Origin of the sequence: Bradyrhizobium sp. CSA207, from assembly GCF_029051685.1 — a bacterium.
Classification (GTDB): Bacteria; Pseudomonadota; Alphaproteobacteria; order Rhizobiales; family Xanthobacteraceae; genus Bradyrhizobium.
The window spans coordinates 1-57,671 of the sequence record NZ_JAACFT010000032.1 but is presented as its reverse complement, the minus strand read 5'-3'; the positions used below and the strand labels follow the sequence as shown (position 1 = coordinate 57,671).

The following is a 57,671-nucleotide window of genomic DNA, read 5'->3' as shown; positions in this document are numbered from 1 at the left end:
ACGCCGCGCACGCGCTTCCGGCCCATTTTGCTCGATGAAGCTCCAATACAGCGAACGCAGGGCGCGCAAACGCGCACTACTGCCGACGCCGTTGCGTCTGAACAAAAACATTTGGTGTACCGAGAGGGTGGCTAGCCGCCGACGAGGCGCGGGTAGAACAGCGTCTCGTCCGCAATCGGATCAAATGTCCGTACGGCCTTGAGATCGCCGGCCGGCGTCCGAGTAGCAGCGGTAAATCCTTGGTCTGTCAACTTCTTAAAGCGCCGCTCAGCCTTGGCCAGCCCCTCGGGGTCGGTTTGGTCAAAAAAATGTCTGCTGTCGCCTGTGTGGTCGATCACGATCTGGGTAGCCATGGAAGAGAACTCCGTAAGTCCTAGCCCTAGCGTGGAAGAACCCCGCGGCGCCGGCTAGTGTTCCTAGTTCCGGAGAAATTTGCTGCGTTTCCCGTTGCGCGGCCATGACCGAAATCGGCGAGGCTCACCGACCACGCGCTCGCTGGTGAAGCTCGGATTTCCAACAGCAGTAGTCGATCGGTGGTGTCCAAGGTTCTACCAACCCGCAAATTGAAATCTCGGGCACCGGAAAAACCAAGACCCGTCGTCTCGACTTTCGCGATATTGCGTCGGCGCAGTGACAATCAGGCTTTTCGTAACCAGGGCTGCAGAGATGGGGACAGTGCGTTCGAGAAATCGGAGTCAAGCGACCGAGCGCGAGGCAAGAGGATAACATGGGGCTGCGGCCTCATGTCCGCGCCGCGAAGCTTGACTGCTTTGACGAGCACACTGCGGTGCGGCGCGCAGAACTCATTCAAGCTCCAGCGCGGCGAGCGTGTCAGAAATCTTCTTCTGGGCGTCTTCCGGCAGCTGCAGGATGGGACGCGGCGGTTCGGCCGCGCAGAGCCCTTTAAGCTTCGCTATTGCGTAAACTACGCGCAGACTCGAGAATGCCTTGAAAAGATGCCAAATCGGTTGAAGGAGTTCATTCAATCGTCGAGCTTCCGCAGAATCGCCGCCTTGCGCCGCACGAACGAGTGCCAGGCAGGTTTTTGGGAAGATCCCTCCCAAAACGCTGTACCAAGTCTCGCCCCCGGCCAACAGCGCGTCGAGGCAATTCCAGTCACCGCTGTAACCGAGCGAGAAACCACTCCGGACGGCCGCGCGCAACTGCTTCAAGTGATCGGCGACGGCGGAAGCGTCCGGCGCTGGACTCTTTACCGCAACAATTCCTTCCACACGACTCAATCGGCCGACCAAAGCGGGCGTGAAGCGGAAGTGCGTCGTGCCGGGATTATCGTTGGCCGACTGCTCTTCGAACCACGTCCGATTTGCATAACCGCCACCCAGCATGCCGAAGGCCCCGGCCGCGGAAACCGCCGAGGCTAGCTCGCCGCCGGAGGCGGGTCCATCGGTGCCAGCACGATCGGGTGCTCGAGCCCGAAAAAGTCGGTCAATCTCGTCTTGATAGCCATGTTGCCGTCCTTTGCTCGGGCGCAATCCGCCTTTTCGATGCAAAGGCTAGATCAGTCATTGACAACGGGAAAGTGATTACTTTTGATGATGGTCATCATTATGGGAGATGACCGCTATGGATAGCACCGACCTCAATTTCTTTACGGCGGTGGCGATGGCGGGCGGGATCGGCCGCGCGGCAAACGACCTCCACCTGCAGTCCAACGTGACGCAGCGGATTCGGGCTTTAGAGGTCCAACTTGGTGTCCAGCTTTTCCACCGGTCCAAAAAAGGGTTACGCTCACCTCGATGGGAGCAGGTTGCTTCCTTACGCCAATCGGATCAGCGAGCTTTTGGCAGAGGCCCATCGTGCCGCGCCGGCGCCGAATTCATAATGCCGACGATGAGCTGATCGCTCTTTCGAAGCAGAAGGCCGCGGACGCTTCCCGCGGCCTTCCAAAATGCTGATCTCCAATTCACTGATACAGCGCGCGGGCGGCAGGTTTCTCTGAACTTTGCTCGGTCAATGGATTTGCCGGCCCGCCGGAAAGGATCGCCGACACATCCAGACCTGGTTCGCGTAGCCGACGGCTTCAACGTCATGCCACCTTGGCTGCCCGGCGGATTCGACATTTTCGCCGAGCAGGTCGTGCCGATCCTGCGCAAGCGCGGTTTGTTCCCTCACGGCTACACGGGCACGACGCTGCGTGACCACTATGACCTGAGGCGGCTAGCAAGCGTCTTCTCCGATTTGGTTCAGGCGATTGCATAAGTCGCCGAGTTCTCCAAACTGTCGGTTCTTCACGAAACCAACAGACGGACACGAGTAGGCGGCAGAGATGGCTTGATCCAACCGATCGTGCAGTCTCAAGGATACAAAAAGGAACCCCATATTGTCCTTTCGACCATCTTCGTCAGCGTCGAGACCGGGTGCGATCCAAACGGAGCCTTTGCTCTTCGAAACCGACGTCACGGTAGCCGACCTAGCCTCCGTCGACGCTCGACGGCTGCGTTACTCAACATAGGTCAAAGCCGCCCTTTGAACTTCGGTCAGGCCCGAAACCGTGACGCGGCCCGGGCGTACGCAAATATTCGTTCAAGCCCGAGGCGACGATGTCGCATCGCAAGAAGGCATGGACCCCGATGATCTCTGAATTCGTCGCGGAACTTGCGCGCGCTGTGAGCGGCAAAACAGAGGGGACTCGAACCCCCGCCCCCTGGATTATGATCCCTGCTCAAACGCAATCCTTCGCTGAGACCGACTCAGCTCCGCGGGTCGGACGAAGAGCTGTTGATACTTCTTTTCAGCCGAAGTCTTAGCCAAGGATTCCAGAAACCTTGTATTTCTCAACGCAAACGAGACCAGTCTCGTGAAAGTTCGCTGCCAACTTAGTTTGGGTACGAGATCTCGTACTTCCGCCGGTACGCAGCTAGGAAGTCTTGGTCCGCGCAGATGCAGCGTCCTGACGTGTCTTTCGCCTTTGGATCGTGAAGATGCGCGGCGAGTGGACGAAGCAGGTTAATCCGTGTGCTTGTGGTCGGCACGTTCAAAACCCCCGAAGCGTGCTTCACGAGATCTGCCGCCAGCATTATGCCAGCAAGAGCCGACTGAAATGACATCGGTACAACGGCTTTCACGGGCTGCGCTCCATCCGTCAGGCGCATGACGACCCCGCCGCAGATTGCCCGTTGGTGAAACGATCGGATGGATTGCCCAACAAACTCTTGAAGGGATTCCGAAGAGATGTCGAAGGCCCTTGCGACACGCTCGACAAAACCGGCATCCAACGGCCTGTTCGTCTGAAGAAGAACCCGGATCTCCTGTTTGGCTTCTGGCATCCCCAGCTCCTCGGCCATCTTCTCGTCCTCGTCCTTTATCTTCCCGTGTGGCAAGTAGAGGCAGGCGAGACATGCACGGCCGTCATCGAAGCCATGGCGCGACACCCCGAGATCGATCTCCTGCGTCCAGGCGTTTACGACCCATTTCGGCAATGCCCCTTGCACGGCAATTCGGTCCGGCGCGTTGTCCAATGCAACAGCGACCCTTTCGAACCCCCAATTGTCGCGGTCGTTCACATAGGCGTCCCATTTGGCACGATGTGTCGACACTTCCAGAGCCGTGTCCGCCAACGCGGCGCGCGCCAGGTCCACTTTTGGTGAACCAACATGACATTGGCTGGCCAGCACGTACCGCTGCAGATTCGAAAGGTCGATCTCCTCATGGTCCACCAGACAGAGCGATCCTTTAAGTCCCGCTGCGCGAGCCAAGGCCCAAACGGCGCCGTTCCCAATCGCGCCGAGGCCAACGAGGTGCGTGTCGCCTATATCCACTCCATCAAGGGCAGGACCGGCTTCAGGGATGGCTTGGGCATACGTCAGCATTGATAAGTCGATAATGTCGTCCGGACCGCCCTGCTCCAGTTGTTCGCCAAACACCATCCGAAAAACATTGGCTGCGGCAAAGCATGACGCAGCTCCTGCACCGAACGGATTCATCGACGCGCCGGAGCCAACAGGACCGCGGCTCGAGAGCTTGGCTCTCCATCCGTCCGAGCCGATGAAGAAGGTCGGACACTTAGTACGCGGCAGACTACTTCCAACGACAAGGGCAACCGTGACTTGCTTCCTGATCTTGGCGAGCTCGATTTCGGGATTGATGGACTTCGCCAAGAGCTCGAGCGCGGGAACGTGATCCCTCGCCTTTGCATCGAGCGGCCGCAGCGCAATCGTCGGATAGAGACGCGATAACAGCCTGATGATGATATCCAGGCTGGCGCTGCCTTCCGGCGACTTCACGGCTGCGCCGTCGAACGCCACTCCGATGACCTGCGCCGCAAGCCTTTCCTCGAACACCGACATCTTAAAATTGGTCAATACCCGCGAGGCCGCCGACGCCGCGCGATCTATGAAGCTGGCCATGGCCATCGTTCACTCCTTGATCGAAATCATCCGCGAAGCCTGCTCGACTGTCAGAGATCGCCATACGCCGGCTCCGTCGAGCCGGTATGATGCGATATTCCCGAGATCGAAGGGCGCTCGTGCGAAATCTGGTACGACCAATGACAGGCATCCCACCGTCGCGGCGATCGCGTACGCGTCGTCCGTGCTGGAATGATAGGCCCGGCCGGGATGACTATGTATCTGGGCGACGAGCATCAGCTTCTCCCGGTACAGCAACACATTTATGCGATGCAGCTCCTCCGGTCCTATCACGACGCACACGCCGTCGCCGGTACGTATGTGGCGTTGAGCGGGAATGAGGGTCCTATGCACCTGGAAATGGTGCCCGGTCTGACGGCCCACCCAAAGGCCGAGACCTTCATGGCCTTCACGTCCCACCTTCCGCAAATGGGCATGGAGTTCGTCCACGCAGCTACGCGGGACAAATAGCGCCGTTACGTCCGAGACGCTTTTCATTCTGGTATCGCCGTCAGCGAGAGAGCCATGTTGATCGCCGGAGCCTGCGCCAGAACCTGATAGTGTGCGAGCGGGTTCACCCCATAGGCCCATATCTTTTCCAGTATGAAGGCCAAGGATCCTTCTCCACAATTCCGATGCAGAAGCCATGAATCACCCGTATGTGCCGGATTGTCGTGGTATTCGCGAACGCCTGGTAGGCAGATAAACGGCTGATCCTCGAGGCTGTCCGACTGAATCATCTGCGAAGGTTGAGCCACACCCTGCTGCGCCATGGTTGCGAAGGCCTCCGGGCTCAATCCCCCCGGCCGACGCAGCATCTGAACCAAAAGCGACTTGGCTTGTATCGGTTCTCGCGTAAAGGGATCCACGAACGTGACGGAGGGCGGCTGAAGATCGTAATTCGTGAAATCCAGCACGACCGCAGCGACAATCGGAGAAGGTCTCAGTTTAGTCGCCGCGAAAACTACGAAGAACTCTGGAAATTCGGCATCAAGCAGGAACCAACCCTTCTTGCGAAAGGCCGATTCCATGCTCCGATAGTTGGCAAGCTCCCGCGCAAACTTGACGCGTGAGACCTCGGGATCGACAGTCTGGAGATCAGACACCGGCCACGCCAGCCTTAAGGCTCAGGAACAGCGTCACTTCCTTGCCGAAGCCGAATTCCCCCACCTTCTTGTCCGGGTCCAGCAGCTCGCCCGCTTCGTTCTTGATCTCCCAGTTCTCGGGGGGCTGAGCCAGATTCTTCGTCTCCTCCAGCGCCTTTTGGCGGGCTACATGCAGCGGCTGCTGTTCGACAGCCTTGATTACGACAGGCTGACCGTTCACGACCATCGTGATTTCGACGAAAGCCGCGCCGTGATCGCCTCCCGGCTTCTTCTCGTTTTCCCTCATTTCGGTCCTCTCGTCGGTGGGCAGTACATCGAACGCCGGGAATCGATGCTGCCATTATGGGATGGATCCCCCAGCATCTGGATACATAACTTCAGTATCCGAATTTCCAAGGATTCCGCATCGATAATGTCTGCCGATTCGGCAGCATTACACAGCGAAAAAAAAGGTGGACGCATCTATCAGGATTTTCTCGATGGTCGCGTTGCGCGATACATCGATCTCGATCTGCCGCGTCCCGCGATAGGCTTCTGACCTGCCCATCCGCCCGCGGCACGCATCGTGCTAAATCGCGACGGGACGACCAGGCATCGGCTTTCAATGAACGCGAAGGCAAGGAGGCTCGAGCAGAGCGAGGCCGGCTCCGGTCAGTGACAGCAGGCCACCGGAGACGAGGTCATGGTTGCGCATGAAAGGCTCTCGAGTGCTGCGTGAGAGCGCCAGTCGCTGCCTGCGCCGTTCGACCGGTCAAGACTAAAAACAATAGCTCGAATTCGGCGCACTATTCCTGCTGTTGCTACGAAAGAACGCTTTTTTTCAGCATGATTGTCGGGCGGTTCGCCGCCTTACGGCGAAGACAAAGACTAACCGCGTTTGATAATTCCAGCCCCGAAAGAGCCTAGCTCTTCGGCGTTTGTGTTAAACGCCTCGACATTTGCCCCAATCTGTCGGAGCGCACTCGGACGCAGCCGGCGTGAGCCGTTTCATAATTGCGATACAGGTTTCAAATTAGCTTTTTGGAATGCGTGGATTTCTAATCATCTTTGTGGCCCTTTCGATAATGTTGGCGGCACGCGGCTGGCACCAAGATGGCTTCGTGCCGCGCCCGACTGCGTCCATGCCACCGGTCAATGCGCCCTAGCCGAAGGATTTGGCCCGAGCAGCACGGGAATTGCGCTAAAACGTGCTTTGTCTCTCATCAGCATGGAGAGCGGCATGGCGCAGAACATTTACGGCGATCCCGCCTTTTTTCGTTGGCTACAGCCAGTTATTCCGACAGGTGCGTGGGCTGGACGGCGCTCCTGAATGACCCGAGATCAGAGCTCTGCTGCCCGATCTTGTCGCCAAGCGTGTCGTCGATCTGGGATGCGGCTTGGCTGGGCCTCACGGTGGATGCACGAGCAAGGTGCCGGCTCTGTCCTTGGTCTCGACCTGTCGCAGAACACGATGGAGCGCGCCAAGGCGGTCACAGCGGACACGACGATCGAATATTGCATCGCCGGGCTCGATACGCTGGGGTTGCCCGAGAGGACTTTCGACCTCACTTACAGCGTACTCGCCTTTTACTAGATTCGAGATTTTGCCCGCCTCGTGCGGCTGATCCGCACGGCGCTGTTTCCTGGCGGGCATTTGATCTTCACGATTGAGATCCGATGTTCATGGCAGCGGCACATCCGCGATGGATCAGCGATGAGGAGGGTAGCAAAACGTGGCCCATCAATGGCTACTCCCTTGTGGGGGAATGTCGGACGGATTGGTATTGGTTCGCCAAGGGCGTTCTGAAGTACCACAGAACGCTTGGCACGAGGCTGAACACGCTGATTGATGCGGGCTTTCAAATTCGGCGGGTCAAGGAGTAACAATCATGAAAGCGCTCTTCGACCTCAGCCACCAGCGAAGGCGCTGACATCTACGTCACTGAGCGGTACATCGGCCTCGAACATCCGTTCGCCATAACGCATCTCGGCGGAGCGCTCTCTGGCGAAGCATGACGAAGGGTGGCTTCGCCGAGATCAAGTGCGACGTCTGCAACGGCACGGGATATGAGCCGTCGCGCGAAACGGCGCCTGGTCGCAGGATCTCTCCGGGGCGTTGGAACCTCGCGGTGTGATCACATCGCTACTTGCTGCGATAAATGCTTCACTGCCGCTCAGTATCGGTCGCGATAGGCGCCGCGCCGCTGGCGCGCGAACGCATACTGGGATTGATCCCGCAATAGGCGTCAGTACCGCTCGCGGTGGCCATGCATTGGGCGTAGCTGGAGAATTGGCAATTGCCGGGATAGCCCCATATCTCACCGACCTCCTGACACGGATCGTCAACGGGCATCCAAACCGCGACATCGACCAGCTACTCCCCTGGGCCTACCGCGCTCAAGACCTGAAAGCCGTGGCCTGAGAACGACGCTTACGATTGATCTGCGCACTGTAGGGTCGAGCTCGAGGTCTCAACGGGCTTCCTCGCTGATGGCGTATGGAGCGTAGGCAGTATAACGCAAGCGCTCTCAATCGCCTTCTCAGCACAGCGATAGGGCGTGGGGCTCGACGTTTTAGCGGCCCCAGAAGGCGGTGAGGGGGCGGCAAGTTTGAGTGATCGCCGCGAGTTCGACCGGATCGATAACGAAATACTGAGTTTCGAAGAGCAGCGCCCCCTTTGCCGCCACCGTCCGGGCTACCCGGATGTACTCTACAATCGCGTCCAGCCAGAGAACACTGGTTTGACGATGTCGCAACAGAAGCCTAACGGATTGCTTTCATTGGGTCGCTGGACTGCTAAGGCGTAAGTGAGGGGAGATTTATCTATGCCCCTCATAGCAAGCCGGGTTCGGCGCGAGGTTCACTCCCGGTGAACCAGGTTCTCACGGATTCGGCGAATAGATCTGTCCTTCCGCGGCCGCGCCTTCCAGAGATCTTATGGTGAGTTGTCGCGCCGGGTCTAGCCGGCGGGAGTGATCAAGTCTCGACGGCATCCTCAAAGTCGAAGGAATCGTCGCCCGGCCTACACTCGTCATTGAAGCGCAGCGAGGGCATCTCGACCGGCGACGTCTGAGGCATTCCGTCTGAATCATCCGGTGCCGACTCCCGCTTGACCGCGAAGATCACGGTTCGCCCGGTTTCGAGAACCGACCGGATAACTTTTTCCAGCTCCGCGGATTGGGGGATGGTCGTGCCAACCCAGGAGTTGGTGATCAGTGAGATGAATTCAGTGTTGGAGAGCCGCCTTCCGACGTTGTCGAACCCGATAACGTTGCCGCCCTTCGGCCCCTTGAGCCGTCCGTTCGCATGCAAGCTCTTCCAAAGGTCGAGCGGAAGATAGATTCCCTTGAACAAGCCCTCGTCGTTCGGATTAAACACGACGCGTGGACAGAATTTCAGGAAGAACGGATTGTTGCACAGACGGTAGCCCTCGGGGACGCCGTCGAAGCCGCACTTGGCGAGTTCGGCCAGCAGCGCATCCATACGCTCGATTTCTTGCGTGAATTGATCGCCGTCCCGCCAGCGGAACTCAGCGCCGTCTTTGGCCTGTCCCATCGCCTTGTATTGCACCAGCACGAAGGCGCCATAAGTCTCGTTGTAGTAGATCAGGTCAGCGCCGGTCTGTTCTTCCAGGGGCGTCCGGTTCGCCATGATCACCGTGAGTGCCTGACGGCGATCGCTCCGATTTTTGAAGACCATGGCCGCGACGTTGGAGGCATCGCCGATGGCGTTGAACCCGGGCAAGGATCTGAAATCTTTGATGATCATCACATCTTCGCGGACGCGTGCGCCCGGCAAGCCTTCGAGGAAGGAAGCCGGTCTTCCAGGCGTCGGCGACCAGGAGAGCATTTCAGCCCGCGGCACCCCTGCGATCGCAAGTGCAAGTCCTAGGGATTCCTTTTGCACGGCGAGATTTTCTCTTTCTTTCGATGTCAGACCGCGGATGGCCCGGGGCGGTTCTCCGAAAATCGCGCCAGCCTCGTCGCCTGCCCGGGATCGCTTGCCGTCAATGCGTCCACCACGGCCGCGAACGTCTTGGGCGGTAGCAATCCGCCGTCGCCGAGGATGCGACGAAGGGGTGCTCTGAATTTTGCGGGAACGAGGCCGACAAGTTCTTCAAATGGAAGGGGCCGTTCCAATCTCTGCAACTCGGTCATGTTGAGACGGGCCAAGCCGGTCCCCGCCGACATACCCTTTCGGCCGTGTGCAATGTGTGTGATCGCGCCGTCGCGAAAGCACGCCAGCACGGCCAACGCTTTGCTACCGTAGGAAAAGCTAGGCACGGGTTCGGTGACATACCGCGTGGCGTCATGCCGATTTTCTTCAGCGTAACTCAGAATAATGTCACGCCGGCCCTCCGGAACATGGAGGACGTCAGCGGTTGCGGCACGGATGAGAGAGATCCTTCAGCCGGAAATTCGACGAGTGGCGCAATCCGCAAAGGTAAGTTCCGTAGGACACGGTTGTAAGGGGAACCCACCACAATTGCAGAGGCTGCAACCCAAAAACCGCGTTTGGCTCTCCGTCTTCCGGTTAAGGAGAAAATAAAGAACACCTGCCGCCCCAAGGCGACCTTGGCTATCCGAGGGGCGACGCTTCGAGGTGCGTTCCCAAGGCCAAGAAAGGTAAAAGTCGTCGAATTCCCTGCAATCAGGGCTGACTCCGGATCCTTTATTGAAGTTTTTATAAAAAACCTTTAATATGGATGTATGTCGAGCCTCCGTAGCCAAGGTTTTCCGTGAACCGCGACCATCTCAGCCATGCTGTCCGGGAGCGACTGAAAAGGCTCCCGCCGCCGTTCGATTCCCATTATGGGGTCGTTCCGCTGCCGCCGCCCGAGGAGGGGATTGCGCTGGGGCCGGCTCTCGCACGGCTGAAGGCGGCGGACGCGGCCCTTGTCAGGATTGAGACACTCGCGGCGGAACTCAAGGACCCCTACCTTATCAGCCGTATATTGCCCCGGCGCGAGGCTGTGAGCAGTTCGTCGATCGAAGGGACGAATACTACACTCGACGAACTGCTGTCAGTTGAGGAAAGCGAAGATTCCCCGCAGGGCGAAGCCGCGGTGCAAGTGCGCGACTACGCACTCGCGCTCGATGATTTTCTGCCGCGCGCGCGTAAAGAAAAGCTGGAGCTATTCACGACCGCCTTGGTTCAGGATTTGCATCGCGCCGTCATGCGTGGCGATGCTGATTATAAGGACAAACCCGGCGATTTCCGAGAGCGGGTGGTGTGGATCGGCGGCAGAGGCGACATCGCGTATTCGACCTACAATCCAACGCCTCCCGCCGATATCGCGCCCTGCCTCGAAGAGACCATGAAATACATGCGCTGCGAGGGGATGCAGGCGATGTACCAGAGCTTCATCGTTCGAATGTCGGTAGCGCACGCGCATTTCGAGGCGGTCCACCCATTCCGCGACGGCAACGGCCGCGTTGGACGTCTGCTGCTGCCGCTGATGATGGCGGCGGAGGGAATGATGCCGATATATCTCTCTCCCTACATCGAGGCCCATAAGACTGCCTATTACGATTCCCTCAAGGCGGCGCAGCAACGCCTGGAATGGCATGAAGCGGTTGGGTTCATGGCAGATGCAGTGGTCGGCACAACCGACGAGCTGCTCAGGACGCGCGAGGCCTTGGCCACACTTGGCGCTATGTGGCGCGAACGTCGAAAATTCCGGCAGGGCTCCGCCAGCCTTCGCGCACTCGATGTGTTACCACATTATCCAGTCCTAACCGTAAAGCGCTTGGCTAAACTTCTGGACATCACGGTGCAGGCTGCCTCTCAGGCAGTGGACCAACTCGTCGAGCGCAAGATTCTGGTGGAGCGTACCGGCTATGCCCGCAACCGCGTATTCACCGCGCCCGATGCGCTATCGATTATCAACCGTCCGTTCGGTGAAGATCCGATTCTTCCTTGAGAGGTCCCCGGCACAACCGACAAGGCAACAAATGATGAAGTCCGAGGATCCGCGTTTGATCGAGAGCCACAAAGCGCTTAACTGAGGAGGTCAAAAAGCTCGACGATATGATCGTCACCTTCTCAAATATCACGTCAGCGTAGACCGTTCGATGGTAATCATAGAAGTTAAAAAAACGCTGGAGCTACGAGTCAGCAGCAGATCCGGCTAGTCGGAAGACAACTTAATTTGCTTGCCGATGTGTTCACGCCAAAGACCGAGCCGCTTGATTCTGTACTCGACCAATTCAGCGGACGTACCAAATGACTGCGCAATCTCATCCGAAGAATATTTTTTGCTCACCGCTTCGACTACTGCTCCCCTCGGCAGTAGTACCGCCGAGGCCAAATAGTAGGCATCGTGCTCTTCTGATTTATCGTATGTTCTGCCATATGCTTCGGCTACCCGGGCAATCTTCGTGAGCTTGTGGCCTAGAAGGATGTGCCAGTACTCCTCCAATAGAGTTACGCGCTGACGCTCGATGGTGTGGCTGTCATTTAAAAGCACGACCCAATTCTCATTGTCGGCATCCAGGGGAATAGTCATTGCAGACCATTCGCCGCCGGCAATGCCACGTAATTGTCTCACCGTTTGGGCGTCAAGGCAGTTCGTCTTCCCAACAGGGACAACCTGTACCCCGTCCACTTCGATGCGCAGGCTGTCGATTGGCTCATCCTGCGAGAGCCCGAGATCCACTCTGAACTTCTCAGCGGCTTGCTCAAGCTCTTCTTTCGACAGCGACACGCTCGGAGGAGACGCGTTGTCATCAACATCCTGCTGACCAGTCCAATGAAGTCCAGTCGTCAGAGTTTGGCGCAGGCATTCAGCTGCTTTTAACAATGTGCGGACAGTTGACGATCGAACATTCTTGCCTGCTCGGAAGTGTACGAACGCAACTTTATCAAAGCCAAGTCCCGCGTCCTCGGCATCGGGACCAAGCCATCCCATAAGCCGAATTTTCGAGTTGTTATCTGGCAGTCCTTCCCCGCGTTCGATTCTCGCGAGCGTCGAGAAACTGACGCCTATGGCAGCTGACAGCGCTCGGATGCTCAGCCCTTCGGCCTCACGCTTCCGTCTTATGGCTCGAATCAGCTTTTCTTCGAATGAGGGCATGCTTTCCCTGTGCGAATGGCACGGCCTGACACGCCAGCGATTCAGGCGCAGGCTGTGCGGGTGACACAGACTCGCACAATTCCGATTCGAGGTGAAGCCTCCCTGGGGAAGGACGTCCGGGACTTGTTGCATGAGGTCGGAACTGCATTGGACCAGCACCGACCGCTTCGAGCCCACGTCCATGGCCTGATCACCGTAGACAAGCAGTCCCCGGTAGTCACTGCAACCCAGGAGAATGGTAATGAGCGACAAAGAGCGACAGGACCCTCAGCCCGATCATGGAAAAGGGCCGCCCGGCGGCAAGGGGCAGCCGGTGGACCATGGGCGCCCAGTACCTCATCACGGCTCGGCGGCGACGTCCTGCGTGCCCCCTATGAATGCCAGGTGAAGCGCCTTGCCGAGGCCTACCCCACCCTGCAAACTTTCTCGGATGACGACGGAATGTGGCTTTTCGCTAAGAGCTCGATTATTCCGGGCTTGCCGCGGGAGGCCACGTTTCTCATAGCACTTCCGTATAAGCCGGGTCCCGGCCCTCGCGCATGGGGCTTCTGGACTGGCGCTGCGGAATCCTCGCGCTGGATTGGACCGCGCCACACGAATTTCCGGGACGGCTCGATCTGCGCCTTCTCGCCGAATGAGGGAGCATGGTTTGAAGGCGGTGATCTTCCGACGCTACTCGATCTCTATAGTGTTTGGGCACTCCGTCATCTGCATTTGGAAGTGATGGGGCGTTGGCCGGGAAAGCAATATGGAATCTTAGGTGCGGACCCGAGAGCGGAAGCATATTACCGTCAACGAGAGTGCCGGGATGACGAGCTTTGCGGTTGCGGCTCGGAAACGCGGCGCTACGCAGAATGTTGCAAGGCGTCCGATCTGCGATGCGACTTCATCGAATCAGCTTCTCTCTTCCTTCAGCACACGGGCGGCTTTGAGACTCGCGTGCCACCGCCATCAGTCGTTAGCTTTGTCCAAGGGCAGTCCGCCGCTCCGAAAATGGCGGAAGTCCATTTGCAGCTCCTAGTTTAAATTTACATCTTTTGCTTCTTGCCGTGCTTGACGGCCAATTCGCCAAATTCCTCAAGAGATAGCTGATACCAAGCTTGGCCTGACTTTCCCTTCCAGAGAACTCCACTGGGCTTAATGCGTATGTGCCCTTCTGTAAAACCCGTATCAGCATCAATCGTAGTCTTGCGATTCCGGAAGCTTGAATGCGCAAGCCATTTCTTCCCCAAATGTTGATGTTCGTTCGAACCCATTCGTCTACCTGCACGACGTTCACATGATTCCAGCAGCGGCCTCACAAGTGAATGCCGGTACACAGTTGCAATACCGCGTGGCCGAACTAGCGAGCGTGGTCTGCGCCGCCGGACCGAAGTGCGATTACGTGACTTCGGCGAATGCGGAAGGATCAAGCTGCGCCCGCGAGTTACGGAGGAAGCGTCGACCAAATGCCGCCCGAGCGAGAACTAACGCCCGAATGCTCGCGAGGGCCGCATCCTCAAGGCTCCAAGCTATGATAGCACTGATTTTTCTAACCGATTGCCGCTACGTTCGTTCATCAACGCATCCATGCCGTTGCGGTGCAGCCACAGAAGTCCTCGGGCGAGTTGCCGCAAGTCGTTGCGGTCCGCGCCAATAGGTAACCTTCTTGCACGACGGAGAGCATCGGCAGCCTGCTGCTCCAAAGATGATAGGTTGCGTTCCAACTGCTGCCTGAAATCGATATTTGCCCTTGGCGAATGCTTGTCTATCCCGTTTCAAGTATCAGTATTGTGAAATAGCCCACAATTCATTCCCCCGCTTATGCGCCAGGCACCGTCACTCATTGTCTCTGCCAGATTGGTTGGCTTCCGCCCGAGTTAGAACTCTCCACCAGTGCTGGGCCTGGCTTGTTAGGTGTGTCGCTCTTGCAACGTCACAATTGTTCCATTGGCCTTCGAATCGTTTTTGACTTCACAGGGGGGAGTCCGGCGTTTGATTGTGGCGGACACTGGGAGCTTTTATCTCGAAGACATTTTGAGGCGGGTCCAAGAGGTCGCTGTCCAGCGCCAGCGGCCTCTTCGTTAGCTTCATCGCGAGAGGCCATCCGATGCCGATGCAAGTATGGGCTGTCGCTACGTCGATCGGCTGGACAGTCGTCGCGGCCGTGATCCTGCTCTATTTGATCTTCGGACCTGGCTAATCCGGCGCCCCCTAAAGAGTGCGAGACGCCTAAACGTCATTGATTTGGGGCCCGTGCCAAACAGCGAATTAGAAAAGCCCGCAGAGGAGAAATCGTGTCTGCCGGAGCCATGTCGTAAGGTGATGCTACCCGCAGCGACTACGCGGCTGCCACGGAGCGACACCCACTGACATCGTCGACGTCGACATCGGGATGCCGATCACGGTGGTGCTGATGCTGGTGCTGCCGATGATGATCATCATTGGCGTCGACAACGACATGTCGATCATGCTGATCGGCACCATGCTGCCGATCAGCATGATGCTGCTGGCGGCCGTCGCCGGAAACTATGCCTCACCGAGCAATCGACGGCATTGCCCGGCTCTTGCGATCAGGTGCTCGGCGAGACGCCCGATGATGGCATTGTCCAATCCGTCTTTCTGCGCTTGCTTCCGTACGGCGGCTACAATGTCCGGAAGCTGCTCGGCCATGGAAATTAGTCTGGCGATCACCTTGTCAGGATCGAGGCGCGTTTCGCGCGCGAACTTCTGCCAATCGCGTAAACTAATCTGGCTGAGCTTGTAATCACCGCCGATTTTCATCGCGAGCTTGATCTTCTGCAGATCGACGTCATCGTAGGGAAGAATGCTGGCGATGTCGTAGAGCGGGGCGAGTCGTACGTGAGGGCCTCCGGCCAGCAGCAGTGAATAATTCTTGGCATGAGCATCCGTACCCGCAATCAGCCAATTGAAGCCTAGAGCGTCGACAAATGTGTCAACGTCGGCGACGCGATCCGTCGAGTAGGTGCGCAAAAGCTCGATCACATCGGCAGGGCTTGGTCCGCCATCGTTTTGATACTTCATGGTCGGCAGGATGCCGAGCGCCTGGCAGATATCTTCCTGGTGGACACGGACGATCTCGGTCCCACTGAACTGCCGGTCGTAGCGCTCGATGACGATGGCGATTTCCTTTCCGAAATTCATCACCTGGGTGTCGGCGACGGGCAGACCGAGATTGCGCGCAAGCATGAGGCAGATATGTTCATTTTCCGCGTGTCCATCGAAATGGCCGGTCGGCGGTTTGAGGATATGCGTCGTCGGAATGCGCCCAGAGGGAATTCCCCATTTGCCCTTTTGCAGAAGCAAGGCGGTTTTGGGTTGGGCACCCGCAAGGCTGAATTGTCCGGTATCGCGCGGCAACCGCCATGCGGCGTGATCCTCGCGTAAGATTTCTAGGCGTTTGGCGATCGCCGTCTCGTCGAGCCAATCGACCTTGTCCTCGGCGCCGCTTCGCAAGGTGTCCAGCCGATCAGGCGTGACGAACTGAATGGCACCCGCGCAATCCTCGCCGACGTAAGAGATAAGAGCAAACACGTTGCGCGCGGACACCTGAAATCTTCGAGCCCATCGTTCGAGCACGCGTTCGTTATCCGGCAGGAGTCCCCAGAGGAAAGCCTGCACGGCGGAAGGACCGTGCTCTTCGGCCGCGAGCGGCATGGACAGCGACAGCGGATAGGCTCCTTCGGCCTGGCGCCAGTCTTTGTCATAGACAAAGATGAGCCGGCCGCGGGCGTCATTGCGCACGCGGCCGATTTCCCGACCATCCAGCAGAGCAACAAGTTCGCTTGTCATGCCTTTTTCTTCCTGGCCTTGGCCACGATGGCGTTGATATCGATGGCTTGCCTGGTGGCCCCGCGGGCGGGCGCTTGTTCGGTACTCGCATCCAGGCGAATGTCCAGGGCGTCAAGGGCGCGAAGGATCAGCCCGAGTTCAGCGCGCGCGTGACCGTGCTCGACTTCGATCACCCATTGGCGGCTGACGCCAATGCGTTTGGCAAACGTCGATTGATCGAGTTTGAGTTTCTTGCGTCGGTCCCGAAGGACGGCGCCGAGTTCGGCCGGCGTGCGTATGAGCATGGGAGGGGGATTTCCAAATGTCAGCGTTTGCTTACTTTAACATATGTCGACGTTCGTTGACAAACTCAAAATGTCACCGATCGATGACATCGAGAAATGTCATCGATCGCTGACATATCAATTTCGGCATCGATATTCACCCGGCCCCAGCATCGGTTTCGGCTCCGGCTTCTTCACCGATTATGGCACCGGGGTCGCGATCGGCCATTATCGGCGACAGTGTCTGCATCTATCAGGCGGTCACGCTCGAGGCGCGACTTTCCGACGGATGACAAGGGCAAGGTGATCAGGGGCGACACCGCCATCCGATCTTGGACGACGGCGTCGTGATCTACGTCGGCGAAACGATCCTTGGCCGAATCACCATCGGCCGACTCACGATCGGCCACGGATCGACCATCGGCGGCAATGTCTGGCTGATCCGTGACGTGCGGCCGAACAGCATGGTGGCGCAGGCCACCGCGCGGAACGTTCCGAGCGGCATCTGATCCCTTATCTCAAGCCGTCACTGGCGCTTTCCACCGCATGAAGCGCCGTTCCAGTGCCTCCAGAATGGCATTGAACGCCAGCCCGATGACAGTGATGCCGAGGATGCCGAAATACATCTGCGGAATAAGGAAGCTGTACTGGCTGTTGATGATGAGATAGCCGAGGCCGGCCTTGGCACCGACCATTTCGGACGCAACCAGCACCAGCATGGCTGACGCGCTGGCCAGGCGAATACCGACGAAGATAGTGGGAAGCGCCGCCGGAACGATCACCTTGCGAAACAGCTGCTGCGGGGTTGCACCCATGGTCCGCGCCGACTTGATCAGCAACGGATCGACTTGCTTTACCGCGGCAACGGTATTGAGCAGGAGCGGCCAGGCGCAGCTATAGATGACCATCGTGATCTTCGACAGCTCGCCGATTCCGAGCAACAAGATGAAGACCGGCAGCAGCGCAAGCGGCGCCGTGTTGCGGCAGATCTCGATGAACTGGTTCACGAGATCGCCGAGTCGGGTATACCAGCCGACGGCCGCGCCAAGCGGGACGATCAAGGCGACCGAAATCAGAAATCCGCTCAAGGCGCGCAGCAGGCTGGCGGAGACGTCATCGTAGAGCTCGCCGGTTTGCGCAAGCTGCCACCCTGCGGCGATGACCTCCGAGAAGGGTGGCAGGAACACGGCATCGATCAGCCCGAGCCTGGGAGCCGCCTCCCATGCTGCGAAGAGGGCAATCAGCAGCAATGAGCGGTGCCCGAAGGCAGCCAGCCCGCGGGCCGCGGCGTGGATCCGGTCCACCACCGGCGATGCCGGGCTTTCCACGCTGGTGCGCGGCTCTCGGGGCCCGTGCGCAACCTCCAGCAATGGCAGCATCTCGAGGCTAGACATGGGTGACCTCCTCCACTCTTCGATCTGCGCGCCCACCAGCGCCGGCGGCCAATTGTCCTTGCTGCGCTTTCAGCACTTCCTCGCGTAACGGGCCCCAGACCTCGTGGCCCACGCGGCCGAATTCAGGCAGCGAGCGCACGTCGTCGGCCTCGCTGCGCAGCACGTCCGGAATGTCGATGATCCGCTTGATTCGGCCCGGACGCGACGTCATCACCGCCACCCGCTGGCCGAGCACGATGGCCTCGTCGATACCGTGGGTGATGAAGACGATCGTCTTGCCGGTGGCGCGCCAGATCCGCAGCAGCTCACCCTGCAGCGTCTCGCGCGTCTGGGCGTCGAGCGCGGCGAACGGCTCGTCCATCAGCAGCACCTCGGGATCATAGGCGAGGCTTCGCGCGATCGCGACACGCTGCTTCATGCCGCCGGAGAGCTCATGCGGATAGCGGTCGGTAAAGCCGGACAGCCCGACCAGGTCGAGGAAATGCCGCGCGATGTCGAGACGCTGCTTGGCCTTGAGCCCGGCGATATCGAGACCGAACTCGACGTTCTGTTCGGCGGTACGCCAGGGAAACAGCGCATACTGCTGGAACACGATGCCGCGGTCGCGACCGGGTCCCGCAATCGGCCGGCCATCGAGCAGAATCCGGCCGCTGGTCGGCAGCGTGAGCCCACCCAGCAGATCGAGCAAGGTGGATTTCCCGCAGCCGCTTGGGCCAACCAGGGCCAGGAATTCGCCAGAGCGAACATCGAGCGTGATGTCCTCCAGAGCGGTGAAGTGGCGGCCTGGTCCGCCGCCCTCGCCGCGCACGACGAACTCCTTGCGGACATGCTCGAAACGGATCTTGACAGTGGTCATCGGGCCTCCGCCGTCTTTCCGGGACGGAAATAGTTGAACGCATTGGTGTAGGTGTCGGAAGCCTTGACCTGACCCGGCTTGAACAGGCCGTCCTTCACCAGCCAGTCGATCCACACCTGGATCTCGCTGTCCGAGATCACGCCGCCCTTGGACGCGACGCCGGTGCTCTTCCAGTATTTGATCGAGGAGGCATCCTCGTTGCGCTTGCGCTCCGCGATGATCCCGTCGAACCGGGCCCGCACTTCTTCCGGCGGTGTGATCTGGGCCCATTCGATGGCCCGCGAAATCCCCTCGACCAGCTTGCGCGAGGCATTGGGATTGTCCTTCATGAACTTCTCTCGCAGCACATAGGCGCCGCCGGTGAACTGGCCGAACAGATCGGTGTCGATAAAGAGCGAGCGGATGCCGCCCCGTTCCAGCGCCTTGTCGCGCAGGACACCGCCCAGCGCGCTGACCTCGACCTGGCCCTGGCGCAACGCCTGCTCGCCGCTGACCGGCGGGATCGCCACCAGCGTGACCTGCCTGGCTTCACCTGCGCTGAGGCCGTTGCGGGCCAGATATTCGCGGAGCACGAATTCCAGGTGGGCGCCGAGCGTGTTGACCGCGACCTTCTTGCCGATCAGGTCGCGCCCCGCCTTGATCGGGCTGTCCTCCTTCACGAAGTAGCCGTAATAGGTGTTGGCGTCGGAACCGTAATAGCCGACTACCGCCTTGACCGGCACCTTCGCCGCGATCAACTTGAGGATCGCCCCATAGAACGCGCCGCCGATGTCGATATCGCCGGTGACGACGGTCTGGATGTCCTGCGGCCCGCTGATGCTGTTACCGATCCATTTGAGCTTGAGCGGCGCAAGATAGCCGAGGTCCTCGGCCAGCTCGATAAACGTCACCTGCCCGGCCGATCCCTGGTAGCGGATCTCGGAGTTCTCGAGCGGCGGCTCCGCGAATGCCTGGGCCGTGAGCCCGAGCGCCACGGCGCCGGCCAACAAAACCCGCAACGTCTTGCGGGTGGCACGTCCCAACCGGGCACGCCTTGCGCGACGCAATCGAAGTATAGCGTTCATCATTGCGAACTCTCCTGAGCGAATCCGGATCAAGCCGCTTTGGCGGTCTGGGGCTTGGATGTCTTGACGCGCGTCACGCTGCGGCGCCCGTCGACGCTGAGCGGCACATCGCCATCGATGGTGGCCCGGCGCACAACGCGGTGCTGATCGCCATAGTCGTTGACCGCGTAATGTTGCGTGGCCCGATTGTCCCAGATCGCAACGTCGCCGGCCTCCCAGCTCCAGCGCATGGTGTTTTCCGGCGCCGTGATATGCGACTGGAACAGGTCGAACAGCTTCTGGCCGTCATATTTCGGCAGGCCGACGAAGCGCTGCACGAAATTTCCGAGCACGAGCGTGCGCTCGCCGGTCTCGGGATGGACGCGCACCACCGGATGCTCGGTTTCGTAGATCGTTCCGGTGAACACCTCGTCGAAGTGCTTTCTGTCCGCCTCGGTCGCCCGCGTCTTCACGGCATAGTCATAGGCGTTGCTGTGAACGGTCCACAGTTCGTCGGCGAGCTTGCGCAGCGGCGCCGGCAGGCCGAGATAGGCGGCCGCCGTGTTCGACCAGACGGTATCGCCGCCGTAGGGTGGAATCACCACGCCGCGCAGCACCGAGATTTTCGGATAGGCGTCGACGAACGTGACATCCGTATGCCATTGGTCGGCGCGGCCACCGCCCCGGCCCGAGTCCAGCTCCAGGATCGACGACGTGCCCTTGATCGCGCCGACCGTCGGATGGGGCACCAGCCCGCCGAGCCGGATAGCAAAGCGCTCCTGTTCGGCATCGTCGAGATGTCCCTGGTCACGGAAGAAGATGACCTTGTGTTCGAGCAGCACCCTGATTGATCGCACGGATGGTCTCGTCCGAAAGGTCGCCCGACAGTTTGATGTTCCTGATCTCGGCGCCAAGCCTGGCCGCACGCTTGTCGATGTCGGCGCGCGGAATGACGTTATCGATGGTTGTCGTGTTGCTCATGGTCGTGCTCTCGTCACTGCGATCCCCTGGACAAAGCTCCGCCATACGCCGGTCGCGGAAACGACGGCGGAGATAGATGAAATCATTTCAGGCTACGGGCCCTACTCGGCCGCAACGTGCTCCGGCAGACGGCCCGAGCCGGGACATCGGTCACTGGGATCGGATTGGAGCATGATGAAACGACCTTGCGTTAGGCCTTGAATGGTACGAGCGATCAATCGTCAGTCAATGAAACAAAACCAGCTTTGTTTTCGGCGACAGGCAACGAACGCTTCGCCAGCGATGCTGACACTGAAAGATTCGCAAGGATGTCTGCCCGCCCGGCTGCAAGCGGAACGCAATTTGACGCGGCGCAGCGCACTTTCTCGTCCAGAGACGCAATAAAATCGTTACAGCCGCCGCCGTTTCTCGGCGTGACGACTGCCCCCGCCTTTGATTGACACTCTGCTCGCGAGCTTCATGCTTGCATCCAACTCAACAACACAAATTCATTTCGTCGACACCAGCGTGACTGCAGACGTAGAGTCTCGCTTGTTACAGCTCCCAATGCACGCGGATCTCACACATGAGCGAACGACGGCAGCTTTCCCTCAACTTCTTCATCTATCCAGACGGCCATCACGAGGCTGCCTGGCGCCACAGGAGGTCAGCCGCCGACCGTATACTCGACGTAACCTACTACCAGGAGCTGGCGCAGCACGCCGAAGCGCACAAGTTCGACGCGGTCTTCTTCGCCGACGGCCCGGCGCTGGCGGACAATGTCCGCTACGCCCAGCGGTTTCGGCTCGAGCCGATCACCCTGCTCACCGCGATCGCCTCCGCCACCCAGCGGATCGGCGCGACCTCATCGACCACCTATACCGAGCCCTACAACCTGGCGCGGCTGTTCGCCTCGCTGGATCACATCAGTAGCGGCCGGGCCGGCTGGAACATCGTGACAACGAGCACGCCGCAGGCCGCGCAGAACTTTGGCTTGCCCGAGCATCCTCCGCATCACGAACGCTACGAGCGGGCGCGATCACGCGGCTTTGGGACAGCTGGGAAGACGACGCGCTCGTCAACGACCCGATCTCCGGGGTTTTCGCCGACACCGGCAAGATCCACGCGATTAATCACATCGGAAAGCATTTCCGCGTGCGTGGGCCGCTCAACATCTCAAGGACGCCGCGGGGACGACCGGTCTATGTCCAGGCCGGCTCTTCCGACGACGGACGTGCCTTTGCGGCGCGTTTTGCCGAGGCGATCTTCACCGCGCGTCAGACACTGGCGAGCGCCCAGGAATTCTACGCCGACATCAAGCATCAGGCGCGCGCCTTCGACCGCAGCCCCGATCAGATCAAGATCCTGTCCGGCATCAGTCCTTTCATCGCGAGCACGCAGATCGAGGCCGATCGGCTGCAGGACGAGTTCAACGAGCTGATCCAGCCCGAGTATTCGCTGACCCAGCTGCGCCAGATGATCGGTCTCGACCTCTCCGGGTTTGATCTCGATGGCCCCTTTCCTCGTCATCTGATTGATACCGACGGCGCCCGCGACGTTGCCAGCCGTTTCAAGCTGGTGATCGACATCGTTGATCGCGAGAAGCCGACGATTCGTCAGCTCGTGCAGCGCCTGGCCGGCGCCCGCGGCCTGGGTGATTGCCGGACCGCCCGAGAAGATCGCCAACGACATTCAGACTTGGTTCGAGAACGGCGCAGCCGATGGTTTCAACGTCATGCCGCCCTGGCTGCCCGGCGGATTCGACATTTTCGCCGAGCAGGTCGTGCCCATTCTGCGCAGGCGCGGCCTGTTCCGTTACGACTACACGGGTACAACGCTGCGCGATCACTACGGCCCGGGGCGGCCGGCGAGCCTCTTCTCCAATGTGGTTCGGGCGATTGCATAGGTCGCCGACACTCTCCAAACTGTCGGTTCTTCACGAAACAAACGTACGGACACGAGTAGGTGGCAGAGATGGTTTGATCCAATCGATCGTGCGGCGAAAATGGGGTGATCGCCGGAAGGCAAGACTGAATGGAGGCGTGTTGATGCGCTGACCGACGAGGAGGTCGAAGCGGCGATCAAGAATGATCCCGACTGGCAGGAGTTCATGGACGTCGATTGGTCGGATGCCGTGCTCGTGATTCCACCGAAGAAGAAGGCGATTTCCATTCGCGTCGATGAGGACGTGCTCGAGTCTTCAAGCGCGAGAGCGAGGGCTATCAGCGCCGTCAACGCGGCGCTGCGGCCCTATATGCAGCAGAAGACGGGAAGCGCGCGTAATGACGCTGTAGGCCCGTCCCTCGACAGCCGCTTCGCCCCGTTTGACCTACAAGCTTTGATCGCGGCTACTTGATGCGGCGCCTTCCCTTTGCGACCGCGTATGCCAAATAATTCCAGAATAGCATCCGGGAAGAAGCGCTGATTACCAATCGCGCGCCGGTATCGTTTACGCGCAAGGCGGTGGCGGCACTCTCCGCGAGGTGTTCAAGGATGCGGAAGAGAACTCGTATGCCAAGACGGCTGCCGAGTTCACGCCGATAATCTTTTTTCGACCCGGACGGCATCTGGGAACACGACGCCGAGCTCGACCGGGGCGGTGTAACGAGACGCGGATTGAACGTTCTGCAGCTCGTCCAAAAAGTGTTCCGTTATGGGCGCAAGGACCCTGCGTTGATGCTCGGCAAGCCCAGGTTCACCACGGACTTTGCGGAGATCGATGCCGTCGTTCGCACGCGCGCCAATCGCACAGCACAATCTGGCGGTTGCGCTGAATCCCTCGCGAGCTCATCCGCTGTTGCGCCGACAGCACTGTGCTGCGGTATCGCTTGACTGCCGCTCAGTATCGGTCCCGATAGGCGCCGCGCCGCTGGCGCGCGAACGCATACTGCGGATTGACCCCGCAATAGGCGTTAGTACCGCTCGCGGTAGCCATGCATTGAGCGTAGCTGGAGAATTGGCAATTGCCGGGATAGCCCCATATGCGCCCTTGCAAGCAGTAGCTATCCTGCCCAGCAGGCGCAGGCGAAAAATCATAGGTCTGAGCCGGGGCTTGCCCTGCTGCCAAAACCATACCCGTCATCAGAATAGTCAAAGCCACGGTGCGCATTGGAACCTCCTCGAAGTCGATACAACGCCAGTGCACTTAAGCAGTAGGCAATATTGATCCAAGTCAATTCACGTTCTCGCTCACAAAACTACGCAGGAGGTGGTCCGGAATAGGTTAACTGAAGTAGACCCCGGAAATAGGACCAAACATTAAGGTATGAAGCGTCCTGCTCTGTCTCAACCGATGGAGTACGGATATGACCAACTCACGCAAGAAGTTTAATGCCGCGTTCAAGGCCAAAATTGCCCTGGAGGCACTTCGCGAGGTAGCGACGGTGCCGGAGCTGGCGAAGCGGCATGGCGTTCACCCGAACCAGATCTATGGCTGGAAGAAGCAGGTTCTCGACAATCTGGCGAGCCTGTTCGCGCGCGGCGCGAGTGCCTTGGCGGGTGGCGAGGCGGAGCATGAGCGCGAGACGGCGAAGCTCTATACCAAGATCGGCCAGTTGACGGTTGAAAGGGATTTCTTGGCCAGGAGGCCCGGGCGATGAGTGTCCCCGAGCGCAGGGCGATGGTCGAGCGGCCTGGCGAGAATTTGTCGGTTCGCCGGCAATGTGCGCTGCTGAATCTGGCGCGTTCGGGCGTCTATCGTCCCGGGACGGTCACCGGCGCCGACGATCTGGCGATGATGCGGCGGATCGACGAGTTGCATCTGAAGTGGCCGTTTTACGGCTCGCGGCGAATGGTGTTCGAACTCAACCAGGCCGGCCACGGCATCAACCGCAAGCGCGTGCAAAGGCTGATGCGTGATGGGGATCGAGGCGCTGGTCCCGCGCCCCGGCACCAGCAAAGCCGCGCCCGGCCACAAGATCTATCCCTATCTGCTGCGCGGGGTCAGCATCACCACGCCCAATCATGTCTGGGCCAGCGACATCACCTATATTCCGATGGCGCAGGGATTCTTGTATCTGGTGGCGATCATCGACTGGGCCAGCCGGGCGGTGCTGGCGTGGCGCCTCTCGAATACGATGGACACGGGCTTTTGCATCGAGGCGCTCGACGAAGCGCTGGCGCGGCACGGCACGCCGAAGATATTTAACACCGATCAGGGCGCGCAGTTCACGAGCTCAGCCTTCACCGGCAGGCTCGAGGCTGCAGGCATCGCGATTTCGATGGACGGACGCGGCCGTTTCATGGACAATATTTTCATCGAACGGCTGTGGCGCTCGATCAAGTACGAGGAAGTGCATCTGAAAGCCTATGCCGACGGGCGCGAAGCGCGAGATGGCATCCGATCATGGATGAACTTTTACAATCATCTCCGTCCGCATCAGGCGATGAACAACCAATTCCCCATGGCGGCATGGCGTGCCGGCATGGACCAGATCGAGGCGGCCAAGACTGTGGATATGCCGCTTCGCTTGGACAACGCAAACGCGTTGCCCACATACCCACAGCAGACGCAAAAGCAGCAGCAGGAAGCTGCTTGATTTGAACGACAAGGCAGGCCGGATCACACCTTAACTTCGCCGATCCATGGTCCCAGCTCCGGGGTCCACTTCAAACCGTAGTTAGGATATGCGCGCGCAGTATCACGCGTGACGTGGGCTTGATCGCTTGGGAACGGATAAAACTCGGCGGCGCTCGCGCTTTTCATTTTCAATTTGACCATCCCAATTGCGGCTTCGCAAGCGCGCGTCAGTTGGGACCTCAATCATTTCAAGCCGACGGTCTCATGTCGGCGTTTGGTACATCCTGTCATTGCGCTGCGGCAGTTAGCCCCGGCTTTTCTGACCAATTGCCACTACGTTCGTTCATCAACGCATCCATGCCATTGCGGTGCAGCCAAAGAAGCCCCCGGGCAAGTTGCCGTAAGTCGTTGCGGTCCGCGCCAATAGGTAACCTTCTTGCACGACGGAGAGCGTCGGCAGCCTGCCGCTCCAATGATGATAGCTTGCGTTCCATCTGCTGCCCGGCAAATCGATATTTGGCCCTTGGCGAACCCTTATCTAGCTCACTTCAAATATCAGCATTGTGAAATGGCCCACAATTCAGCCGCCAGCTTGTGCGCCAGCACTGTCACTCATTTCTATGCCAAATTGGTTGGCTTGCGCCTCGAGGAGGAACGCTCCAGCGGTGGTGGCCTAGCCTGTTAGGTGTGTCGCGCTCGCAACGTCACAATTGTTCCATTGGCCTTCGAGTCGTTTTTGACTTCACAGGGTGGCGAGTCCGGCGTTTGATTATGGTGGACCGTGGGTAAGGGCTTTCATCTCGAAAACGCTTTGAGGCGGGTCCAAGAGGTCCAGCGCCAGCGGTCTCTTCGCTAGCTTCATCGGGAGAGGCCGTCCGATGCCGACGCAAGTATGGGCTCTCGCCACGTCGATCGGCTGGACAGTCGTCGTGGCCGTGATCCTGCTCTATTTGATCTTCAGCCCTGGCTAATCCGGCGCCCCTTAAGGGTGCGAGACGCCTAAACGTCGTTGATTGCGCAGTCGTGTCCGCGGGAATGCCGGGCGGATAGACAAGATACAAGGCTGATCGTGCGACCTTAAAAGGAAGATCTGCTTCCACGTGTCGTGCGGAGGCACCTAGATGCGAAACGGGCCATTACGAATCGGAGATTGGAGGGGCGTTCGCCTGAAGAAATAGCCTTGCGCGCGATCCAGCGCTCGCTCGAGTGACGCTGCTGTTGGTCGGACCATCATCCAGCCGTTTGGATAGCGGCGCTGCCGTATGGCAAGCCGATGAATCTGCAATAAGGATCCTCGGGACCGGCAATACTGTCGGGATGATGCTCAGACCGCCAACTAAGGCGCCCTACTTCTTTAGGAGCCTCGGCAGAACGGTTGCGAGGGGTACGGTACCGAGCGGTCGCCCCACTTCATCTGCGATGACCAAAACCTCCGATACGTGTGGCGTACCGCTCTTGATCGCTTCGGCTAGAAGCTCGCGCGCGGCTAATACGGCCTCACCCTCAGCCGCAGATAAATCTGGTAGCTCTGTTCCTTCCTCATCGAGCGTAATCTCGTCGCCGGCGCGTAGGTGAAAGTAGAATCGTCCCAAGGCGAACTCCAATTGAACAGAAACCTATTTGGTGAGTGGATTTTCGCAGACGTATACCAGGCTGGGCAGGAGGCCGCGAGCACCGCCAATTGGGACTACGCAACAATCGGCTCGTGTGTTGCGTTCGATGCTGTACAGTAACGAGATGTCGATATTGATAAATGCAACGCGTCCCGCGTTGACGCTTAAATTCCGCGTTCGAGCGCTCCTTTCGACGGATTTCACCACACCGATCGTCCGATAATTGCGCAGCATTTGGATCTGCAAGGCCGGTGCGAGCGCTTTCCTACGCTGTGATCCGTCTGGTGCTCGAGGAAACAACTCGGCAGCTCAGTCGCGATGTTGACGTGTCCGAGCTGCACACACCTGAAGTGAATTCCGTGGCAAGAGGTATGACGGTCTCTTGCGCCACAGATGGCAACCATGGCAAATCAACTGCTCAAGGCGCCCAGCTCGTTGGTGCAAAATGCGCCACCTTCGTTCATTCAGGCCTGAGCAACGAGCGCATCGCCGCCATCGCCCGCTTTGGCGCGCAGATGATCCGCGTCGACGGCAACTATCACGATTCCGTCGTCCAAGCATCGCGAGTTGCGGCTCAAGAAGGTTGGATCACAGTATCTGACACGTCCTGGCCTGACTACGAGCGGATCCCGCGCTTTGTAATGCAGGGATATGCCGCACTTGTGAGCGAAGCACTACGCCAGTTGCCGGAGCCGCCGACACACGTCTTCATCCAGGCAGGCGTCGGTGGGATCGCCGCAGCCGTTGCTGGACATCTATCGGTTTTGTTGGGCGACGACCGCCCGTGCTTCACAGTTGTCGATCCCTCGCGGGCAGCATGCCTCTTCGAAAGCGCGCGGGCCGGGCATCCTGTCGAGGTAGATCATGGGCAATCGACCGTGATGGCGATGCTCGAATGCTACGAGCCTCCGCTCGTCGCTTGGCACTTCCTTTCGCGCACAGCGGATGCTTTTATGGCTGTCGACGACGAGGACGCAATCAGCGGGATGAAACGTCTGGCAAATCCGAAGCATGGCGATCCCGCTGTCGTTGCAGGCGAAAGTGGTGGTGTCGGCCTCGCAGCCTTACTGAAGGCTGCTTCCGACCCGACCTTGCGTGGTAAGATTGGTCTTGGACCCAATGCACGGGTCGTCCTGATCAACACCGAGGGCGCGACTGTTCCTGTCCTGTACGAACAGCTCGTGGGTGCGACGCCAGCGGAAGTGACCGCGAAGCATATTAAACCGGTCAAGAACAGGACAACGGATGGGGCGAGCTCGTGGGGCCTTTTGTAAGTCGTCCCATCCGTACGCCCTGGGAGACTGGCCAGCGTTCGGCTCTTACAGAAGGCTCATCGCCGCGCAGAGGCCGCCCCCCCGCGCGTCCCTTCGAGCTGGGCACGCGGATGGCTCAGTCAGAAAGAGGGGTCTGGCATGCGCCGGTGCTCTCCGACTTGTCGGCTGGACTCAAAGCAGCCGCCGGTGGCATCAACGCCGGCAATGCCGCAGCCTATGCGCAGGCTGGCGCTGATGTTCTGGTGACGTCGTCACCCTATATGGCGAAGCCGAGAGATGTACAGGTACGGATCCTCTCGGCCAGGGGGGATGCCAGTCGGCCAATGAGTTTCAACTCCGGTACAGCCGAAGCAACTGAACTAAGTCCAAGAAAGCAGAGCAATGATGCCGAAGAATGCAAAGTTGGCAACCCGACTTCCTGCGCTGCTGGGGGCTGAGATTAGGCCTCTCGACCGTCCATAGAGCGAAGCTCCGCTCGAGTGCGGCAGGATCCGACAAGAGCCCATCCTTTCGGATCGCGAAGCTCAATCGCGTAGTCCGGACGTCGCGAAAGCATAACGCCAGGCTTGCGCTAGAACGGACGCTCCGTTGGATGGACCGCTCGCGTCCCCCAAGCCTTGCAGCGCTTGCGCGACGCGTTCCCTGGCCGCGTGACGCCCATGACGGAGGGGTCCGGTTCCCTCGTTCGGGAAGCCAATCGTCCGGCTGTCGAAGCTGAGGCGCCGCGGGTCACATCGCCCGATACGCCGCCGGGAAGCGTGATGGCCGAGGCATCGCCCGTTGCGCCGCCGGACGATCCTCCTTTCCCGATGGCTTGATGTAGGCGCGCGGGCCGTCCTGCTGGCTATCTATGATAGCGAGCATTTCGCGATTAAGCATCAAACTATGTTTGCGCTTTTGGTTAGTTGGTTTCCAGGGCTGCGCATCGTGAGCTCAAAAGTGCCAATAAGGCCAATTCTTCTCGTAAGGCAAAAACTTGGGTCCAAATACAAGGCGCCTCGGCACAGCGGTTGCCGTCTGGCCCAAATGTTGCCCCTTGGTATGACACGTTGACAGAAAGATCATACGAGAGGAGCTCCGGTCTTGGCTAAAGTGCATCGCGTCCGGCTGGTTCGACGAGCTTAGGCAGTTCGGCATCAACTTGCTATGGCATCCGTCGGTCAGCGAAGAGACCGGCGAGGAGGTGGTCGAGGTGCTACTCGACCTGCTCCTGCTGGAAGGATCAGTGGCGCGGGGGCCGAACGACACCGGCCGCTTCAACATGCTCGCGGGCACCAACCGTTCGGTCTATCGCTGGATGCTCGATCCTGCGCCGCGCGCCGACTATGTAATCGCGGTCGGAAGCTGTGCGGCCTATGGCGGCGTGCCGGCCGCCGGATCGAACCCGACCGATGCGGTCGGCTTGCAATTCGAAGGAGCCGACAGCGGCGGTGCGCTGGGCGCGGACTTCCGCTCGCGGCTCGGTCTTCCCGTCATCAACGTCGCGCCGCATCCGGGCTGGATGATGGAAACCATCCTAGCACTGACCACCAACGACCTTGCCGCCACCGACCTCGATTCCTACGGGCGGCGGCCCAAATTCGTCGCCAATCACCTTGCCCATCACGGCTGCTCGCGCAACGAGTTCTAAGAGTTCAAGGCCAGCGCCGAGACCATGTCGGAGCGCGGCTGCCTGATGGAGCATCTGGGCTGCAAGGCGACGCAGGCGGTCGGCGACTGCAACCAGCGCTCCTGGAACGGCGGCGGCTCCTGCACCAAGGGCGGCTATGCCTGCATCGCCTGCACGTCGCCGGGCTTCGAAGGGGCGCAGAACTTTCTGGAGACCGCCAAGCTCGCGGGCATTCCGGTCGGGCTTCCGACCGACATGCCGAAGGCGTGGTTCGTCGCGCTCGCCGCGTTGTCGAAGTCCGCGACGCCGCGCCGCGTGCGGCTTAACGCGACCGCCGACCATGTGGTCGTGCCGCCGGGTCGCGCGACGACGAAGGGCAAGCCATGACGCGGATCACGATCGGCCCGTTCAACCGCGTCGAGGGCGATCTCGAAGTCCGCCTCGATGTCGAGAGTGGCCGCGTCATGCGCGCCGAGGTGACGGCGCCGCTCTAGCGAGGTTTCGAGCAGATCCTGAAAGGTCGGCCGCCGCTCGATGCGCTGGCGCTGGCACCGCGGATCTGCGGCATCTGTTCGGTCTCGCAATCGGTCGCGGCTGCGGCCGCCCTGCGCGCCGCCATGTCGATCGAGGCGGCGCCCAACGGGTTGCTCGCCACCAACATCGCCCATGCCGCGGAGAACGCGGCCGACCATCTGACCCATTTCTGCATCTTCTTTATGCCGGACTTTGCCCGCGAGGCCTATGCCGCCCATGGCTGGCACGAGGAGGCGCGCGAGCGCTTTGCCGCCACCCGCGGCAGCGCGGTGCCTTGCCGGCGCGGGCGCGGCTGCTCGAGACCATGGGATCATTGCCGGAAAATGGCCCCACAGCCTGGCGTTCCAGCCCGGCGGCACTACGCGCGCCATCGATCTCGGCGAGCGGATCCGGCTCTTGTCGATCACGACGGCGTTTCGAGGTTTCCTCGAGCGTATCGTCTTCGCGGATTCGCTGGAGAACGTGCTGGCGATCGCAACCGCCGACGAGCTGGACGGCTGGCGCGATGGCCGCGGCGGCGACTTCGCGCATTTCCTGCGGCTTGCGGACAGTCTGGCATTGACCAGGCTCGGTCGGGGCACGGGGCTGATGATGAGCTACGGCGCCTATCATGGTGTCGACGGCGAGTTGTTTCCGCGCGGCCTGTTCAGCCAGTGCGCAATCGTCGAACCGCTGCCGCTGACGCAGATCACCGAGGACGTCTCGCATGCCTGGATGCGGGATTCCTTTGCGGATCCCGCCCATAGCAGCACAGTCCCAGATCCCGACAAGCCGGCGGCCTATAGCTGGTGCAAGGCGCCGCGGCTGTCGGGCCAGCCGATCGAGGTCGGTGCGATCGCGCGCCAGACGGTGGCGGGCCAGGCACTGATCATGGATCTGGTCGCGCGGGACGGCACCAACATGCGCAGCCGCGTGATCGCACGGCTGATCGAGACCGCGCGCATCGCGCTTGCCATGGAGCAGTGGACGCGCGCGCTGCGGCTGTCGGAGTCGTTCTGCGACAAATCGCGCGAGCTCCCCGACGGAAGCTATGTCGGGGCCGCCCGCGGCAGTCTCGGGCACTGGATGGCGGTGCGCGATCGAGCGCTACCAGATCATCGCGCCGACCACCTGGAATTTCTCGCCGCGCGATTCCTTCGACGTCGGCGGCCCGCTGGAGCAGGCGCTGGTCGGCACTGATGTCGGCGACCCCGGCCCGCGTGCGGTTGCGATCCAGCACATCGTGCGCTCGTTCGATCCCTGCATGGTGTGCACCGCGCATTGACCGGAAACTTCGTTGCCGGCTGCAAATCGAATTGTTTCCGCTTCTCGTGTTGGCAGCGTCCTCGCGTACCGTTCATGAAAGTGGTTCAAATTCGCAACGTTATGGAATCTCTCCACTTTTGAATCTCTCCAGGCTGTTGGCCTGCTTCTTGCTACCCTTTGCGTCATCGAAAAGTTAAAGCCGAAGGCGGGAGGATTCATGGGCGCGGCGACGGAAACGTTTTACAGCGTGATCAGGCGGCAAGGCATCACGCGTCGGAGCTTTCATAAATTCTGCAGCCTGACGGCGACGAGCCTCGGCCTCGGACCGCTGGCGGCGAGCCGCATCGCGAACGCGCTCGAGACTAAGCCGCGCGTGCCCGTGATCTGGATGCACGGCCTCGAATGCACCTGCTGTTCGGAGAGCTTCATCCGCTCCGCGCATCCGCTGGTCAAGGATGCGGTGCTGTCGATGATCTCGCTCGACTACGACGACACCATCATGGCGGCTGCGGGCCACCAGGCCGAAGCCATCCTCGAGGAGACCCGCGCCAAGCACAAAGGCCAGTATATCCTCGCGGTGGAAGGCAATCCGCCGCTGAACGAAGGCGGGATGTTCTGCATCGACGGCGGCAAGCCGTTCGTCGAGAAGCTGAAGATGATGGCCGAGGACGCGATGGCAATCATCGCCTGGGGCGCCTGCGCCTCCTGGGGCTGCGTGCAGGCGGCAAAGCCCAATCCGACACAGGCAACTCCGATCGACAAGGTGATCACCAACAAGCCCATCATCAAGGTGCCGGGATGCCCCCCGATCGCCGAGGTGATGACCGGCGTCGTCACCTTCATCATCACCTTCGGCAAGCTGCCCGAGCTCGATCGCCAGGGCCGACCAAAGATGTTCTACTCGCAGCGCATTCATGACAAGTGCTACCGGCGCCCGCATTTCGACGCGGGGCAGTTCGTCGAGGAGTGGGACGACGAGGCCGCGCGCAAGGGCTATTGCCTCTACAAGATGGGCTGCAAGGGGCCGACCACCTACAACGCCTGCTCGACCGTGCGCTGGAACGGCGGCGTGTCCTTCCCGATCCAGTCGGGTCACGGCTGCATCGGCTGCTCGGAGGACGGCTTCTGGGACAAGGGCTCGTTCTACGACCGTCTCACCAATATTAAGCAGTTCGGCATCGAGAAGAACGCCGATCAGATCGGCATGGTGGCGGCCGGCGCCGTCGGCGCCGCGGTGGCTGCGCATGCGGCTGTGACCGCTGTCAAGCGGCTCGCGACCAAGCGCGAAGACGCCGACCACAATAGCTGATCGAAAAGACACAGCAGGGCAGGACAATCATGGTTATCCAGACTCCCAACGGCTTCAATCTCGACAATTCCGGCAAGCGCATCCTCGTGGACCCCGTGACACGTATCGAAGGTCACATGCGGGTCGAGGTCAATGTCGACGCCGACAACGTCATCCGCAACGCGGTCTCCACTGGCACGATGTGGCGCGGCATCGAGGTGATCCTGAAGAACCGCGATCCGCGCGACGCCTGGGCGTTCACCGAACGGATCTGCGGCGTCTGCACCGGCACGCACGCGCTGACCTCGGTGCGCGCGGTCGAGAACGCGCTCGGGATCACCATCCCGGAGAACGCCAATTCGATCCGCAACCTGATGCAGCTTGCCCTGCAGGTGCACGACCACGTCGTCCATTTCTATCACCTTCACGCGCTGGACTGGGTCGACGTCGTTTCCGCGCTCTCGGCCGATCCGCGGGCGACCTCGACGCTAGGGCAGTCGATCTCGAGCTGGCCGCTGTCGTCGCCCGGCTACTTCAAGGATCTGCAGACCCGGCTGAAGAAGTTCGTCGAGTCCGGACAGCTCGGTCCGTTCAAGAATGGCTATTGGGGCAGCAAGGCCTACAGGCTGCCGCCCGAAGCCAATCTGATGGCCGTGGCGCATTATCTGGAGGCGCTCGATTTCCAGAAGGAGATCGTCAAGATTCACACCATCTTCGGCGGCAAGAACCCGCATCCTAACTGGCTCGTCGGCGGCGTGCCCTGTCCGATCAATGTCGACGGCACCGGCGCTGTCGGCGCCATCAACATGGAACGGCTGAACCTGATCTCCTCGATCATCGACCGTCTGATCGAGTTCAACGAAATGGTCTATCTGCCCGACGTGGCGGCGATCGGCTCATTCTACAAGGATTGGCTCTATGGCGGCGGCCTTTCGAGCCAGAGCGTGCTCTCGTATGGCGATGTGCCAGAACATGCCAACGACTATTCCGCCAAGAGCCTGAAGCTGCCGCGCGGCGCCATTATCAACGGCAACCTGTCCGAGGTGCTTCCGGTCGACCACGCCAATCCCGACGAGATCCAGGAGTTCGTGGTGCACTCCTGGTACAAATATCCCGACGAGACCAAGGGACTTCATCCCTGGGACGGCGTCACCGAGCCGAATTACGTGCTGGGACCCAACGCGAAGGGCACCAAGACGGCGATCGAGCAGCTCGACGAAGGCGGCAAGTACTCCTGGATCAAGGCGCCGCGCTGGCGCGGTCACGCCATGGAGGTCGGCCCGCTGGCGCGCTGGGTCGTCGGCTACGCGCAGAACAAGGCGGAGTTCAAGGATCCCGTCGACAAGTTCCTTCGGGATCTGAACCTGCCGATGTCGGCGCTGTTCTCGACGCTCGGCCGCACGGCGGCGCGTGCGCTCGAATCCGTCTGGGCCGGACGCCAGATGCGCTACTTCCAGGACAAGCTCGTCGCCAACATCAAGGCCGGCGACAGCTCGACCGCCAATGTCGACAAGTGGAAGCCGGAGAGCTGGCCGAAGGAGGCCAAGGGAGTCGGCTTCACCGAGGCGCCGCGCGGCGCGCTCGCGCACTGGGTCAAGATCAAGGACACCAAGATCGACAACTACCAGTGCGTGGTGCCGACGACCTGGAACGGCTCGCCGCGCGACCCCAAGGGAAATATTGGCGCCTTCGAGGCGTCGCTGATGAACACACCGATGGTCAATCCCGAGCAGCCGCTGGAGATCCTGCGCACCATCCATTCCTTCGATCCGTGCCTGGCCTGTTCGACGCACGTCATGAGCCCGGACGGCCAGGAGCTCGCCAAGGTCAAGGTCAGGTAGGAGAGGATCATGATGGATGCAGTTGCTCCTGCCTCGGACGCCAGGCCCGACCTCGCGGCGATCGCAGCCGATGCTTCCGGAGAACGTGCGGTGGGTCGTCCCAGCGTCTATGTCTACGAAGCGCCGGTACGGATCTGTCACTGGGTGAACGCGTTCTCGATTATCGTGCTTATGGTGACCGGCTATCTGATCGGAACGCCGTTGCCGACGGTCGCGGGCGAGGCGTCCGACAATTTCGTGATGGGCTACATCCGCTTCGCCCATTTCGCCGCGGGGCAGGTGCTTGCGGTATTCTTCCTCACGCGCATCCTGTGGGCTTTCGTCGGCAACCACCACTCTCGGCAGATCTTCTACATCCCGGTTCACCGCAAGCAGTTCTGGAACGAAGTGCTGCACGAAATCCGCTGGTACGCGTTCCTGGAGCGCGAGCCGAAGATGCATGTCGGCCACAATCCGCTGGCGCAGACCGCGATGGTCACGGGCTTCACGCTGTTCGTGGCCTTCATGATCGTCACCGGCTTTGCACTATATTCGGAAGGTCAGGGCATCGACAGCTGGCAGCACAAGCTGTTCGGCTGGGTGTTTGCGATCTGGCCGAACAGCCAGGACGTCCACACCTGGCATCATCTCGGGATGTGGGCGCTGGTCGTGTTCGTGATGGTGCACATCTACGCCGCGATCCGCGAAGACATCATGTCGCGCCAGAGCATCATCTCCTCGATGATCTCGGGCGAACGGCAATTCCGCGACTGAGACGGGAACGCCAAGTGAAGCCGACATTCTCGCAAGACGATCGCATCCTGGTGCTCGGCATCGGCAATATCCTGTGGGCCGACGAAGGGTTTGGCGTGCGCGCGGTGGAGGAGTTTCACCGCCGCTACGCCGTGCCCGACAACGTCACCATCCTCGATGGCGGCACGCAGGGGCTCTATCTCGTCAACTATCTGGAAGAGGCGGACCGCCTGATCGTGTTCGACGCGATCGACTATGGCCTCGAGCCCGGCCAGTTGAAGCTTGTGCGTGACGACGAGGTGCCGCGTTTCACCGGCGCCAAGAAGATGAGCCTGCACCAGACCGGCTTCCAGGAAGTCATCAGCGCGGCCGACCTGCTCGGCCGTTGCCCGAAACATCTGGTGCTGATCGGCTGCCAGCCGCTCGATCTCGAAGACTGGGGCGGGCCGCTGACGCCGCCGGTGCGCGACCAGATCGCGCCGGCGATCAATCTCGCTTGCGCCATCCTGGCCGAATGGGGCCTCACGGTGAGCCAGCGCGCCGAGCCATTGGCAGATATCGAGCGGCTGCTCGCCAATGACATCGATCATCTCCATTACGAGACGCGGCCGGCCCGATCGGCCACACTGCCGGAGATTTGCCCATGTGCCTCGGCCTGCCCATGACGATTGTCGAGACCGACGGGATCTCGGCGCTGTGCGCGTATCGCGGCGAGCAGCGCCCCGTCTCTGTGCTGCTGCTCTCGAATCCTCCGGTCGGCGCCAAGGTGCTGGTCTATATCGACGCCGCGATCCGGCTGCTGGACGAGGACGAGGCACGCCTGATCGCGAATGCGATCGAAGGTCTCAGCGCGGCGCTCGACGGCGAGGATTGCGACCGCTTCTTCGCCGACCTCATCGACCGCGAGCCGCAACTACCCGAGCACCTGCGGTCCGACTAGGATCGCCGCTGCTTCTCCCGTTTGATGCGTTGACGACATCAGTGACCGGCCGGCCTCGGCGGCCGCTGTGCGCCTGGAAGGTCGATTTCTACCTGCAAAGACAGCTCTCACCAGATATGGCAAGTATCTTTCCATTGAAGCTTGGCTTACAGTCGGCGCCAAGAAATACATGATCTGGATCAATCGGATAAATCCGGACATGTGATAACCGATCCTGGCACGTGGCTTGCTAACCTCTAGTTCGGCAAAAACACAAGCTTGTCAGGAGAGGTTCGTGGAATTCCAGGTGGGAAAGCATGATCTGGCGCGGAGTGGTCTGCCCGAGGTCGATGCTGCGACGGTCGATCATTTTCTTGGCGGAGCGGACGAGGCCGGTGCGGTCGCGGTGCTGCTGTCGGCGGGCGATCCCAACCGCTTTCCGGAGGCAATCGATGTCGCCGTGGTGCTGCCCGAGCTTATCGCAGCCCGCAATCGGCTGCGCGGTGCGATCATCGCACGCGACGCTGAGCGTGTGCTCGGCGAGCGCTTCGAGGTGCGGGTGCAGCCGACGCTGATCTTCGTCGCCAACGGCAAGACGCTGGGGTTGATCGCCAAGATCCAGGACTGGTCGGTCTATGCCGACCGCATCACCAAGCTGATCGACCGGCCGCGCGGGCAAGGCGCCGCAGTCGCCGTCACCATCGTTCCCCAGCATCGCGCACAAGAGGTCGGGCTATGAAGGCCGGCTTCTGGGATGCGCCCGAAGGCGCCGAGCAACCAGTCAACGTGTTTCCGATCGGCGACGAGAGTCTCAATGCAGCGAAGGGCAGCCTGACGGCGGCCGGCGCGCTCGCAAAGCTTGCAACGCTCGACAGTGCGGAGCTTGCAAAGAGCTGCCCGAACGCGGTCGCGCTGCTCTCGAGGATCGCGGATGCCATCGCGGATCAAAAGGCGAACGCGCCGACAAGACTGTTTCGGCTGGCCAATCTCAACGATCTCGAGAGCAAGCTGGTGGCCGACGTGCTCGGCGAAGGCGAGGTCGCCGGCGTCGTCGCGCTGCCGGACGGATCGCTGGCGCAGATCCAGGAATCGGCGCTGGCGGGAATTTGGCGTGTGCGGCTCGAGACTGACGCCACTTCCGAATATCTCGAGATCGGCGCGGTTCCCGAGATCGTCAAGCGTGCGGCTGCCGACCTGACATCCGCCGATTTCGAGATCGGGCAGGTGCCGGAAGGCGCCATGAACGTGCTGCCGGTGCTCGCCGAAATCCGCGAGCGGGCACAGGCCTGGCGCCCCGGCATTCGCTCGCAGATCATCAATTTCACGCTGCTGCCGATGAGCCCGGTCGACATGAGCTTCCTGCAGGACACGATCCGGAACGGACCGATTCAGCTGGTGTCGCGCGGCTACGGCACCTGCCGGGTGCTCTCCACCGGCATCCGCAATGTCTGGTCGGTGCAGTTCTTCAACGCCATGGACACTATCATTCTCGATACGCTCGAAGTCGGCGGCGTGCCGACGGTTGCGCTGGCAGCGGACGAGGATTTCGAGGATTCCGCCGAGCGGCTGCAGGAAATCATCGAGGCCTACTTCAAATGAGCGCCTTCGAGAATTTTGGCGTGCGCCAGGACGTCGCCGACGTCACGCGGCTGGAATGCGGCATCTGCTGGACCGTCTACGATCCGGCGGATGGCGATGAGGTAGCGCAGATCGCGCCGGGCACGCCGTTCGCGGCGCTGCCGGAGGAGTGGCACTGCCCGAATTGCGACGCGCCAAAATCCAAGTTCATGGCGATCGAAACATGACAGGCAGCGCGCCAGCGAGTGCGTCGGGTCCTGCCGGCGACGCCGACGCCGCGGCGTGGGGCGAGCTTCTGACCGCAGGCTACCGGGAGATCGGCGAGCGCGCGATGCGCGATCTACCCATCTACAACGATGCGCTCGGCGTCGAGGCGGTCGGTTTCCGTCCCTTCAACGGCACGATCGTCGGCACCATGGTCACGCCGTGGTTCATGAACGTGGCGATGCCGGCGGGCGCGGTGACGCCAGCCACTTCGGGCGCGACCGTGCGAATGCGTTTTCCCGCGCGCGATATCGAATTCACCCTCAGCGAGGTCGCCCGGATCGGCCGGATCGCGAGCTGCTCGCTGTTCTCGCCGATGTTCCAATTCGCCGACATGGATGCCGCGCGAGCGACGGCCGAAGCCGCGCTTGCCGAATTGATGCTGCCGGCGGACAGCGAGGAGGCGGTTCGCCGCCGCGAGCCCGCGACAAGCCCGATCGATCGGCGTCACTTCCTGCGGGGCGCCTTGACGGAGCGGCATGGATGAGTCTCTCCTTCCGCAACGAGATCGATATTACGGTGCTGTTGTCCGGCGCCACGATCGCCGACGTCGCGATCAAGCCGCGCAACCGGCCGCCGCTGACGCGGCTGTTTGCGGGAAAGCCCGCGGCTTCGCTGCTTCCGGTGCTGCCGCGTCTGTTCTCGCTGTGCTCGATCGCCCATCACGTGGCGTTCCAGTCGGCGGTGGAAGCCGCGCAAGGGCGGGAGGCGGCTCCCGCAACGGTGCGGCGCCGCGTCACCGCAGTCGTCGTCGAGCGGCTGACCGAACTGCTGCGCGGCCTGTTCGTCGGACGGCTCGCGCTCGACGGCACAAACGCTCCGGCGGTGCGCGCCGTAATGCAGGCAAGCGCGCTGCTTGGGGGCGCGGACGAGGCCGTCCCGCCGGCCTTGCATCGCGACGCGGTGGTGCAGATCAAGGCCGCGCTCGGCGCGATGGGGATCGCCGGCGAAGAAGACGAGACGCTCGCGCCGGGCAGCCCGCTCGCCGCCTCCGTCGCGGGATGCCACGGCAAGCTGGTGTCAGAGCCGGAGGCCGCTCCATCCTTCCTGACGGTGGCGGACGATCTAGACATCGTCACGCGCTTGCTGGCGGACGGTGCGGCCTATTCCGATGCGCCGGACCTCTGCGGCCGGATTCCGGAAACCGGCGTCTGGGCGCGCAGGGCACGCCGTGAAGCGGTCTCGGCGGCGGAAGCGGGCTCCGCCGCGCGTCTGAAGGCGCGGATTGCCGAGGTCGCGCGGCTCTGCGCCTGGCTCGATCGTGGCGATGCGGATCTCGATGAAGGCGTCGTCGCGAGCTACCGGCTCGGCGCGGGCAAGGGGGCAGCCGCGGTCGAATGCGCACGCGGGCGCCTCCATCACGCCGTCGCACTGGACGACGAGGATCGCGTCGTCAACTTCGAGTTCCTGGCACCGACCGAGTGGAATTTTCACGCCCGCGGACCGCTGGTCAGGAGCCTCAAGGGCGCGACGCTCGCGACCGGCCGGCAGGGACAGGACGCGGTTCGCGCGCTGGTCGGCTCCTTCGATCCATGCGTCGGCTTCAGCCTGCAATTTCGCGAGGCCGGCCATGCATGAGATGGCGCTGTGCGAAGGCATCGTCGGTATCGTCGAGGAGGAAGCGCGCAAGCGCGCTTTCACCAAGGTGAACGTCGTCTGTCTGGAGATCGGTGCGCTGAGCCATGTCGCGCCGGAGGCGCTGAAATTCTGCTTCGAGGCCGTGGCCGCGCGGACCATCGCGCAAGGCGCGCGGCTCGAGATCGTCGAGACGCCCGGCACGGCTTGGTGCATGGCCTGTTCCAAAACCGTTGAGATCGGGCAGCGTTACGAGCCGTGCCCGTCCTGCGGCGGCTACCAATTGCAGGTGACGGGCGGCGAAGAGATGCGCGTCAGGGAATTGGAGGTCGACTGATGTGTACGGTCTGCGGCTGCAGCGACGGCAAGGCATCGATCGAAGATGCGCATGGTCATCATCATGATCACGGCGATGGCCATGAGCACGGCGGGCACCATCATCATCACCGCGGTCATGGCCACGACCACGGTCACCACCATTACCACGGTGGTGCCCACGACCACGCCCCCGATGAGGCCGGGCTGCTCGACTGCGGCGCCAATCCCGCGGGCCAGAAGATCGCCGGCATGAGCAGCGACCGCATCATCCAGGTCGAGCGCGACATCCTCGGCAAGAACGACCGGCTTGCGGCCGACAACCGCGCCCGCTTCGCGGCCGACGGCGTGCTCGCCTTCAACCTGGTCTCCAGCCCCGGCGCCGGCAAGACCTCGCTGCTGGTCCGCGCCCTGTCCGAGCTGAAGGCAACCTTTGCGATCGGCGTGATCGAAGGCGACCAGCAGACCTCCAACGATGCCGAGCGCATTCGCGCGACCGGCGTGCCGGCGATCCAGGTCAATACCGGCAAGGGCTGTCACCTCGACGCCGCCATGGTCGGCGAGGCCTATGACCGGCTGCCCTGGCTGAACGGCGGCCTGCTCTTCATCGAGAATGTCGGCAACCTGGTTTGCCCGGCGGCGTTCGATCTCGGCGAGGCCTGCAAGATCGTGGTGTTCTCGACCACCGAGGGCGAGGACAAGCCGCTGAAATACCCCGACATGTTCGCAGCCTCGTCGCTGATGCTGATCAACAAGATCGATCTCGCGGCCGTGCTCGATTTCGATGTGGCGCAGACCATCGACTATGCGCGCCGGGTCAACCCGAAGATCGAGGTGCTGACGGTGTCGGCGCGCACCGGCGAAGGCTTTGCGGCGTTCTTTGCCTGGATCCGCAAGCGGATGGCGGCGACGACGCCTGCCGCGATGACGGCGGCGGAGTGACGATGGGCGGCGAGGCCACGGCGCGGGACGGACGGCGGCTGCGCCTGCACGTGCGCGGCGCGGTACAGGGCGTCGGCTTTCGCCCCTATGTCTACGGCCTCGCCACGCGCTACCGCCTCGGCGGCTTCGTCGCCAACGATTCCCATGGCGTCGTCATCGAGGTCGAGGGCGAGCGCGCGTCGGACTTCGTCAGGGCACTGCCGCTGGAAAAGCCGCCGCTCGCCCGGATCGACGAGATCTCGGTGCAGCCGGTCGGGGCGGTGGCGAGCGAGGGGTTTTATATCCGCGCGAGCGACCAGGGCAGGGTGTCGACACGCATCGTCGCCGATGCCGCGACCTGTCCAAAATGCCTGAGCGAGCTGTTCGATCCAGCCAGCCGGTTCTATCGCTACCCCTTCGTCAACTGCACCCATTGCGGTCCGCGCTATACCATTGCCGAGCGGCTTCCTTACGACCGCGCGACCACGGCCATGAAGCGCTTTGCGATGTGCAAGGCCTGTGCGGGCGACTATGCCGATCCCGACAGCCGCCGCTTCCATGCCGAGGCGATCGCCTGCTCGCAATGCGGCCCGCGGCTCAGCCACGGTATCGAGGACATCGCTGCCGCGATCGCCGCAGGCAAGATCGTCGCAGTAAAGGGGCTCGGCGGTTATCAGCTCGTCTGCGATGCCCGGGACGAGGCGGCCGTGCAGCGCCTGCGCCAGCGCAAGCAGCGCGACCAGAAGCCGTTTGCCGTCATGGTCGGCTCGGTGGACGCGGTCGCCGGCATCGCCGACGCCGATGCTGCCGAGCTCGCCTTGCTCGAGACGTCGCCGCGGCCGATCGTGTTGATGACATCGCGCCATCGGCTCTCGCCGGCGATCGCGCCGGAGCTGGCGCGGATCGGCATCGCGCTGCCGGTCACTCCGCTCCTTCATTTGATCTTCGAGGCGCTGGATGCGGCGCATCCGCTCGCTGGCGAGAGCTGGGCGATCGTCGCCACCAGCGCCAATCCCGGCGGCGAGCCGCTTCTGATCGACAATCGCGAGGCCGAGCTGCGGCTTGCCGGCATCGCCGACCTCATCGTCAGCCATGATCGCGACATCGTCACCCGCGCCGACGATTCCGTGGCGGCCGTCGTCGCCGGCCGGACGCAGTTCATCCGCCGTGCCCGCGGCTACGTGCCGGAGCCGGTTCGGCTGGCGCGACCGGTGCCGCCGATCCTTGCGGTCGGCGGCGCGTTGAAGTCGACCGTGACGGTCACGCGCGGCAGCGAGGCCTTCGTTTCCCAGCACGTCGGCGACCTCGACACCGCCGAAGGCGTCCGTGTCTTCGAGGAAACCATCGGCCACCTGCTGTCGACGCTGGACGTCGAGCCGGCGGTTATCGCCCATGATCTGCACCCGAACATAGCCTCGACCCGCTTCGCCGAAGCGAGCGGGCTGCGGCTGATCGCAGTCCAGCACCATCATGCCCATGCCGCCTCCGTGATGGCGGAGCATGGCCTCGCGGGATCTGCGTTGGCGCTGGTGCTCGACGGCTTCGGCCAGGGCAGCGACGGCGGCAATTGGGGGGGCGAGCTCCTGCTGTGCGAGCGCGCGCAGTTCCGGCGGCTCGGCCATCTGGCGCCGATGAAGATGGCGGGCGGCGATCGCGCCGCGCGCGAGCCGTGGCGCATGGCTGCAAGCGCATTGCATGGCCTGGCCCGCGGCAACGCGATCGCGACCCGGTTTGCGGCGCAGCCGCAGGCTGCGCGTCTCCATGCCTTGCTCGACCAGCCGGGCGTACCGGTGACGACCAGCGCCGGCCGGCTGTTCGACGCGGCGGCGGGGCTGCTCGGTCTTTGCCAGGTGCAGAGCTATGAGGGCGAAGCCGCGATGAAACTGGAGGCGCGGGTTCGCGCGCCGCGCTCCATGAAAGACGGCTGGACGATCGAGGATGGGGTGCTGTCCCTGTTTCCGTTGCTTGCGTGCCTTGCGGCCGAGGGCATCGATCCGGTCGAGGGGGCCGGGCTGTTCCATGGCACGCTCGCCGCTGCCTGCGTCGACTGGATCGCCCGTGCGGCGCGCGAGACCGGCGTCACGGCCGTCGCCCTGAGCGGCGGCTGCTTTCTCAACGCGATCCTCAGTTGCGAGATCGAGCGCGGCTGTATCGCCGCCGGTCTCTTGCCGCTGCTGCCGCGGCAAGTGCCGCCCAATGACGGCGGTCTCAGCCTGGGCCAGGCCTGGATCGCCGCGCTCCAACTCGAACAGTACGGCCTGGAAGGAACCGCCTGATGTGTCTCGCGATACCTGCTGAGGTCACGAAGCTCCTGCCCGACGAGATGGCGATCGTCTCGATCGACGGCGTCAGCAAGGAGATATCGGTCGCCTTGATCGAGAATCTCGCCGTCGGCGACTATGTGATCATCCATGTCGGCTATGCCCTGACGAAGATCGATCCGGAGGAGGCAATGCGGACGCTCGAGCTGCTGCGCGAGCTTAGCGCCGAGGGGCAGGGAGCCGCGTCATGAAATATGCCGACGAGTTTCGCGACAAGGAGATCGCGCTCGGGCTTGCGAAAGCGATCCGCGCGGCAGCCGATCCGCAAAAGCACTATCGCTTCATGGAATTCTGCGGCGGCCATACCCACGCGATCTCGCGTTACGGCCTCGAAGACATGCTGCCGAAGAACGTGCGGATGATCCACGGCCCCGGCTGTCCGGTGTGCGTGCTGCCGGCCGGACGCATCGACATGGCGATCCGGCTCGCCGAGCGGCCGGACGTCATCCTGTGCGTCTATGGCGACCTGATGCGCGTTCCCGGCTCGCCGGGCGCATCGCTGTTGAAGGCGAAGGCGCGCGGCGCCGACATCCGCATGGTCTATTCCACCATCGACGCGATCCGGATCGCCGAGGACAATCCCGGACGCGAGGTCGTGTTCTTCGCCATCGGCTTCGAGACCACGACGCCGCCGACTGCAGTCATGATCCGGCTGGCGGAGAAGAAGCAGCTCGAAAACTTCACCGTGTTCTGCAACCACGTGCTGACGCCGCCGGCGATGCAGAACATCCTGGAAAGTCCCGACATCCGCAACGTCGGCCGGGTCGAGATCGACGGTTTCGTCGGGCCGGCCCATGTCTCGACGATCATCGGCACGGCCCCTTACGAGTTCTTTGCCGAGGAGTTCGGCAAGCCCGTGGTGATCGCGGGCTTCGAGCCGCTCGACATGATGCAGGCGATCCTGATGCTGGTGCGGCAGGTCAACGAGGATAGGCACGAGGTCGAGAACCAGTACAGCCGCGCGGTGAACCGCGACGGCAATCTGCGCGCCAAGGAGGAGGTCTCCGACATCTTCGAGCTGCGCGATCAGTTCGAATGGCGGGGGCTCGGACAGGTTCCCTATAGCGGGCTGAAGCTGAAGCGCGTTTATGCCATATACGACGCCGAGGTGCGCTTCGACATGCACGAGCTGCGCGTCGACGACAATCCCGCCTGCGAATGCGGCGCCATCCTGCGCGGCGTGAAGAAGCCGGTCGACTGCAAGCTGTTCGGCACCGTCTGCACGCCGGAGACGCCCATGGGCTCCTGCATGGTCTCCTCCGAAGGCGCCTGCGCCGCACACTGGACCTATGGCCGCTTCCGCGACCACCAGCAAAGGCGCGTGTCATGAAGGCCTACCAGCGCAAGCTCGACATCAGGAACGGCTGCGTCGACCTGTCCCACGGCTCGGGCGGCCGGGCCATGGCGCAGTTGATCTCGGGTCTGTTCCACGAGGCCTTCGGCAATGAATGGCTGGCGCGCGGCAACGACCAGTCGGCATTCGACGTTGGTGCCGGGCGCATGGTGATGACGACCGACGGCTATGTGGTCTCGCCGCTGTTCTTCCCCGGCGGCAATATCGGCTCGCTTGCAGTGCACGGCACCGTCAACGATATCGCCGTGGCCGGTGCACGCCCGCTCTACCTCTCTGCAAGCTTTATCATCGAGGAAGGCTTCCGCTTCGCCGACCTCAAGATGATCGCGGAATCGATGGGCGAGGCTGCGCGCACGGCCGGCGTTCACATCGTCACCGGCGACACCAAGGTTGTCGAGCGCGGCAAGGCCGACGGCCTGTTCATCTCGACCGCCGGCGTCGGGGTCGTGCCCCACGGGCTCGATCTCTCGGCGGAGAATGCCCGCGTCGGCGATCGCGTCCTGATCTCGGGCACGCTCGGCGATCACGGCGTGGCGATCATGTCGAAGCGGCAGAATCTCGCCTTCGAGACCGAGATCGTCTCGGATTCGGCGGCGCTGAACGATCTCGTCGCGAAGATGGTCGAAGCCGGCGGCCGCGGCATCCGCCTGATGCGCGATCCCACCCGCGGCGGGCTTGCCGCCACGCTGAACGAGATCGCCCAGCAGTCCGACCTAGGCTTCCATCTTCGCGAGGAGGCGATCCCGGTCAAGCCGGGCGTCGCGGCAGCGTGCGAGCTGCTCGGGCTCGATCCGCTCCATGTCGCCAATGAGGGCAAGCTGGTCGCGATCGTGGCGCCCGAAAATGCTGCTGCAGTGCTGGCCGCGATGCGGGCGCATCCGCTTGGCCGCGACGCCGCCGACATCGGCGAGGCCGTGGCCGACGATCATCATTTCGTGCAGATGGCCACGAGCTTCGGCGGCGGGCGGATCGTCGACTGGCTGTCGGGCGAGCAATTGCCGAGAATCTGTTGAGGCAAATCATGCGCATCCTGCTCCTGTCGCATTCCTTCAACAGCCTGACGCAGCGGCTGCATGTCGAGCTCAGGGATCGAGGCCACGATGTCGCGGTCGAGCTCGACATCCATGCCGAGGTCACGCGCGAGAGCGTGGCGCTGCATCGGCCGGACCTTGTGATCGCGCCGTTCCTGAAGCAGGCGATTCCCAACGACGTCTGGCGCAGCCTGCAGTGCCTGGTCGTCCATCCCGGTCCGCCCGGCGATCGCGGTCCGGCGGCGCTCGACTGGGCGATTCTGGACGGTGCAAGCGAGTGGGGCGTCACGGTCTTGCAGGCGGATGGCGAGTTCGACGCCGGTCCGGTCTGGGCGTTCCGCAGCTTCCCGATGCGGCGCGCGCCTAAGTCCAGCATCTACCGCAATGAGGTGACGCCCTGCGCGGTTGCGGCGGTGCTCGAAGCCGTCGCGGCGATCGAATCCGGACGGCCTGCCCCGCAGCCGATGGACACGGACGACCCGCGCATTCGCGTGCGCGGACCTTGCCGCCAGGCGGGCCGGGCGATCGACTGGCAGCACGACACCACCGCGACCGTGCTGCGCAAGATCGACAGCGCCGACGGCATGCCGGGCCTTGTCGACAGCCTGTCCTTCCAGGAGGTCAGGCTGTTCGATGCGCATAAGGCGCACGGCATCTTCGGCGTGCCCGGCACCGTCGTCGCGCAATGCGACGGCGCGCTGGCGCGCGCCACGGTCGATGGTGCGGTCTGGATCGGGCATGTCAGGAAGCTCGCGCCGAAGAGCCTGAAGCTGCCGGCGGCGAAACTCTTCGCCGCCGAGGCGGCGCATCTGCCGCACCGGCCCGGCTGCGGCTACGCCCCGATCCGGTATCGCGAGCATGGCGAGGTCGGCGAGCTCGCGTTCTCCTTCTACAACGGCGCCATGGCGACCGGCGACTGTGAGGCCCTGCTCGAGGCCTATCGCGCGGCGCTGGCGCGCCCGACCAGCGTGCTGCTCCTGACCGGCGGCCGGGATTATTGGTCGAACGGCATTCATCTTGCAGAAATCGAGGCGGCCGACAGCCCCGCGGATGAGTCCTGGCGCAACATCAATGCGATCGACGATCTTGCCCGCGCGATCATCGAGACCACCAACCGCCTGGTCGTCTCGGTCATTCGCGGCAATGCGGGTGCGGGCGGCGTCTTCCTGAGTCTTGCCGCCGACGAGGTCTGGGCAAGCGACCAGATCGTCCTCAATCCGCATTACAAGGACATGGGCAATCTTTACGGCTCGGAATACTGGACCTATCTGCTGCCGCGCCGTGCGGGCGCCGCGAACGCAACCCGGATCACGCAATGCCGGCTCCCGATGGGCCTGGCGGACGCGCGGCGCCTCGGCATCGTCGATCGCGTGCTATCGGGCGAGGAGCTTGCCGATATAAGCCTTGTACAGCGCGGCGCCACCATGGCGTCGGATGCCGGCTTTGCCATGCGCCTCGCCGCCAAGCGGCAGCGGCGCGCCGCCGATGAGGCCGAGAAGCCCCTGCAAGCCTACCGCGACGAGGAGCTGCGGCGGATGAAGCTGAATTTCTACGGCTTCGATCCGAGCTACCACGTCGCGCGCTACAATTTCATCCACAAGGTGCCGAAGTCGCGCACGCCGCTGACCATCGCTGGTCACCGGTCCCGGCGTGCGCCAGATCGGCCTGTCGGCATGGCGGTGCCATCGTGAGCATTCAGCGAACCATTCTTTTCGTCGACGACGAGGTCCGCTCGCAGGAAGCGCTGCGGCGCGTGCTCAGGGAGGATTTCGAGGTGCTCTGCGTCGGCAATGCGACCGATGCGGAGAAGCTGCTGGAGGGCGAGATCGTCCACGCGATCCTCTGCGACCAGCGGATGCCGCACGAATCCGGCGTGAGCTTCCTGAAGCGCGTCCGCGAGCTCTGGCCGGATCCGGTGCGGATGATCATTTCCGGCTATTCGGAGTCCGAGGACATCATCGCAGGACTGAACGAGGCCGGCATCTATCAATACATCACCAGGCCCTGGCAGCCGGACCAACTGGTCGAAACCGTCAAGGAGGCGGTTCAGCTCTATCGGCTGCAGAAGGAGACCGAGACCGCCGGCGTCGACGTCAAGGCGACCTCGGGGCACATCAAGAAGGTCGTCTCGGTTAAGCGCGGAGTGCCAAGCAGCTCTACGATTTCGACCGCATCGTGCATTCGACGGAAAGCCCGATGCACGCCCTGATCGGGTTCGGCAGGCGCGCCGCCGACTACGATATCTCGGTTCTGATCACCGGAGACTCCGGCACCGGCAAGGAGCTTCTGGCCCGCGCGATCCGTTACGGCTCGGCGCGGGCCAACAAGGCGTTCGTGGTCGAGAACTGCGGCGCGCTGCCGGACGAGCTCTTGGAAAGCGAGCTGTTCGGTTGCAAGAAGGGCGCCTTCACCGGCGCCTACCAGGATCGCATCGGCCTGTTCGAGGTCGCCGATGGCGGCACGATCTTCCTCGACGAGATCGGCGAGACCTCCCCGGCGTTCCAGGTCAAGCTGCTGCGTGTGCTGCAGGAGAGCGAGATCCGGCCGCTCGGCGCGCAGCGCGTGCGCAAGGTCGACGTTCGCGTGGTGGCGGCGACCAACCGCGACCTGGAGGCCGAGGTCGAGGCCGGTCGCTTCCGGCGCGACCTGTACTACCGCCTCGCCGCATTCCCGGTGCACATGCCGGCGCTACGCGAGCGCCCGATGGACATCCCGCTGATTGCGGAGGGCGTGCTGTCGGCGGTCAAGAGCTCCTTCAACCGGCCGAATCTGCGCTTTGCGCGTACGGTGTCATCTCCACCTTCCCGAAGACAAGTCGTCTCCGGCCAAGGCCCATCATGTTTCATGATGGCCAAGGCGGCAATGCCGACAATGGCGCCGCGCCCTGCGACGAAATGACGAGATGGAGGGAGCCCCTGACGGGCTTTGATCCGGACCGCCGCCTGAGAGACCCAGGCGGCGATCCAGTGCGAATTAAGCGAACTTGGGGAAGTTCTAAGGCCGTGCGAAACGCTAACCCGGCCGGTGCGGGCACATCAAGTTTCGTAGTGTTGCTCCGGCCGAGATTCATTGCAGCCACCAGGAAATTGCCACACATCGCCAACGGAGGTTCCAACGCATCACGGCCCATTCGCAAGCCTCAGCGCCGCCTCGACCGCGTCCGCCAGGATCTCCTCCGACAATTGCCGATCGCTCACCGCGCGCGACAAGCCGGCATTACAAACTTCGTCGCGGGTCAACCGGGCGCCGGCAAATCGACGCTCACGCAATTCTCGAAGACGAATCCGGGATACAGCGGCCTAGCGCGCGTTGCCGCCGAGGATCTAACCGCGATCTCCCCGCAGCATTACTTTTCGCACGTTGACTAGCTAAGCCGTGTAACGGCAACTTGAGGCGTGGGCCGATCTCTGCAAAACCGGCCTTCAAGTACAATGCTGAGTTGGGGCTACGGCTCCACATGGGTTGCCTCGGCGCCCCCACTTCAAGCTGGACCCAGTCCTTTAGCGTACCCAGGCCCACCGCAGCCTCAATGAGACGCATCGCGACCCCAGACGATCGCTGATCGGGCACCACGTAGAGTTCGGTGATAATACCGTAGGTTCCGCCCGCAAAAAGGGCGGCGCTTTCCGACAACATAATGAGGCCGACCGGACGTTCCTCCGTGAAAGCCAGAAAACCATAGACGCGCTCTTTCATGGCCAGGAGCTCGACAACAAGCTGGGTATCCAGTCCACCCTGCTTTTGTCCGCCCTCAAGTTCGGCAAGTAGTGCAGCAACCATGTGGGTCACCGTTGTGGCGTCATCGATAGACACTTCACGCGTGGTCACCATGTCATATCCTCTTCTAAGTTTAACCAACATACGACGTGATCCAGAGACGGCATGGGGCAGGAGGCTGCCGCAGCACCCGATTCAAAACAGATACGCCGCGCCGTTGAAGGTCAGATGACGCCTTAGCTCACACTGAGGTGATAGCGTCTTCGTGTCGCTCCTAGCTAAAAACATCTCAGAAACTCGAACGATAACTTATCGAATATCGTAATGGTTGCACGGAGCGCTCTCTTCTTTGGACCTGCGTGTCGCCCCACATCGTGTTCATGCTCGCTCGGACGTTGCAGGAGTGCGGCTGACCGCTTGCGAACACGGATGGATCTACTTTCCCCTTGTAGAGCAGCTCAAACGGCAGGCCGACCAGCGATTTTCCGGATCCAATTCCGAGCAACGACGTTCAGCGGCCCCATTGCGATGGCTGCGCGCGAGCATCATGAGCGTCCCTGACCAGCAGCATTGCCTGAGATCAATGCTCTCAGAAACTTGTCGAACGCGCGAGTCCAAGACACACTGTTTTTCTTGTGTTTAGATAATCAGCTTTCTTTAATTTCTCATCGGACGCGCCATTTGTTGCCGCGACGTAGACCATCGCGGACGTCCGACGACGGGTGCAATTTGGTCGTTGAGCTCGCGATTAGGCCAGCTTCTCTCGTGTTCTTCGAATAGACAATGTCCCGTCCTGATGAGCCGGGTTCACGGCGAACCATCGCATTGCGGTTCAATGCTTTCTGAGAGTATCGTCAGGCCGTGTCGTGCCAGATCGTCTCTATCGTTCCCTTGGATCACTTTACGGATCTGTTTGTTGGAAGACTGTTCTAACGCTTGCGGACACGCGTTACAGCGTAAGACGGTCGCGGCATTTCAGCAGAAGAACGCTTAAGGTCACCGATAAAGCGGCGGGCTTCTGCCATTCCAGAATCAGGTAGTGCTGCACGACGAAGATACCGGGCTATGGGCGCTTACACTCCTGCCAGCGCGCAAACGGCAAGAAGGATGAGGCATACGTCTGAAGTAACCTACTACGCCACTTTGCGGTTCGTAGCCCTCCTATGACAGAGCGGGCCCGAAACGGCTGACGCGCGATTCGCCCTCCATGGTTGCGCCGGCTAGCATGAACCAAGGCTTAGTTGATTCGGGATTACTCCATTCTGCGCCCGCCGTGACATTTCGCCATCAATGCGTATCGGCATTCCTCTGCACCGGCGCCGTCGGAACGATGTGAACGACGTGATAGCCGTTGTCGTGCAGGTACCGTAGGAAGGCGGGCATCATCGCGGCGGTATGTGCCTTGGCGTCGTGAAACAGAATGATGCCCTTCCCCTCAGCATTCAGTCGGCTGGTGATGAGCTTCAGTTCCTGGTCTGGCGTCATTTCCTCCCAGTCGCTGGCCCACAGGTCCGCTCCAAACACGACGATACCCCGATCCTGAAGCAGATCGAGCGTCTTAGGCGTCGAGCCGAAATTGGGGAAGCGGAAGAACGGCGTCGAGGGCGCAATTGTCGATATGCCATGGAGCGCTATTTCGTCGGCCGCGATCCCGCGGTCGTTGTCCTCTTTCGCCTTCTCGAAGCTGATCTTCGACGCCATCGAATGCGACCATGTGTGGTGCGCGATGGTGTGGCCTTGCGCGGCCGCGCGCCGCACGAGCTCGGGAAATTGGGCCAACGACTTGCCGACCAGGAAGGATGTGGCTCGGACGCACTCCTGCGCGCGCGCTGTCAAGCACTTTTTCCGTGTACGGCGGCCGCGGCCCATCGTCGAAGGCCAGCACAACTTCGTGGTCGGCCAAGGGCGGGGTCTGAGGAAAACTCTTTAGTCCGACCCGCGGATAAGTCTTGACGTCAACGGCGAGCACGCGTGAAGTTCCGAGCGCGTCCTTGCGCGGGCAGTCGGCCGCGTCCGCAGCCGTGATGCCGGCAAGCACCGCCGTCGCGGCGCTCACAAGCAGCAGGATCCATTCGTCCAGACATCTGCCATCAAGGTTGTGCCCGGACAGGTCTCTGGTTGCGGCTTTGAACAAGATAGTCCTGCCGCCCTGGCTGGAGTTACATTAGCTTGCCGGCGGTTTCAGCCGCCTCGTTTCCATTCCGGACTAGCTGTCCCGTCGCGGTCGACCAGCGCTCGGATCGGACTACTTCGCTCCCGAGCGCATCAGATTGTCCTGCAGCCAGATCATTTGCTGCTTCGTCGTATTGGATGGGTTAAGCCGCGCAATTGTACTTTGCCGGTCCCCACAAACGTCGGCTCCTGCTATGGTTACGTTCGCCCCTGCACAGTAGCCATATGGCGATATTGATTAATGCAATGTCGCGGCACTGACGCCTGAATTCCGTGTTCTAATGCCTTTTTCGATGGATTTCGGATACGGCTTCTTCGCGAAGCCGCCAATACATCGTTCACAGCAGCGAGACCATCGGGATTTCACACTTCCTTGTGCACGATCTCGATCGGCTCCTCGTGGTCCGATGTAGACGAGCAGGCTCGAGCAGCGCGACGCTGGCCGCGGTCAGTGCCAGGAAGCTACCGGAAACAAGGTCATGATTTGCGCATGAAATATCCTCGATTGCACCTCAGACGAGAGAGCAGCAATCGCTGCGTTTCGCCGTTTGACCGATCAACACATAAGTTGATACTCGAAAATCGGCGCACTATTGCTGCCGTTGTTAGAAGGGAATGCGTTTTCCAGCGTGATTACGGCTCGCTCCGCCGTCTTGCCGCGAAGACAAAGAAATCGCTCATGAGAGCTCTAGGATTGAGAGCCTTGGCGCGAACCGCGTTTGCAGCCCTAACAGACCAGGTCTGATTGAACGCCTGCCATTTGCGCGCTCCGCAGGTTCCATCCGATCCGGCGTCAACTTTTGAATCAAAGTGAGTAAGGCAGGAGTCGTCAAAAATGGCCATGTCACGCTTTAGCTCAGTCATCGGTGCGAATTCGTCCGGATAGCTCACCAGGATCTTCAGGACTGTGACCTGGAAATGTCATTTGAGGGACTACCTCCACATGGTCGGTCTTTGGGAAAGGGCTTCGCGGCCGATTTGTTTGAGGCGGTCGGGCGTCGTCTCGCCTCTGATAGCGGCCTCCAGAATCTTCGAGGCGACGTAGGTGCGGGCACCGGTATCGTATGGGGAAAGGCTCTCGCAGACCTCGTCGAGGATCGCGCGCAGAAGCGCGGTGGTAGCGGCATCCAACATTTGGAGATCTCCCCCATCCCTAGCGAGGAAGATAATGCACATCTCGCATTTCGCGATTCAAGTGTGTTTGATCGGATGAGAACTATGCGACTCCGGCGCCTCGCCACAGAGCGCTCTCTAGCTTCTCCTGACGCCTAAATTCTGCGTTCGAGCGGCTTGTTTCGATGGAGTTCAGCGCATCGATGGCGCGCTTGTGCTGGCCGACAAATCGCCGTGGCCGCGATCGCCAGGTCGCCAGATAATTGGTCTTGGCATACGCGACGTACCTTTGGGAGGCGAACTCGCCGACCCCAGCACCGGAATTCACAATTCCATCTGTACGATCTCAATCGGCTCGCCGCCGAGACCATGGGAGAAGTCGCCTCTGCCCAGGCTTCTGAACCCGAGCTTTCGGTAAACTCTTTCGAGGCAAGGTAAATAACCGAGTTACCTCACCAGGCTGGGCGTCGACAAATCCAACCACAACACCGTCGCGCAGACACGCGGTCACTCGTCCCTTGGCATCAGTTCTTCGTAGAAAGCCGGCGTGGGCTTACCCATCCAATTCTCGATTTGATTCCGATAGGACGCCCCTGCAAGGCCGGCGATTGACGCCTTCGTGATGCAGTAAGTCGCCTCCGCGTCTTCGGAGCACGCTTCTCGGAAAGAACATTTGCCGTCGGCTGTCATAAGAAGCGAGTTCCAGATCGTCGCTCACGCGTCATCGCGTTTTCGAATTGGCTACACCTCAATCGGGTGCGGCAAAAGCGACAGGGCGCCTGGCCAAATAGGCGGGTGGGCTGGCCGCGGAATTCTGCTCGATGTGCGCCGAAGGGACCGGAAAGTGCATCGCAGTCCCAAATGAAAATTGCAGGATTCGGACCCAGACCTTCTTCGTCGCCTGAGATGGCCGGCTAATACGTACCGTCCCGCAAAGTCCCGCAGTCTCATTCTGACGAAGGGTCTGCCTGTCCGCTAGATGGCGAATAATCCGACCCCGGTCCCTCAAAAACTGTTCGTCCACGAAAAAAACCCATTCACTGAAAACTTCATATTTCATTTCTGAGCTCATTCCGTCGTTTGGTTGCGAACCGCACTAAGGGGTCGACAACGGCAGTATCACGTTGTCGATCAACCGTGTCGAACCGACGTAGGCTGCGGCGCATAGTGCAGCTGTACGCCGCAGAGGACTCTCGGCGGGCTTGAGCGTATCAGCGTCGACAAGCTCAAGGTACTGCAGTTGATCGACTGTATTCAAATGCTCCCTTGCGATCGCAATCAGCTGTTCCACGTCGCGCTCTCCTAAGCGAAACTTATCCGCTGCGGCGAACAGCCCACGGCTGATGGCAAGAGCGCGCCGGCGTTCTTCCTCGCTTAGATAGCGGTTGCGGCTGCTCATCGCGAGCCCGTCCGGTTCCCGCACGGTTTGTACGGTGACGATCTCGATTGGAAGATTGAGGTCAATTGCCATGCGGCGCACCACCGCGCATTGCTGAAAATCCTTTTGCCCAAAAAAGGCGACATCCGGCTGCACCATGTTGAACAGCTTGCCGACGACAGTCGCCACCCCACGAAAATGATCAGGCCTGAAAGCTCCGCACATTGGTTTTGCGAGCTCGCCCGGTTCGACGAAGGTCTCAAATTGAGTCGGATAGATCTCCTGTACATCCGGCGCAAAGACGATCGCAACGCCCGCATCGCGACACAGCTCTTGATCGCGCAAGAAGTCGCGCGGATACGTGCTGAGATCCTCATTTGGCCCGAACTGAGCGGGGTTGACGAAGATGCTCACGACCGTGACGTCGGTTTGAGCCCTGCTCGCCTCGACCAGTGTCAGGTGGCCCTGGTGCAGGTAACCCATGGTCGGAACGAACCCGATGCGCTTGTCAGCCTTGCGAGCTCTCGCGAGAACGCGACGCAGCTCAGCTACCGTCGTTATTGTTTGCATGTTGTGTCTTCGATCACGTTGGATTACAGGGGGTCCAGTTCGCGAATCTATCGCGAAGGCCTTCAGGAAGTCGATAGGACTCTTGTGGTGCGGAAATGCACCCTTACGAACATCCGTAGCCCAGCGCGACAACACCTCTTGCAACAGCTGAAAGCAATCTACATAGGCCCGAACGAATTTGGGACGATGACCTTCGGTCAATCCTAGCGCGTCGTGAAGTACCAGCACCTGGCCCGAGCAATTGGGTCCGACGCCGATTCCGATCGTCGGTATCCTCATGGATTCGGTCGCTCGCGCTGCGAGCTCAGCCGGAATACCCTCCAGGACGAGAGCGATGCAGCCGGCCTCCTGTAGACGGTGGCGTCATCGAGCAAACGCAAAGCGTCATCGGCCTTCCGGCCCGCACCTTGAACCCACCCATGACATTGACGCTCTGAGGGGGTGAGGCCGAGGTGGCCCATCACGGAATTTTCGCGATCGAAAGGCGCGCACCATTTCGACGCGCTTGACTAAGCGGCCTTGGATAAATGTATCCGGCCTTTGATTGGAGCGTCGAATAAGAACTTTTCAGCCGTTCTTTCCTCATGCGGAGCGGTTTTGGGTCACGTTGACGCACACCGCACGACCAAGCTCAGCTTAAGCCGAGGGAGGTCCCTTAGCCGTAGACGGTTCGCCGGCACGGCTCCGCCGGATTGATCCATTGACCTCGATCGAGGCCGCCCAAACCACGAAGCCGTACTCAGCAAGGCTGCGAGCCCAAGAGGAACGAGATCTTTCGTGTCGGACTTAGAATCGGCACGCGCTGCAAGGCACGGGAAGGCGATGTCCATTAAGTGTCAGCGTCGATAGCAATTGTAGTCGCAATATCCTCTCCGCGTTAGCACATCTCGCACGTAACCTGCACCTAAGGACCGAGAACATTCGATGCAGGTTTTGTCGCCGCGCGGGGTCCTTTGCTTCACGAGTATAAATTTCATAGCGGGGCCCCGTTAAGTCATGTATTAAGCCGCTCGCAACCAGCGAAACCATTGATGGTCGGCCTCCCGCCGCGCCTTGAAGCGGTCGACGCATTTCTTGGAACAAAGGGCCGTTCGCCAGCAGTAGTAACGGATCAGCCCGAACCTTCCACCGCATATCGCGCAGCACCTTACTGAACTGCGGTGCGAACTATGAGAGCTGTTGTGCATTCCTCGCCTCCTGTCGGCATTACGTGGATAGCCCCCTTTTCTTCGCTGCAACACCATGCCCGCACGTGAAGTGCGACGCTGGCGATGCCTAGTACCCGGTTCGCGGCATGTACGGACACTGGGCGCAAGAGTTTGAGCTCTGAATTGCGCCTCCTTGGCGAAGCGGCGCGCTCCATCGGGGTGCTTCGCCGGACAAGTCTTAATTGTTGACTCTAACGATATTTCGATCTTGATTAATGCAATGAGTCGCGCGTTGACGCTTAAATCCCGCGTGCGGGCCACTTTCCTCGACGGAATTCAACTGGCGCCGGTGGGGTGCGTACAGCAACTCGTTTGGAGTTATCAGCATCACCCTCTTTGCGATTACGCGGTCAAAGGGCGGCAATCCGAAACCCGACGGTCACGAACTGCTGCCCTGAAAATGGAATTGTCTGGTGCCTAATCAGAGCCCCGCAGTGCGCAATGACCGGCCGCCGCCCACCCATCGGACGGTTACTTTAGAAGACCACCGTCCCTCCATCGCGGGTCGCCCCCGGTCATTAGTTGAAAATGACCCTGAACCTGGCTTCCGAGGATTTTCTGCGCCGTGAAGCCATTTTGCGGTGAAATTCACCTCAAGGTTGGGGTCCGATTATGCGGTACGATCGGATAGATGCCCGCATCCTAGAGATCGTGCAAAGAAACAACCGCATAACTTCCGAGGCAGTCGGCGAACTCGCCGGGCTTTCTGCCACCGCGTGTCAGCGGCGACCGAAGAGGGCTCCGTTGTGAAGGCATCATCGAGGCCGACATCTCGATCGTTTCGCCGAAGGCGGTAGGCAGACCTATTCAAATGCTTGTGCTTGTGAGTCTGGAGCGGGAGCGTGCCGATATAATCGACAAATTCAAGAAGGCCGTTAGATCGTCAGGTGAAGTCGTCAACGGCTTCTACGTCACCGGCGATGCGGACTTTGTCCTATACGTTACCGCCCGCACCATGGAGGATTATGAGGAGTTCACCCGGAAGTTTTTCTATGTGAACCCTGACATAAAGGGCTTTAAGACGATGGTCGTGTTGGATCGCATAAAAGCGGGCTTTGCCGTACCAGTCGAAGCTCCCCCGGAGGATTGACCGCTGATTCAGGTTGTTCATACCGCGGATCGCTGCGTTTGCCTTTCTTCGCGAACGCTAACGACGCGCAAGACCATCAACCGAGCCACGGTCGAGGCCTTGCAAGGCCGAGCGAGACAACCTGAAAAGGCGGCCACGACAAAGCCATCGCTTGTATCAACGCTGGTCGGAGTCTGGCTCGGGGGTCAGCGGCGCGCCCCCGACCGAGACTGGCCCTTCTGGTTTAGAGGGCTGGATCAGTCTCTTTGCTGGCCTCAAAACGGGATGGGGTGCCGGCGCAGAAGGAGTCGGTGGCAAGACGTAGCGACGGGTAGATTTCTGCAAAGACACAATATTCGCAGTCAGCGCCTCGATCTGATCCGCCATCCGTTTCAAATCGGCTTGCTGCGCACCGATGTTGTGATTGAGCTCTGCGATTTCAACAATTACCCGCCGTTGCCCCGATCGAATCTCCGAGAGAGCGTCCCTATCCTAAGGGCCCGTCCATAAACAACTGCGTCATAATTGCCAGAGATCGCGAGGATTTTTTGATGAGTCGCGCGACGTAGCGTCGTGGGATGATTCGAGCCGCTCAGGCGCGCGCCGCGCGGAAGCGCTATCGGGAGATGGCCCCTGTTCTGAATGAACAGAGCCTCCGGCGCTTTGTCGCCCTGGA

The 57,671-nt window shown here is 61.1% G+C and carries 45 protein-coding genes, 1 tRNA gene and 13 pseudogenes (1 of these 59 running past the window's edge); 34 read left to right on the top strand and 25 right to left on the bottom strand.

Features of this window, described 5'->3' with window-relative positions; all coding sequences use genetic code 11:
* The 3 genes from GWG65_RS30410 to GWG65_RS30400 all read right to left on the bottom strand — a co-directional run.
* Positions 1–111, bottom strand: the beginning of a protein-coding gene (locus GWG65_RS30410) for a hypothetical protein (RefSeq protein ID WP_085398307.1). Its footprint begins 315 nt before the window's first position; 111 of the gene's 426 nt are visible here — the first part of the coding sequence; the start codon lies at positions 109–111; the stop codon falls past the left edge of the window.
* A 20-nt stretch (positions 112–131) separates the two neighbouring features.
* A complete protein-coding gene (locus GWG65_RS30405; RefSeq protein WP_275199169.1) occupies positions 132–353 on the bottom strand; it encodes a hypothetical protein in 222 nt (73 codons plus the stop codon).
* A gap of 450 nt (positions 354–803) precedes the next feature.
* Positions 804–1,346 (bottom strand): dihydrodipicolinate synthase family protein, encoded by a 543-nt coding sequence (locus GWG65_RS30400; RefSeq protein WP_275199168.1) that lies wholly within the window; start codon positions 1,344–1,346, stop codon positions 804–806.
* A 238-nt stretch (positions 1,347–1,584) separates the two neighbouring features.
* On the opposite strand from GWG65_RS30400, the gene GWG65_RS30395 reads away from it, so the two are divergent.
* Both GWG65_RS30395 and GWG65_RS30390 read left to right on the top strand, forming a co-directional pair.
* Positions 1,585–1,860 (top strand): LysR family transcriptional regulator, encoded by a 276-nt coding sequence (locus GWG65_RS30395; RefSeq protein WP_275199167.1) that lies wholly within the window; start codon positions 1,585–1,587, stop codon positions 1,858–1,860.
* A 148-nt stretch (positions 1,861–2,008) separates the two neighbouring features.
* Positions 2,009–2,220, top strand: a pseudogene (locus GWG65_RS30390) (LLM class flavin-dependent oxidoreductase); the annotation flags it as partial.
* 422 nt (positions 2,221–2,642) lie between these two features.
* On the opposite strand, the gene GWG65_RS30385 reads toward GWG65_RS30390, so the two are convergent.
* The 5 genes from GWG65_RS30385 to GWG65_RS30365 all read right to left on the bottom strand — a co-directional run bounded on the left by GWG65_RS30385 (position 2,643) and on the right by GWG65_RS30365 (position 5,759).
* A tRNA-OTHER gene (locus tag GWG65_RS30385) sits at positions 2,643–2,717 on the bottom strand.
* A 120-nt stretch (positions 2,718–2,837) separates the two neighbouring features.
* A complete protein-coding gene (locus tag GWG65_RS30380) occupies positions 2,838–4,373 on the bottom strand; it encodes an E2 ligase fold family C protein (RefSeq protein WP_275199166.1) in 1,536 nt (511 codons plus the stop codon).
* Positions 4,374–4,376: 3 nt separating this feature from the next.
* Positions 4,377–4,865 carry a Mov34/MPN/PAD-1 family protein gene (locus GWG65_RS30375; RefSeq protein ID WP_275199165.1) on the bottom strand — a complete coding sequence of 163 codons (489 nt, stop codon included), beginning with the start codon at positions 4,863–4,865 and terminating at the stop codon, positions 4,377–4,379.
* Complete coding sequence (locus GWG65_RS30370) at positions 4,862–5,473, bottom strand: putative metal-binding protein (RefSeq protein WP_275199164.1); 612 nt, start codon at positions 5,471–5,473, stop codon at positions 4,862–4,864. The genes GWG65_RS30375 and GWG65_RS30370 overlap by 4 nt, the downstream gene beginning before the upstream one ends.
* Positions 5,466–5,759: a DUF2604 domain-containing protein gene (locus GWG65_RS30365; protein ID WP_275199163.1), complete on the bottom strand. Its 294-nt coding sequence runs from the start codon at positions 5,757–5,759 to the stop codon at positions 5,466–5,468. Before GWG65_RS30365 ends, GWG65_RS30370 begins: the two co-directional genes overlap by 8 nt.
* A 126-nt stretch (positions 5,760–5,885) precedes the next feature.
* On the opposite strand from GWG65_RS30365, the gene GWG65_RS30360 reads away from it, so the two are divergent.
* Together GWG65_RS30360 and GWG65_RS30355 are read left to right on the top strand one after the other, a co-directional pair.
* Complete coding sequence (locus GWG65_RS30360) at positions 5,886–6,011, top strand: hypothetical protein (RefSeq protein ID WP_275199162.1); 126 nt, start codon at positions 5,886–5,888, stop codon at positions 6,009–6,011.
* 858 nt (positions 6,012–6,869) lie between these two features.
* Positions 6,870–7,046: a methyltransferase domain-containing protein gene (locus GWG65_RS30355; RefSeq protein ID WP_275199161.1), complete on the top strand. Its 177-nt coding sequence runs from the start codon at positions 6,870–6,872 to the stop codon at positions 7,044–7,046.
* A gap of 580 nt (positions 7,047–7,626) precedes the next feature.
* Here the strand turns inward: GWG65_RS30355 and GWG65_RS30350 are convergent.
* Positions 7,627–7,766, bottom strand: a pseudogene (locus GWG65_RS30350) (DUF3551 domain-containing protein); the annotation flags it as partial.
* On the opposite strand from GWG65_RS30350, the pseudogene GWG65_RS30345 reads away from it, so the two are divergent.
* Positions 7,767–7,874: pseudogene (locus GWG65_RS30345) on the top strand (transposase domain-containing protein); the annotation flags it as partial.
* Positions 7,875–8,428: 554 nt separating this feature from the next.
* On the opposite strand, the gene GWG65_RS30340 reads toward GWG65_RS30345, so the two are convergent.
* Entirely contained in the window at positions 8,429–9,358 is a 930-nt protein-coding gene (locus GWG65_RS30340) for a hypothetical protein (protein ID WP_275199160.1), read from the bottom strand.
* A gap of 832 nt (positions 9,359–10,190) precedes the next feature.
* Here GWG65_RS30340 and GWG65_RS30335 point away from each other — a divergent pair.
* Positions 10,191–11,375 carry a Fic/DOC family N-terminal domain-containing protein gene (locus tag GWG65_RS30335; protein ID WP_275199159.1) on the top strand — a complete coding sequence of 395 codons (1,185 nt, stop codon included), beginning with the start codon at positions 10,191–10,193 and terminating at the stop codon, positions 11,373–11,375.
* 207 nt (positions 11,376–11,582) lie between these two features.
* Here GWG65_RS30335 and GWG65_RS30330 read toward each other — a convergent pair whose 3' ends face one another.
* The 4 genes from GWG65_RS30330 to GWG65_RS30315 all read right to left on the bottom strand — a co-directional run bounded on the left by GWG65_RS30330 (position 11,583) and on the right by GWG65_RS30315 (position 16,603).
* Entirely contained in the window at positions 11,583–12,527 is a 945-nt protein-coding gene (locus tag GWG65_RS30330) for an XRE family transcriptional regulator (RefSeq protein ID WP_275199158.1), read from the bottom strand.
* Positions 12,528–14,834: 2,307 nt separating this feature from the next.
* On the bottom strand, positions 14,835–15,008 hold the full coding sequence (locus GWG65_RS30325; protein WP_275199157.1) for a hypothetical protein: 174 nt from the start codon (positions 15,006–15,008) through the stop codon (positions 14,835–14,837).
* A 27-nt stretch (positions 15,009–15,035) separates the two neighbouring features.
* Entirely contained in the window at positions 15,036–16,319 is a 1,284-nt protein-coding gene (locus tag GWG65_RS30320) for a type II toxin-antitoxin system HipA family toxin (RefSeq protein WP_275199156.1), read from the bottom strand.
* Positions 16,316–16,603, bottom strand: a complete 288-nt coding sequence (locus GWG65_RS30315; protein ID WP_275199155.1) for a helix-turn-helix domain-containing protein — start codon at positions 16,601–16,603, stop codon at positions 16,316–16,318. Before GWG65_RS30315 ends, GWG65_RS30320 begins: the two co-directional genes overlap by 4 nt.
* Positions 16,604–16,914: 311 nt before the next feature.
* On the opposite strand from GWG65_RS30315, the gene GWG65_RS40505 reads away from it, so the two are divergent.
* Complete coding sequence (locus GWG65_RS40505) at positions 16,915–17,091, top strand: hypothetical protein (RefSeq protein ID WP_342760681.1); 177 nt, start codon at positions 16,915–16,917, stop codon at positions 17,089–17,091.
* Positions 17,092–17,100: 9 nt separating this feature from the next.
* On the opposite strand, the gene GWG65_RS30305 is transcribed toward GWG65_RS40505, so the two are convergent.
* The 4 genes and pseudogenes from GWG65_RS30305 to GWG65_RS30290 form a co-directional block, all read right to left on the bottom strand.
* Complete coding sequence (locus tag GWG65_RS30305) at positions 17,101–18,012, bottom strand: ABC transporter permease (RefSeq protein ID WP_275199154.1); 912 nt, start codon at positions 18,010–18,012, stop codon at positions 17,101–17,103.
* Positions 17,969–18,832, bottom strand: coding sequence for an ABC transporter ATP-binding protein (locus GWG65_RS30300; protein ID WP_275199153.1), 864 nt, complete (start codon positions 18,830–18,832; stop codon positions 17,969–17,971). The genes GWG65_RS30305 and GWG65_RS30300 overlap by 44 nt, the downstream gene beginning before the upstream one ends.
* A complete protein-coding gene (locus GWG65_RS30295; protein WP_275199152.1) occupies positions 18,829–19,854 on the bottom strand; it encodes an ABC transporter substrate-binding protein in 1,026 nt (341 codons plus the stop codon). Before GWG65_RS30295 ends, GWG65_RS30300 begins: the two co-directional genes overlap by 4 nt.
* Before the next feature lie 71 nt (positions 19,855–19,925).
* Positions 19,926–20,856: pseudogene (locus GWG65_RS30290) on the bottom strand (TauD/TfdA family dioxygenase).
* Positions 20,857–21,421: 565 nt separating this feature from the next.
* Here GWG65_RS30290 and GWG65_RS30285 point away from each other — a divergent pair.
* From GWG65_RS30285 to GWG65_RS30275, 3 genes and pseudogenes are all read left to right on the top strand, one after another.
* A pseudogene (locus GWG65_RS30285) lies at positions 21,422–22,741 on the top strand (LLM class flavin-dependent oxidoreductase).
* A 204-nt stretch (positions 22,742–22,945) separates the two neighbouring features.
* Positions 22,946–23,191 carry a hypothetical protein gene (locus GWG65_RS30280; RefSeq protein WP_275199151.1) on the top strand — a complete coding sequence of 82 codons (246 nt, stop codon included), beginning with the start codon at positions 22,946–22,948 and terminating at the stop codon, positions 23,189–23,191.
* Between the two features lie 260 nt (positions 23,192–23,451).
* Positions 23,452–23,667, top strand: coding sequence for a hypothetical protein (locus tag GWG65_RS30275; protein ID WP_275199150.1), 216 nt, complete (start codon positions 23,452–23,454; stop codon positions 23,665–23,667).
* Positions 23,668–23,674: 7 nt separating this feature from the next.
* Here GWG65_RS30275 and GWG65_RS30270 read toward each other — a convergent pair whose 3' ends face one another.
* A complete protein-coding gene (locus tag GWG65_RS30270) occupies positions 23,675–23,908 on the bottom strand; it encodes a DUF3551 domain-containing protein (protein ID WP_235940516.1) in 234 nt (77 codons plus the stop codon).
* Between the two features lie 232 nt (positions 23,909–24,140).
* Here GWG65_RS30270 and GWG65_RS30265 point away from each other — a divergent pair.
* The 23 genes and pseudogenes from GWG65_RS30265 to GWG65_RS30155 form a co-directional block, all read left to right on the top strand.
* A pseudogene (locus GWG65_RS30265) lies at positions 24,141–25,250 on the top strand (IS3 family transposase); the annotation flags it as partial.
* A gap of 1,968 nt (positions 25,251–27,218) precedes the next feature.
* Entirely contained in the window at positions 27,219–28,241 is a 1,023-nt protein-coding gene (locus GWG65_RS30260) for a diaminopropionate ammonia-lyase (protein WP_342760680.1), read from the top strand.
* 170 nt (positions 28,242–28,411) lie between these two features.
* Positions 28,412–28,534 (top strand): annotated as a pseudogene (locus GWG65_RS30255) (ModD protein); the annotation flags it as partial.
* 767 nt (positions 28,535–29,301) lie between these two features.
* Positions 29,302–30,237: pseudogene (locus GWG65_RS30250) on the top strand (HupU protein).
* Positions 30,234–31,648: pseudogene (locus GWG65_RS30245) on the top strand (nickel-dependent hydrogenase large subunit). Before GWG65_RS30250 ends, GWG65_RS30245 begins: the two co-directional pseudogenes overlap by 4 nt.
* Before the next feature lie 198 nt (positions 31,649–31,846).
* On the top strand, positions 31,847–32,938 hold the full coding sequence (locus GWG65_RS30240) for a hydrogenase small subunit (protein ID WP_148744607.1): 1,092 nt from the start codon (positions 31,847–31,849) through the stop codon (positions 32,936–32,938).
* 29 nt (positions 32,939–32,967) lie between these two features.
* Positions 32,968–34,758 (top strand): nickel-dependent hydrogenase large subunit, encoded by a 1,791-nt coding sequence (locus GWG65_RS30235; RefSeq protein ID WP_275199149.1) that lies wholly within the window; start codon positions 32,968–32,970, stop codon positions 34,756–34,758.
* A gap of 9 nt (positions 34,759–34,767) precedes the next feature.
* On the top strand, positions 34,768–35,511 hold the full coding sequence (gene cybH / locus GWG65_RS30230; protein WP_148744603.1) for a Ni/Fe-hydrogenase, b-type cytochrome subunit: 744 nt from the start codon (positions 34,768–34,770) through the stop codon (positions 35,509–35,511).
* Positions 35,512–35,525: 14 nt separating this feature from the next.
* Positions 35,526–36,155 (top strand): HyaD/HybD family hydrogenase maturation endopeptidase, encoded by a 630-nt coding sequence (locus GWG65_RS30225; protein WP_275199148.1) that lies wholly within the window; start codon positions 35,526–35,528, stop codon positions 36,153–36,155.
* Complete coding sequence (locus tag GWG65_RS30220) at positions 36,134–36,430, top strand: HypC/HybG/HupF family hydrogenase formation chaperone (protein WP_275199147.1); 297 nt, start codon at positions 36,134–36,136, stop codon at positions 36,428–36,430. Before GWG65_RS30225 ends, GWG65_RS30220 begins: the two co-directional genes overlap by 22 nt.
* A 274-nt stretch (positions 36,431–36,704) precedes the next feature.
* The gene (locus GWG65_RS30215) at positions 36,705–37,148 is read left to right on the top strand and encodes a hydrogenase accessory protein (protein ID WP_275199146.1); all 444 of its coding nucleotides are present in this window, start codon (positions 36,705–36,707) and stop codon (positions 37,146–37,148) included.
* Positions 37,145–38,008 (top strand): hydrogenase expression/formation protein, encoded by an 864-nt coding sequence (locus GWG65_RS30210; protein ID WP_275199145.1) that lies wholly within the window; start codon positions 37,145–37,147, stop codon positions 38,006–38,008. Before GWG65_RS30215 ends, GWG65_RS30210 begins: the two co-directional genes overlap by 4 nt.
* Positions 38,005–38,214, top strand: a complete 210-nt coding sequence (locus tag GWG65_RS30205; RefSeq protein ID WP_239625902.1) for a rubredoxin — start codon at positions 38,005–38,007, stop codon at positions 38,212–38,214. The genes GWG65_RS30210 and GWG65_RS30205 overlap by 4 nt, the downstream gene beginning before the upstream one ends.
* Positions 38,211–38,738 carry a [NiFe]-hydrogenase assembly chaperone HybE gene (hybE, locus tag GWG65_RS30200; RefSeq protein WP_275199144.1) on the top strand — a complete coding sequence of 176 codons (528 nt, stop codon included), beginning with the start codon at positions 38,211–38,213 and terminating at the stop codon, positions 38,736–38,738. Before GWG65_RS30205 ends, hybE begins: the two co-directional genes overlap by 4 nt.
* Positions 38,735–39,829, top strand: coding sequence for a nickel-dependent hydrogenase large subunit (locus tag GWG65_RS30195; protein WP_275199143.1), 1,095 nt, complete (start codon positions 38,735–38,737; stop codon positions 39,827–39,829). The genes hybE and GWG65_RS30195 overlap by 4 nt, the downstream gene beginning before the upstream one ends.
* Entirely contained in the window at positions 39,822–40,163 is a 342-nt protein-coding gene (gene hypA, locus GWG65_RS30190) for a hydrogenase maturation nickel metallochaperone HypA (RefSeq protein ID WP_275199142.1), read from the top strand. The genes GWG65_RS30195 and hypA overlap by 8 nt, the downstream gene beginning before the upstream one ends.
* Positions 40,163–41,083, top strand: a complete 921-nt coding sequence (gene hypB / locus GWG65_RS30185; RefSeq protein WP_275199141.1) for a hydrogenase nickel incorporation protein HypB — start codon at positions 40,163–40,165, stop codon at positions 41,081–41,083. Before hypA ends, hypB begins: the two co-directional genes overlap by 1 nt.
* Positions 41,084–41,085: 2 nt before the next feature.
* Positions 41,086–43,338 carry a carbamoyltransferase HypF gene (gene hypF / locus GWG65_RS30180; RefSeq protein ID WP_275199140.1) on the top strand — a complete coding sequence of 751 codons (2,253 nt, stop codon included), beginning with the start codon at positions 41,086–41,088 and terminating at the stop codon, positions 43,336–43,338.
* Complete coding sequence (locus GWG65_RS30175) at positions 43,338–43,574, top strand: HypC/HybG/HupF family hydrogenase formation chaperone (RefSeq protein WP_085398637.1); 237 nt, start codon at positions 43,338–43,340, stop codon at positions 43,572–43,574. Before hypF ends, GWG65_RS30175 begins: the two co-directional genes overlap by 1 nt.
* Positions 43,571–44,713 carry a hydrogenase formation protein HypD gene (hypD, locus tag GWG65_RS30170; protein WP_275199139.1) on the top strand — a complete coding sequence of 381 codons (1,143 nt, stop codon included), beginning with the start codon at positions 43,571–43,573 and terminating at the stop codon, positions 44,711–44,713. The genes GWG65_RS30175 and hypD overlap by 4 nt, the downstream gene beginning before the upstream one ends.
* A complete protein-coding gene (gene hypE, locus GWG65_RS30165) occupies positions 44,710–45,750 on the top strand; it encodes a hydrogenase expression/formation protein HypE (protein ID WP_275199138.1) in 1,041 nt (346 codons plus the stop codon). Before hypD ends, hypE begins: the two co-directional genes overlap by 4 nt.
* An 8-nt stretch (positions 45,751–45,758) precedes the next feature.
* The gene (locus GWG65_RS30160; protein ID WP_275199137.1) at positions 45,759–47,459 is read left to right on the top strand and encodes a hydrogenase maturation protein; all 1,701 of its coding nucleotides are present in this window, start codon (positions 45,759–45,761) and stop codon (positions 47,457–47,459) included.
* Positions 47,456–48,546 (top strand): annotated as a pseudogene (locus GWG65_RS30155) (sigma-54 dependent transcriptional regulator); the annotation flags it as partial. The gene GWG65_RS30160 and the pseudogene GWG65_RS30155, both read left to right, overlap by 4 nt.
* 483 nt (positions 48,547–49,029) lie before the next feature.
* Here GWG65_RS30155 and GWG65_RS30150 read toward each other — a convergent pair.
* From GWG65_RS30150 to GWG65_RS30125, 6 genes and pseudogenes are all read right to left on the bottom strand, one after another.
* Positions 49,030–49,599 carry a GNAT family N-acetyltransferase gene (locus GWG65_RS30150; protein ID WP_148744572.1) on the bottom strand — a complete coding sequence of 190 codons (570 nt, stop codon included), beginning with the start codon at positions 49,597–49,599 and terminating at the stop codon, positions 49,030–49,032.
* A gap of 1,173 nt (positions 49,600–50,772) precedes the next feature.
* Positions 50,773–51,547, bottom strand: a pseudogene (locus GWG65_RS30145) (polysaccharide deacetylase family protein).
* 743 nt (positions 51,548–52,290) lie between these two features.
* Positions 52,291–52,548: a hypothetical protein gene (locus GWG65_RS30140; protein ID WP_275199136.1), complete on the bottom strand. Its 258-nt coding sequence runs from the start codon at positions 52,546–52,548 to the stop codon at positions 52,291–52,293.
* Positions 52,549–52,590: 42 nt separating this feature from the next.
* Positions 52,591–52,791 carry a hypothetical protein gene (locus tag GWG65_RS30135; protein WP_275199135.1) on the bottom strand — a complete coding sequence of 67 codons (201 nt, stop codon included), beginning with the start codon at positions 52,789–52,791 and terminating at the stop codon, positions 52,591–52,593.
* Between the two features lie 1,075 nt (positions 52,792–53,866).
* A complete protein-coding gene (gene panC / locus GWG65_RS30130; protein ID WP_148743629.1) occupies positions 53,867–54,718 on the bottom strand; it encodes a pantoate--beta-alanine ligase in 852 nt (283 codons plus the stop codon).
* 13 nt (positions 54,719–54,731) lie between these two features.
* Positions 54,732–55,243: pseudogene (locus GWG65_RS30125) on the bottom strand (3-methyl-2-oxobutanoate hydroxymethyltransferase); the annotation flags it as partial.
* Between the two features lie 1,295 nt (positions 55,244–56,538).
* On the opposite strand from GWG65_RS30125, the pseudogene GWG65_RS30120 reads away from it, so the two are divergent.
* A pseudogene (locus tag GWG65_RS30120) lies at positions 56,539–57,016 on the top strand (Lrp/AsnC family transcriptional regulator).
* Positions 57,017–57,671: the final 655 nt, after the last annotated feature.

Bases quoted from the DNA above. Each gene is read 5' to 3' on its own strand.
- GWG65_RS30405 (WP_275199169.1), bottom strand. From the start codon at position 353: ATGGCTACCCAGATCGTGATCGACCACACAGGCGACAGCAGACATTTT.
- GWG65_RS30400 (WP_275199168.1), bottom strand. From the start codon at position 1,346: ATGCTGGGTGGCGGTTATGCAAATCGGACGTGGTTCGAAGAGCAGTCG.
- GWG65_RS30395 (WP_275199167.1), top strand. From the start codon at position 1,585: ATGGATAGCACCGACCTCAATTTCTTTACGGCGGTGGCGATGGCGGGC.
- GWG65_RS30380 (WP_275199166.1), bottom strand. From the start codon at position 4,373: ATGGCCATGGCCAGCTTCATAGATCGCGCGGCGTCGGCGGCCTCGCGG.
- GWG65_RS30375 (WP_275199165.1), bottom strand. From the start codon at position 4,865: ATGAAAAGCGTCTCGGACGTAACGGCGCTATTTGTCCCGCGTAGCTGC.
- GWG65_RS30365 (WP_275199163.1), bottom strand. From the start codon at position 5,759: ATGAGGGAAAACGAGAAGAAGCCGGGAGGCGATCACGGCGCGGCTTTC.
- GWG65_RS30360 (WP_275199162.1), top strand. From the start codon at position 5,886: ATGTCTGCCGATTCGGCAGCATTACACAGCGAAAAAAAAGGTGGACGC.
- GWG65_RS30355 (WP_275199161.1), top strand. From the start codon at position 6,870: ATGCACGAGCAAGGTGCCGGCTCTGTCCTTGGTCTCGACCTGTCGCAG.
- GWG65_RS30330 (WP_275199158.1), bottom strand. From the start codon at position 12,527: ATGCCCTCATTCGAAGAAAAGCTGATTCGAGCCATAAGACGGAAGCGT.
- GWG65_RS30325 (WP_275199157.1), bottom strand. From the start codon at position 15,008: ATGCTGATCGGCAGCATGGTGCCGATCAGCATGATCGACATGTCGTTG.
- GWG65_RS30320 (WP_275199156.1), bottom strand. From the start codon at position 16,319: ATGACAAGCGAACTTGTTGCTCTGCTGGATGGTCGGGAAATCGGCCGC.
- GWG65_RS30315 (WP_275199155.1), bottom strand. From the start codon at position 16,603: ATGCTCATACGCACGCCGGCCGAACTCGGCGCCGTCCTTCGGGACCGA.
- GWG65_RS30300 (WP_275199153.1), bottom strand. From the start codon at position 18,832: ATGACCACTGTCAAGATCCGTTTCGAGCATGTCCGCAAGGAGTTCGTC.
- GWG65_RS30280 (WP_275199151.1), top strand. From the start codon at position 22,946: ATGGACGTCGATTGGTCGGATGCCGTGCTCGTGATTCCACCGAAGAAG.
- GWG65_RS30270 (WP_235940516.1), bottom strand. From the start codon at position 23,908: ATGGTTTTGGCAGCAGGGCAAGCCCCGGCTCAGACCTATGATTTTTCG.
- GWG65_RS30240 (WP_148744607.1), top strand. From the start codon at position 31,847: ATGGGCGCGGCGACGGAAACGTTTTACAGCGTGATCAGGCGGCAAGGC.
- GWG65_RS30235 (WP_275199149.1), top strand. From the start codon at position 32,968: ATGGTTATCCAGACTCCCAACGGCTTCAATCTCGACAATTCCGGCAAG.
- cybH (WP_148744603.1), top strand. From the start codon at position 34,768: ATGATGGATGCAGTTGCTCCTGCCTCGGACGCCAGGCCCGACCTCGCG.
- GWG65_RS30220 (WP_275199147.1), top strand. From the start codon at position 36,134: ATGTGCCTCGGCCTGCCCATGACGATTGTCGAGACCGACGGGATCTCG.
- GWG65_RS30210 (WP_275199145.1), top strand. From the start codon at position 37,145: ATGAAGGCCGGCTTCTGGGATGCGCCCGAAGGCGCCGAGCAACCAGTC.
- GWG65_RS30205 (WP_239625902.1), top strand. From the start codon at position 38,005: ATGAGCGCCTTCGAGAATTTTGGCGTGCGCCAGGACGTCGCCGACGTC.
- hybE (WP_275199144.1), top strand. From the start codon at position 38,211: ATGACAGGCAGCGCGCCAGCGAGTGCGTCGGGTCCTGCCGGCGACGCC.
- GWG65_RS30195 (WP_275199143.1), top strand. From the start codon at position 38,735: ATGAGTCTCTCCTTCCGCAACGAGATCGATATTACGGTGCTGTTGTCC.
- hypA (WP_275199142.1), top strand. From the start codon at position 39,822: ATGCATGAGATGGCGCTGTGCGAAGGCATCGTCGGTATCGTCGAGGAG.
- hypB (WP_275199141.1), top strand. From the start codon at position 40,163: ATGTGTACGGTCTGCGGCTGCAGCGACGGCAAGGCATCGATCGAAGAT.
- hypF (WP_275199140.1), top strand. From the start codon at position 41,086: ATGGGCGGCGAGGCCACGGCGCGGGACGGACGGCGGCTGCGCCTGCAC.
- GWG65_RS30175 (WP_085398637.1), top strand. From the start codon at position 43,338: ATGTGTCTCGCGATACCTGCTGAGGTCACGAAGCTCCTGCCCGACGAG.
- hypD (WP_275199139.1), top strand. From the start codon at position 43,571: ATGAAATATGCCGACGAGTTTCGCGACAAGGAGATCGCGCTCGGGCTT.
- hypE (WP_275199138.1), top strand. From the start codon at position 44,710: ATGAAGGCCTACCAGCGCAAGCTCGACATCAGGAACGGCTGCGTCGAC.
- GWG65_RS30160 (WP_275199137.1), top strand. From the start codon at position 45,759: ATGCGCATCCTGCTCCTGTCGCATTCCTTCAACAGCCTGACGCAGCGG.
- GWG65_RS30150 (WP_148744572.1), bottom strand. From the start codon at position 49,599: ATGGTGACCACGCGTGAAGTGTCTATCGATGACGCCACAACGGTGACC.
- GWG65_RS30135 (WP_275199135.1), bottom strand. From the start codon at position 52,791: ATGTTGGATGCCGCTACCACCGCGCTTCTGCGCGCGATCCTCGACGAG.
- panC (WP_148743629.1), bottom strand. From the start codon at position 54,718: ATGCAAACAATAACGACGGTAGCTGAGCTGCGTCGCGTTCTCGCGAGA.